Below are 57,671 nucleotides of genomic sequence, written 5' to 3'. Positions count from 1 at the left end.
TGACCCCGTGCCGGCACTTGCGGCCGACGTTGCCGGGTGCCACTCCTGGCCCGTCCTGTAGTTCAAGTGTCGGGCGGTCGATGGTCCTGACCTCCACCGCACCCGGCTTGAGATATGCGACTGCCTTGTTTCCGCTCATGCCTGATCGCCGTCCTTTCAGCCCCGTTGCTTCGGACGCCAGCGGCTGTGCGCGTAACGGAGTCTGCTACCAGCCATGCCTTCCGGCCACCCTCCGCGTCAGGGCCTTTTCCGCGGAGAAGCGCGCCCTCATCGCCCTCGGCGCACGAGCCCCTTGAGGTGACCGCTCGATACCGCAGCCGCGCGGAATCTGGCAGATCACGCCCGGTGTCGTTACCGACACGGAGGCGAACGAGCACTTCGCCGTCAGCGGCCGTGCCCGCGATCGACGTCGGGGGCGGGTCCCGGCGACGCGGCGATCCTCCGCGGGGGCGACCGCACGACCTGGACGGTTCGCGAGAGGCTCCGCAGCACAGGTGGTCGGAGCAGGCGGCGGCTCGGGAAGCACCGGGTGGTCGGAACAGGCGTTCGGGAGGCGCAGGCGGCTCCGGAAGGGCCGGAAGCTCAGAACAGCGGCTCCGGAAGCACTCCTTCCAGTGCGAGAAGCTTCCGCTTGGTCTCCAGACCGCCGCCGAAGCCGCCTATGCCGCCGTCGCTCTCGACGACCCGGTGGCACGGCACGACGACCGGCAGGGGGTTCGAGCCCATGGCCACGCCCACGGCCTGCGCCGCGCGTGGCTGGCCCACCCGCCCGGCCAGGTCGCCGTAGCCCACGACCGCGCCGTACGGAACGCCGGACGCCAGCTCGCGCAGCACCTGTCGGTTGAACCCGGAGATCAGCGACCAGTCCAGTGGCAGCTCGAAGTCGTGCCGCTCACCGGCGAAGTAGCCCGTCAGCTGACGTATCGCCTCGGCCAGGAGCGGGGAGTCCGGTGCCTCGACGGGTTCGCTGCCCAGACGTGACGCGAGCCGGTCGAGCGCCTTGTCGCGCACCGTGTCCGTGGCGTGGAACACGACGTTCACCAGGCCGGCGTGCGTGGCCGCCAGCAGCAGCGGACCGATGGCCGTGTCGACGACCACCCACACGACCTGCTGCTCGTTCTGCCCGTGGCTGTACATGAGATCCACCGTACGGCGCACCACTGACAACGCCCGCGACGCGGACACCGGACCGCGACCGGGGCCCGCTCGTCGTCGGCCCGGAGTCGACTGGACCACAGAGAGCAGACAGGCACAGCTCAGCATCAGGTTGCCACCGGTATGTCAGCAGATGAGTGTGCGGGACAACCACACAATGAACGGAGTTGCCCAAGTCCGCACACCGGCGCCGCACAAGTGGGGCGAGGTCGTAATTCTTTGCCGGAAACCCGTTCGACCGTTCTGGTGGAAGTCATACTCTCTGCCACAACCCTGACCGATCTCACGGTCCCGAGGGTGGGGCGCAATCCGAGGATTTCCGGGCGCAACAGGGCGGGAAGGGCAGCCAGGTATGCAGGGCACAGTCGACGACTTCAGCTACGGATTCGTCACGCCTGTGGTGGCATACCTCATGGCCTGCCTGGGAGGAGCGCTGGGGCTGCGCTGCACCACCAGATCGATGCTGGTCACCTCCCCCTGGCGGGCGGGCTGGCTCGCACTCGGCTCGGCCGCGATCGGCTCGGGCATATGGACCATGCACTTCGTCGCGATGATGGGGTTCACGATCGAGGAAACCCCGGTCCGGTACGACAAACCGCTGATGTTCGCGAGCCTGGGCGTGGCCGTCGTGATGGCCGGTATCGGGATCTTCATCGTCGGCTACAGGGGAGCCACCGGAACGGCGCTCTTCACCGGGGGCACCATCACCGGCCTGGGTGTCGCCTCGATGCACTACCTGGGTATGGCCGGCATGCGCGTCAACGGGAACCTCGAGTACAACACGCTCACCGTCTCCGCTTCGGTCGTCATAGCAGTCGTCGCCGCCACCACCGCCCTGTGGGCCGCGGGGCAGGTTCGCGGATTCCTCTGGAGCGTGGGCGCCGGCCTCATCATGGGGCTCGCCGTCAGCGGTATGCACTACACGGGCATGGCCGCCCTCAGCGTCCATCTGCACAACGCGTCCGGCAATCCCGCCGGGGACTCGCCCGCCGCCCTGCTCGCACCCATGATGATCGGACCGTTGGTCTTCCTCTGCCTGGCGGGCGTCGTCGTGATGTTCGACCCGCTGATGGTGATGGGGAAGCCCGTCCGGACACCTGCGGAGAACAGGCCGGGGGTCCCCGCCCACCCCGCTGTCCCGCCCCCGGGCCGCCGTCCGCCGCTCCACCACGGCCACGACCGCGGAAGGCGCAGGTCCCGCACCCGCACTCCGCAGAGCTGGTGATCCGGTCCCGTTGTCAGTGCGGGGTCGTACCGTTGATTCCATGCGGCCCGTATCCAAGATCGAACGTTCGGTGGCGCCCTTCGAGGTCGTCAGCCCCTACCAGCCGAGTGGTGACCAACCTGCGGCCATCGCCGAGCTGGAAAAGCGCATCCGCGCAGGTGAGAAGGATGTTGTCCTGCTGGGCGCAACCGGCACCGGCAAGTCCGCCACCACCGCGTGGATGATCGAGAAGCTCCAGCGCCCCACGCTCGTCATGGCGCCGAACAAGACCCTGGCCGCCCAGCTGGCCAACGAGTTCCGCGAGCTGCTGCCGAACAACGCCGTCGAATACTTCGTCTCGTACTACGACTACTACCAGCCCGAGGCCTACGTCCCGCAGTCGGACACCTACATCGAGAAGGACTCCTCGGTCAACGAGGAGGTGGAGCGCCTGCGCCACTCCGCGACGAACTCGCTGCTCACCCGCCGTGACGTCATCGTGGTCGCCTCGGTCTCCTGCATCTACGGCCTCGGTACTCCACAGGAGTACGTGGACCGGATGGTCCGCCTCAAGGTCGGTGACGAGATCGACCGGGACGACCTGCTGCGCCGCTTCGTGGACATCCAGTACACGCGCAATGACGTGGCCTTCGCGCGAGGCACCTTCCGGGTCCGCGGCGACACCATCGAGATCTTCCCGGTCTACGAGGAGCTGGCCGTCCGCATCGAGATGTTCGGCGACGAGATCGAGGCCCTCTCCACGCTCCACCCGCTCACCGGCGAGGTCATCAGCGACGACACCTCGCTGCACGTCTTCCCGGCGTCCCACTACATCGCGGGCCCCGAGCGACTGGAGCGCGCAGCCAACGACATCGAGAAGGAGCTGGGGGAGCGCCTCGCCGAGCTGGAGAAGCAGAGCAAACTCCTGGAGGCCCAGCGCCTGCGCATGCGCACGACGTACGACCTGGAGATGCTCCGCCAGATCGGCTCCTGCTCCGGCGTGGAGAACTACTCGATGCACTTCGACGGCCGCGAGCCGGGCTCCGCACCGAACACACTGATCGACTACTTCCCGGACGACTTCCTGCTCGTCCTCGACGAGTCGCACGTCACGGTCCCGCAGATCGGCGCCATGTACGAGGGCGACGCCTCCCGCAAGCGCACCCTTGTGGACCACGGCTTCCGGCTGCCCTCCGCGCTCGACAACCGTCCCCTGAAGTGGGAGGAGTTCCAGCAGCGCATCGGGCAGACCGTCTATCTGTCGGCGACCCCGGGGAAGTACGAACTCTCGCGGGGTGACGGTTTCGTCGAGCAGATCATCCGCCCCACCGGCCTCATCGACCCCGAGGTCGTCGTCAAGCCCACCGAGGGCCAGATCGACGACCTGGTGCACGAGATCCGCAAGCGCACCGAGAAGGACGAGCGCGTCCTGGTCACCACGCTCACCAAGAAGATGGCCGAGGACCTCACCGACTACTTCCTGGAACTCGGCATCCAGGTGCGCTATCTGCACAGCGACGTCGACACCCTGCGCCGCGTCGAACTGCTGCGGGAACTGCGCGCGGGCGAGTTCGACGTCCTGGTCGGTATCAACCTCCTCCGTGAGGGCCTCGACCTGCCCGAGGTCTCCCTGGTGTCGATCCTCGACGCCGACAAGGAGGGGTTCCTGCGATCGGGCACCTCCCTGATCCAGACCATCGGCCGCGCGGCGCGCAACGTCTCCGGGCAGGTCCACATGTACGCCGACAAGATCACCCCGGCGATGGAGAAGGCCATCGACGAGACCAACCGCCGCCGGGAGAAGCAGGTCGCTTACAACAAGGAGAGGGGCATCGACCCGCAGCCCCTCCGCAAGAAGATCAACGACATCGTGGCCCAGATCGCCCGCGAGGACGTCGACACGGAGCAACTGCTCGGCTCCGGCTACCGCAAGGGGAATGACGGCAAGGGCGGCAAGACCCCGGTGCCCGCGCTCGGCGGCAAGGCGGCCAAGTCCGCGAAGGGCAGGAGCAAGGAGACGGTCCCGACCGACCGCCCCGCGGCCGAACTGGCCGGGCAGATCGAGGAGATGACGGCGCGGATGCGCGCCGCCGCGGCGGACCTCCAGTTCGAGATCGCCGCCCGGCTGCGTGACGAGGTCTCCGAGATGAAGAAGGAGTTGCGGCAGATGAAGGAAGGCGGACTCGCCTGACGCCCCTCTGCCGGTGCCGGCCTCCTCCTGTACGCACTGTGTTGCAAGACCGACACAAAGTGCGCCCCAGGGTTCGGCACTGTCAGTGCTGCTGCGTAGGGTTCTGGTCATCCGCGGACTCCGCGGAAACAGGGGACTTTGAGAGGGGATCAGCGCGTGGTCGACGTATCCAAGGGCAGTACGCCCGGTGGGCCTGGCGTCAATCTGACCAAGGGTCAGGCCATCAGTCTGCAGAAGAAGGACGGGGGGACCCTGACGGCGGTGCGGATGGGGCTCGGCTGGCAGGCGGCTCCCCGGCGCGGCCTGTTCGGCTCGCGCACCCGGGAGATCGACCTCGACGCCTCCGCCGTGCTGTTCGCCGACAAGCAGCCCGTCGACGTCGTGTTCTTCCGCCACCTCGTCAGTGACGACGGTTCCGTGCGGCACACCGGTGACAACCTCGTCGGTGGTGCGGGCCAGGGCGGGGACGACGAGTCGATCCTTGTCGACCTGCAGCGCATCCCGGTCCACATCGACCAGATCGTCTTCACCGTGAACTCCTTCACGGGCCAGACGTTCCAGGAGGTGCAGAACGCGTTCTGCCGTCTGGTCGACGAGACCAACGGACAGGAACTCGCCCGCTACACACTGGCCGGCGGTGGGCAGTACACGGCCCAGATCATGGCGAAGGTGCACCGGGCGGGCGATGGCTGGCAGATGACGGCCATCGGCACGCCGGCCAATGGGCGCACGTTCCAGGACCTGATGCCCGCGATCCTGCCGCAGCTGTAGGCAGTCCGGCGAGCGGCACACGAAGCGACGTAGGGGGACAAGTCGATGACGGCCGAGCTGGTCCGGGGGCAGAACCACCCGCTCTCCCAGGTCCGTCTTGAGGTCCGCGTGTCGGCCGGCAAGCCGATCGTGGCCGGGGCCACGCTCAGCGACGAGCAGGGCAGGGTCCGTGGTGTCGAGTGGGTGGCCCACCCGGGCGCGCCCACCCTGCCCGGACTCGAGGTCTCCCGGCAGGCCGCGGCCGACCATCGCCTCGCCTTCGACCTGGATGCCCTGTCGGCAGCGGTACACCGGGTGAGTGTGCTGCTCGCGCTGCCGTCCGGGGTCGGCGGCCCGGTCCGGTTCGGATCCGTCGCCGCCCCCTTCGTCGCGGTCACCGGCCTCGACGGCTCCGAGGTCGCCAGTTACACCGTCACCGGTCTGGACGCCGAGTCGGCGGTCGTGGCCCTGGAGATCTACCGCAGACAGGACGCGTGGAAGGTCCGCGCGGTCGGTCAGGGATACGCGGGCGGTCTCGCCGAACTCCTCACCGACCAGGGCCTGCCCGAGGCTCAGCAGCTCGCCGGCAGCATCAACGAGGCGGTGGCCCGGGGCATGGCGCGCTCGGTGGCCGCACCCCCGTCCCGTACGCCCGACGCGGACCGCTCACGCCAGGCGGCCACCTCGGCGACGGGAGGGGACCAGCCGTACGCAGCTCCGCCCCAGGGGACTTCCGGGAACGTTTCGCCGCCGCAGTCCCCGTACGACGTGTCCGGCGTGCAGGGTGCCACGGCACCCCAGAGCGACTACCCCGTGGGCCCGACGCAGGCCGACCCTTCCGCCGCCACGCAGGCGTCCGCAGCCGGCGAGGGCGGTCCGGTCAACTACACCCACCCCGGTCGGCAGAACGCGGCACCGCCCCCACCCCCGCCGAGCGCACCCGCGACTCCGCCCGGGCAGCCCGCAGTGCCCGTCGCGGGCGACGCGACCGGCTGGTCCATGGAGGAGCGGCTCTACAACCAGGTGTGGGGCATGTTCGAGGACCTGGCCCGCACCGCCGCCGCCTATCGCAGCGCCGTCGACTTCGCCGAGTCGCGCCTGGAGCACGAGCTCGACAAGGTGCTGTCCGACCCGCGCAGCCGGATCGGCGGGCAGGGCGACGCGGCGCGCGAGGCGGCTCAGGCCAAGCATGCTCGGCTGGTCGACCAGGCACGGGCGGCCCTGGACCGAGACCTCGGGCAGCTCCGTGCCGAGGCCGATGTGGTCGAGCCCGCACTTCCTGCGGCGTTCGCGCGCTGGGACAATCCGGCCTGGCACGGCTACCGGGTGCCCATGGAGGTCCCGATGGCCGTGCGTCTCGGCGACCTCCGGCTGCCCGAGAGCGATGGCCTGAGCATTCCGATGCTGGTCCGGCTGCCGCTGGAGCGCGGCCTGTGGATCGACAGCGGCCGCGCCGGCCTCAGCGACTCACTCGCCGACTCCGACGAACTCCGCCGCCTCGCCATGGACACGGCCGTGTCGCACGCCGGGCGCCTGCTCGCCGTCTATCCGCCGGGTGAGTTCACCGTGCACGTCATAGATCCCGCAGGTTCGGCTGCCTTGTCCCTTGCGCCGCTGGTGCGGTCCGGGGTGCTCGGCGGCGCGCCCGCCGTCGGCGCTGCGGGGGTGGCCGACGTTCTGGCCCGCCTCACCCAGCGCGTCGACCTGGTGCAGATGGCGGTGCGCGGTGGAGTGGCCGACTCACTGCCCCCGGACCTCGACACCGCCGAACAGCTGCTGATCGTCAACGACTTCCCGCACGGCTTCGACGACCGCGCCGTGACCCAGCTTCGCTATCTCGCCGACGAGGGGCCGGCCGTCGGCGTCCATCTGATGATGGTGGCCGACCGGGAGGACGCCGAGGCCTACGGGCCGTTGCTCGACCCGCTCTGGCGATCGCTGCTGCGACTCACCCCGGTGCCCGACGACCACCTCGCCGATCCCTGGGTCGGGCATGCCTGGACGTACGAGCCAGGGCTCGTACCACCGGGCAGTCAGGTGCTCCAGCAGGTACTCGCGCGGGTCGCGGAGGCCCGCCGCTCCTGGAACCGCTGACGCCTCCAGCGCTTATGTCAAGCTTAGGTAAAGCGGCCTGACCAGCGGACTTGTGCTTTCTTTTACCAAACCCTTTACCTTTCCTTGGTGATTCAGGTACTGTTTTCCGTACGGAGGGGAGTACTCCCTACCAACTGCGGCGTACCCGTCAATACGGATCAGGCCAGATCCCGGGGCGTCGGCCCGCAGGCACCGGACGCATCGCGCGTCCCGGCCGCCAAGGGTGGAAGAGACCTCCAGCAGCGACGACGCTGAAATTTGCCGTTACGAACTGCCGGAGGCGCAGTGGATGTTTCCGTGACCCTTTGGGTCCTGACGATCGCGGGCCTTGCCGCCCTCATCGCCGTCGACTTCTTCATCGGCCGCAAGCCGCACGACGTATCGATCAAGGAAGCCGGAATCTGGACGGTCGTCTGGATCGCTCTGGCCGCACTGTTCGGACTCGGGCTGCTCGTCTTCTCGGGCGGTCAGCCCGCCGGAGAGTTCTTCGCCGGCTACATCACCGAGAAGTCGCTGAGCGTCGACAACCTCTTCGTCTTCGTGCTGATCATGGCGAAGTTCGCGGTGCCCACGCAGTACCAGCAGCGAGTGCTCCTCGTCGGTGTGCTCATAGCCCTCGTCCTGCGCGCGATATTCATCGCCGCCGGTGCCGCGGTCCTCGCGAACTTCGCGTGGGTCTTCTACATCTTCGGCGCCTTCCTCATCTACACCGCCTGGAAGCTGATCCAGGAAGCCAGGGCGGGCGACGAGGACGACGAGTTCGAGGAGAACCGTCTGCTCAAGGCCGCCGAGCGACGCTTCGGCGTGGCCGACCGCTACCACGGCACCAAGCTGTGGATCCAGCAGAACGGCAAGCGCGTCATGACGCCGATGCTGGTCGTCATGCTCGCGATCGGCACCACCGACGTGCTCTTCGCGCTCGACTCGATCCCCGCGATCTTCGGCCTGACGCAGGACCCGTACATCGTCTTCACGGCAAACGCGTTCGCGCTGATGGGTCTGCGACAGCTCTACTTCCTTATCGGAGGCCTGCTCAGGAAGCTGGTCCACCTCAGCTACGGCCTGTCGGTGATCCTCGGCTTCATCGGCGTCAAGCTGGTGCTGCACGCGCTGCACGAGTCGGGAGTCCATGTCCCCGAGATCTCCATTCCGGTCTCGCTCGGCGTGATCTGCGGGGTTCTGGTCGTCACGACGATCACCAGCCTCATCGCCTCCAAGAAGCAGGCGGCGCAGGAATCGACCGAGAGCGCGCCGAAGGACAGCATCGACGTCTGAGGACGCCGGGCGTAGGAACAATCATTGCGGGAGCGGTGCCCGGCCAGTTGCCGGGTACCGCTCCCGGTGCTTGCTTGGGTCCTGGACGCTCCCCAGCCCCGGGGACGCCACGGCCGGATGGAGGCACCATGAAGTTCGTGCAGATCATCGACTTCGAGACCGAGCGCATTGAGGAGATGCGGGAGCTGGTCGAGCAGGCAGCCCAGCGCTCTGCAGGCCGCACCGGCGGCCCCACGCACCGTCTCGTTCTTCAGGACCGCAATATGCCGGGCCGCTATCTCGTAGTGATCGAGTTCGAGTCGTACGAGGACGCCATGCGCAACAGCAACGACCCGGAGACCTCCAGGATGGCGGAGCAACTGGCCGCGCTGTGTACCAGGCCGCCCACCTTCACCGACTGCGACGTACGGGAAACGACCGAGCTGAAGTAGCGGCTCGCTCCCGGGCCCCGCGTCACCGGCATGCGGGGCCCGTGTCCGGCTGCAAGGATCACTGCATGCTCGTTCGATTCCGGTCACTCCTGACGCGGTGGTCGTCCGTGGTGCCCGTGATCGCACTGGTCCTCCTGGCCTTCACCTGGGGGCGCGAGCTGCCCGGTGCGGTTGTCGCGCTGGTCACGGTGGTTCTCGCCGGAGCCGTGCTGGCCGCGGTGCACCACGCCGAAGTGGTCGCGCACCGGGTCGGCGAGCCCTTCGGTTCACTCGTCCTCGCCGTCGCCGTCACGATCATCGAGGTCGCCCTGATCGTCACCTTGATGGCGGATGGCGGCGACAAGAGTTCGACACTGGCCCGCGACACCGTGTTCGCGGCTGTGATGATCACCTGCAACGGCATAGTCGGGGTGTGCCTGCTCGTCGCCTCACTGCGCCACGGACTGGCGGTCTTCAACGCGGAGGGCACCGGGGCCGCCCTCGCGACCGTCGCGACGCTGGCCACGCTCAGCCTGGTTCTCCCGACGTTCACCACCAGCAAGCCGGGCCCGGAGTTCTCCGCGGCCCAGCTCACCTTCGCGGCGCTGGCCTCGCTGGTTCTGTACGGCCTGTTCGTGGCGACCCAGACCGTGCGCCACCGCGACTATTTCCTGCCGGTCACCCGACAGGGCAAGATCATCGACTTGGACGACCATGCCCACGGCCCGTCCGCCCGTACGACCGGAATCAGCCTGGGCCTGCTCGGCGTGGCACTCGTCGGCGTGGTCGGCCTCGCCAAGGGCGTGTCGCCGACGATCGAGTCCGGAGTCGACGCGGCCGGTATGCCGCACTCCGTGGTCGGTGTGATCATCGCGCTGCTCGTGCTGCTCCCCGAGACCATCGCCGCACTGCGGGCGGCCCGCCGTGACCGCGTGCAGACCAGCCTGAACCTTGCCCTCGGCTCGGCGATGGCAAGCATCGGCCTCACGATCCCCGCCGTCGCGCTCGCGTCCGTCTGGCTCTCCGGACCGCTCGTGCTCGGCCTTGGCTCCACCCACATGGTGCTGCTCGCGCTGACCGTGGTGGTCAGCGCCCTGACGGTGGTTCCCGGGCGCGCCACGCCGCTGCAGGGCGGCGTCCATCTGGTGCTGTTCGCGGCCTACTTGGAGCTGGCGGTCAATCCGTAGGGTGCGTCGCCCAGCGGCGCGTACCGCCGTGCCCGGTCACTCCGGGGCGGGTACGACGGCCAGCCGGGGCACCGGCCGTGTCTCCGGCAGCAGCGCGAAGCACCCCAGGCTGAGCAGCGCGATCCCCGTCAGATAGGCGGCCACGCCCCAGGGCACCCCTTCCCCCCTGGGCCACCGCCGTCGCCACGATCGGGGTGAGCGCGCCGCCGAGGACCCCGCCCAGGTTGTAGCCCACCGCCGCGCCGGTGCAGCGCACCCGGGGCTCGTACAGCTCCGGCAGATACGCGGCGATCACGGCGAACATCGTGATGAACGAGATCAGCGCCACCAGGAAGCCGAGGAACATCAGCAGGGGTTCGCCGGTCGACAGCAGTGCGATCATCGGGAACATCCACAGCGCGGCACCCGCGCAGCCCACCAGACACAGGGGCCGCCGCCCGTAGCGGTCACCGAGCAGCGCCATCAGGGGAGTCAGGGCGCCCTTCACCACCACGGCGGCCATGATGCAGGCCAGCATGACGGTACGGCTCACCCCGAGCCGTTCGACGCCGTAGGCGAGTGCCCAGGTCGTCACCGAGTAGAACACCGCGTAGCCGACCGCGAGGCCGCCGGCCGTCAGCAGCACCAGCCGCCAGTGATCGCGCACCACTTCGGCGAGCGGCACGCGCGCGGGGTCCCCCATTTCCAGGAACTGCGGGCTCTCCACGAGCGAGCTGCGCAGCCATAGACCAGCTGCCGCGAGCACCCCCGCCGCCCAGAACGGCACCCGCCACCCCCACGCCGCGAACTGAGCGTCGGACAGTGTCGCCGACAGCACCAGCATCACGCCGTTGGCCAGTACGAACCCGAGCGAAGGGCCGATCTGCGGGAAGCTCGACCACAGCCCGCGCCGGTCGGCGGGCGCGTGCTCGGCGGTGAGCAGCACCGCTCCGGCCCACTCCCCGCCGAGCCCGAGCCCCTGCAGAAAACGCAGCACCAGAAGGAGCAGGGGGGCGGCCACACCGATCGTGTCGTACGTCGGTACGCAGCCGACGGCCACGGTCGCCGCGCCGGTCAACAGCAGCGAGGCGACCAGCACGGGCCGCCGACCGCGCCGGTCCCCGATGTGCCCGAAGAGCACCGAGCCGAGCGGGCGGGCGACGAAGCCGACGCCGAACGTCGCGAAGGCCGCCAGCGTCCCGGCCAGCGGAGAGAACGTCGGGAAGAACAGCGGCCCGAGGACCAGCGCGGCCGCCGTCCCGTAGACGAAGAAGTCGTAGAACTCGATGGCCGTCCCGGCGAGGGAAGCGGACGCAAGACGGAGCATGGACGGCTTCTTCACTGTGTGTACGTCGTGCATGCCGCGTCAACTACCCACGGTGATCGGCGGTTACGGGGGCGTGCGGGGGCTTGTTGCAGGTCAGTAGGTGACCGTGATGCGCCGGGCGGGGCCGTCCACGCGGATGGTGCCCCCGTAGGGAATGACGATCTGCGGATCGGTGTGACCGAAGTCCACATCGAGGACGACCAGCATGTCGGGCGCGTACATGTCGACGGCTCGGAGCACCGCCTCGTGCTGCTCCCGTACGTAACGGGCTCTGCCGGTGGCGTCGTTGGGCTGTTCGAACGACCACGCCTTGGGGCGGGCCATCAGGAGCGCGGGGAAACGTCCCAGCAGGCCGCGCTCGCCCATGCTGCGCAGAATCCAGAAGACGTCGTTCGCCTTCGGCATCTCTTCCGAGGTCTCCAGGAACAGCACATGACCGTCGTACACGGAGTGATCACGAGCGATCTCGCGGTCGGCCATCAGCAGCCAGGAGAGGATTTCGACGTTGCCGCCCCAGGAGCGGCCCTCGACCACGCGGTCCGGGCGGTGCCAGGCCCAGCCGTCGCCCGGTTCCGTCGGCGGCTCCGAATCGAAGGTCGCCGGGTCCTCCCAGGGGCCGTTGACCTCGCCGAAGCGGTCTGCGGGGCGCAGCTCGTAGGGCCCGGAGGTGAAAAGCGCGGCCCGCAGCGACTCGGCGGTCAGCGGATCCATGGCACCGGGGCGGCCGAGTTCGCACATCACCGATCCGCCGTGGTAGCCGACGATTCCGGTGTTCCACAGATACGCGAGGAAGTTCGTGTTGTCGCTGTACCCGAAGAACGGCTTCGGGTTGGCGCGGATCAACTCCCGGTCGAGGAGCGGCAGCACGGTGATCTGGTCGTCGCCGCCGATGGAGGAGATGACGGCCCTGACCGTCGGATCGGCGAACGCCGCGTGGAGGTCGTCGGCCCGCTCCTGCGCAGTCGAGCCCATCTTCCGGGTCGCCGGATACTCGACCGGTTCGAGACCGTACTCCTTGCGCAACCTCTCCAGCCCCAGCTCGTACGGAAGGGGGAGGAGCCCAGGGAGTCCGGAGGAGGGCGAGACGACCGCGATCCGGTCGTCCGGTGAGGGCTTGGGCGGGTACGAGGGCGTCGTCATGATGGAAGGGTATGGGGCCGTGCCGGCCGACCGCACCGTGATAAACCGGGTCTGAGCAGCGGCCCTCGACGGGCCGGCCTACCTGGAAGGACCGGAGGAACTGTGCCCCGCACACTCGCCAACGCCCCGATCATGATCCTCAACGGGCCGAACCTGAATCTTCTCGGGCAGCGCCAGCCGGAGATCTACGGCTCGGACACGCTCGCCGACGTCGAGGCCCTGTGTGCCAAGGCGTCGGCCACACACGGCGGCACCGTCGACTTCCGGCAGTCCAACCACGAGGGCGAGTTGGTGGACTGGATCCACGAGGCGCGCCTGAACCACGCCGGGATCGTGATCAACCCGGCCGCCTACTCGCACACCTCCGTAGCGATCCTGGATGCGCTCAACACCTGTGACGGCCTTCCTGTGGTGGAGGTCCACATCTCCAACATCCATCAGCGCGAGGAGTTCCGGCACCACTCGTACGTCTCGCTCCGCGCCGACGGAGTGATCGCGGGGTGCGGGGTGCAGGGGTACGCGTTCGCGGTGGAGCGGGTCGCGGCCCTTGCGGAGACGGGGCATGCGGAGGCCTGAGCCCATGGAGCCGGTCTCTGTGTCGCGGGTGTCGCCGCCGGTCAGAGTCGCCCCGCCTCCACGATGCGCTTGAGGAAGCGCTGTGTCCGCTCCTGTTGCGGACTCTCGAAGATCTCCTCGGCCGTGCCGCGTTCAAGGACCACGCCGCCGTCCAGGAAACAGACCTGGTCCGCGACCTCGCGGGCGAAGCCCATCTCGTGCGTGGCGAGGACCATGGTCATACCGTCCTCCTTCAGATCCCGGACGACGCTCAGGACCTCCCCCACGAGCTCCGGGTCAAGGGCGGCGGTGATCTCGTCCAGGAGCAGCAGCCGGGGACGTACGGCCAACGCGCGGACGATTGCGGCCCGTTGCTGCTGCCCGCCGCTGAGCCGGTCCGGGTATTCGCCCGCCTTGGCGCCGAGCCCGAGCCGGTCCAGCAGCTCACGGGCGTGCGCCTCGGCCTCCGCGCGGTTCACGCCGTGCACACGGCGCGGGGCGAGGGTGATGTTCTCCAGGACGGTCATGTGCGGAAAGAGGTTGTACGCCTGGAAGACCACGCCGATCCGGCGGCGTACCGCGTCCTGGTCGGCCCGTGGGTGGGTGATCTCCTCGTCGTCCAGCCAGATCGCGCCGTCGTCGATGTCCTCGAGGAGGTTGGCGCAGCGAAGCAGGGTGGACTTGCCGGAACCGGAGGCGCCGATCAGGGCGGTCACCGTGTGCGGGGCGACGTCCAGGTCGACGTCCCGCAGCACGACAGACTCGCCGAAGGTCTTGCGGACGGACTCCATGCGCAGTACCGGAGTGGCGGTCATATGGTCCCTCCCTGTGCCCGCTGACGGTCCATCCGGGCGGTGACCCAGTCCGTGAAGCGGGTCATCGGGATGGTCAGGGCGACGAAGACCAGTCCCGCGACGATGTACGGCGTGTAGTTGAGGCTGCGGCCCACGATGATGTCCGCGGCGCGCACCGCGTCGACCGCCCCGCCGATCGAGACGAGCCCGGTGTCCTTCTGGAGGGACACCAGGTCGTTGAGGAGAGGCGGCACCTGACGGCGTACGGCCTGGGGGAGTACGACGAACCGCAGGGACTGCCGGTTGGTGAGGCCGAGCGAGCGGGCCGCCGCACGTTGCGAGGGGTGGACGGACTCGATGCCGGCCCGGAACACCTCGGCGACGTAGGCCGAGTACGTGAGCGTGAGCGCGGTGCCGCCCAGGAGGATCGGGTCCACCGTGACGCCCTGGAGCCGCAGCGCGGGGACGCCAAGGACCACGATCATCAGGTTGATGATCAGGGGGAGGCCGCGGAAGAAGTCGGTGTAAGCGGCGGCCAGCGCCCGGAGCGGGAAGAAGACCGGGCCGCGCAGGGTGCGGGCGATGGCGATCAGCATGCCGAGGACGAGCACCGCGGCGCCGCAGATCAGGAGCAGCCGGACGTTGAGCCACAGCCCTTCGAGGACTTTGGGCAGCGCCTCGCGCGCGTACTGACCGTTGAAGAACGTCTCCTTGGTGCGTGGCCAGCCGGGCGCGTTGACGACGACGAAGTAGAGGACGACGCCGGTGATCAGGGTGGAGAGCGCGGCAATCGCCGTCGCACGGCGGGAGCGGACGCGCTTGTAGCGCTCCCGCTCGATCCGCCGCTGCGACGGGATGTACGCCTCTGGCATGTCTCCTTCGCCGGAGTCGTTGCCGGGCGCGTCCTTCACGACCGTCACTTGAGTACCGGAGCGTCGACGGCGTCGGACAGCCACTGCTTTTCGATCGAGGCAAGCGTGCCGTCCTCGCGCAGGGTGTCCACGGCGTCGGTCACGCAGGAGGTCAGCGCGCTGCCCTTGTCGAGGACGAGCCCGAACTGCTCGGGCGTGCCACCGCTGTTCTCGAACTGTCCGACGATCTCCGCGTCCGTCACCTCGGCCGCGGTGATGTAGAAGGCGGTCGGCAGGTCGACCACGATGGCGTCGACCTGGCCGTTCTTCAACGCGGACTTGGCCTGGTCGTTCTTCGCGTACGCGGCCGGGGCCTCGGCCGGCTTCACGACGTCGTTGATGTAGTCGAGGCTGGTCGTGCCCACCTGGGCGCCCAGTTTCACGTCCTTGAGGTCCGCGATGCTCGTCGCCTTCGCCGCCTTGGAGCCCTTCAGCGCGATGACGGCCTGGCGGACGTCGTAGTACCCGGACGAGAAGTCCACGGCCTTCTTGCGCTCGGTGCTGATCGACACCTGGTTGATGTCGAAGTCGAAGGTCTTCTCACCAGGTGCGAAGGCCTTGTTGAAGGGGACGCTCTGCCAGACGACGTCACTCGCCGGGTAGCCCAGCTGCTTCGCCACGGCGTACGCGACCGCCGACTCGTAGCCCTCGCCGTTGGCGGGTTTGTCGTCCTTGAACCACGGTTCGTACGCGGGCTCGTCGGTCGCGATCGTCAGCTTGCCGGACGACTTGGTGGCCAACTTACCCTTGTCGCAGGCGTTCACGGAGGGTGATGCGGCCGCGTTGTCCTCGGGCTGCGGTGCGCAACTCACGGCGGCGACGGCGAGCAGGGCGACGGTGGCGGCGGGCGCGGTGCGGCGCAGGGCGCGCTGGGCGAGAGGCATGGCGGTAGGCATGGCGGTAGGCATGGCGGGAGAGTGACAGTGCGGCGTCCTGTTTGTCCAGGTCACAAGGACAACTATCCGCATATTGGGAACGGGTGTTGCATTCCCGTGAACACGTACTCAAAGCTCCGCCGAGCAGCCTGTTGAGAGGCTTCGCCGGGGCCGCCGGCCGAGGGCGGGGATTGACAGGCCGGCGGCCCATCCGCGCCGGAGCCGTCATCCTGCGCGGGGCGGCCTCCAGTGAACTGCGCCCGGGCGCGCGCCGGGAGCGCACGCGTGACACCGGCGTGTGCGCTCGGTTCACACGGGGCGCGTGCGGGGTGGTTGTGCGGAGTAGGTGTGGAGTGATCGCGAGAGGCGCGTGCGGGATGATCGCGCGGGGCGTGCGTGCGGTGGCCGCGCGGGGGTGCGTGTGTGGTCGCGTACGCACGGAGACAGCGACCGACCGGTCCCGAGACACCACACCTGATGCGCCCGTTGAGACGCGAGGGTTGACGGTACTTCAGCACCCCTCTAAGTTCACGGCTTGTAAAAAGCCGTGAATCCCGCGTGTCACCCCACTGATCGTCCACCGCAGCCGCATCAGCCTCCCGCCTTCGGAACGCCCCGCCCGATCCAGCGCCCGCACCGCACGCCCGGCGTCGGACGAGCGAGTCTCACCGGCTCACACCGAGCGGCAGGCGACATCCCCCACCCGATCAGGAGTTCCCGTGCCTCTGAGACACTCACACTGGTGGCGACCGCGCACCCGGACCGCCGGTCCCGTGGTGCGCAGCCGTCGGGCCACGCTCGCGCTGACGGCGACGGCGGTCGGCGCGCTGCTCGCACCCGTCGCTCTGACCACAGTGAACGCACCGTCGGCCCAAGCAGTCGGCGCTCCCGTTCAGGTGTACTTCAGTTCGGAGTCGACCGCCTCGGGATTCGGCCCGGCCGACGCGAACTGGTTCACCAACCCGGCGGCGGGGCTGGCCTCCACCCAGTATCAGTTGTCGCGGCAGTCCGACCTCACCGCGGTCACCGCGTCGGGCACGGCCACCATCACCGCTGACACGGCCACCCGTTACCAGTCCGTCCTTGGCGTCGGCTCCTCGCTGGAGGAGTCCACGATCTACAACCTGTCCCGGATGAGTGCCTCCGCGCGTACCGCAGCGCTGCGCAAGCTCGTCGACCCGGTCAACGGTGCCGGGTTCAACATCGCCCGGATCCCGCTGGGTTCGAGCGACTTCACTTCGCGGCAGTTCTACACCTACGACGACGGCGCGGCCGACCCGAGTCTGTCGCGGTTCTCCATCCAGAAGGACATCGACTACAACATCATCTCGGTCCTCAAGGAAGCGAAGGCGATCAACCCCAACCTGCTGTTGTTCGGCAGTGTGTGGAGCCCTCCGGCCTGGATGAAGAACAACAACAGCCTGATCGGCGGCACGCTTCCCGACGCGAACATCCCTGTGCTCGCCACCTACTTGCGCAAGGCCGTCACCGCCTACGCAGGCCAGGGACTGCCGCTGTACGCCGTCACGATGCAGAACGAACCGCTGTTCTCGCCGCCTGACTACCCGGGCATGACGCTCACCGCCGACCAGGAACGCAGGGTCGCCACCGCGCTGCGCGGCGAGCTGAACAGCAACGGCGCGTCGGCCACCAAGATCTGGGCCTACGACCACAACTTCGGCGACGGCCCGGCCTACACCGCCGGGGTCCTCGGCAATCCCGGCTCACCCAGCAGCGCGTTCAGCTCGGTCGACGGCGTCGCCTTCCACGACTACGGCGGGGATCCGACCGCCATGGCACAGGTCAAGTCGAGCTATCCGACCAAGGACGTGGCCATGACCGAGCGCGCCGTGTGGGGCACCGCCGGCGCGGACCGGATCGTCCAGTACTTCCGCAACCAGTCGATCATGTACCAGGACTGGGTCACCATGCTCGACCAGAACCGCAGCCCGGAGCAGTGGTCCGGTGCACCCGACCCGACCATGTTCATCCAGTCGCCGAGCAACCCGGACACGTACTGGGCACTGCCCGAGTACTACATCGTCGGCCAGTTCTCGAAGTTCATCGCACGCGGCGCCACCCGGGTCCAGACGAACAACGGCACCAGCGGCAATGTCACCAACGTCGCCTTCCTCAACCCCGACGGCAGCCTGGTGACCGTCGTGGTCAACCAGACAGCTTCCAACCAGCCCTTCACATTGCGGGCCGGCGGCCAGCAGGTCAGCAGCACGCTGCCCGCCAAGACAGTGGGCACGTACATCTGGCCCGACGCCGGCGGGGGCACCAGCGGGGCTGTGGACCCGACGAAGTGGTACACGGTCACCAACGCCAACAGCGGCAAGTGCGTTGACGACGCGGCTGGTTCGACCGCCAACGGCGCCGCCGTGCAGCAGTGGACCTGCGTGCCCGGGAGCACCAACCAGCAGTGGCAGTTCCAGCCCACCGACAGCGGCTACTACAAGGTCGTCAGCCGCAACGCGGCCAACGCCGTCTGGGACGTCACCGGCGGGACGGGCGCCGGCAGCGGAGCGAAGATCCAGCTCTGGTCCTACGGCGGCGGTACCAATCAGCAGTGGAAGGCGGTTCCTCAGGCAGGCGGCACGTACACCCTGACGCCACGCAGCAATTCCGCCCAGTGCCTGGACGTCACCGATGCCTCCACCGCCGACGGCGCCCGGCTCCAGCAGTGGACCTGCTCCGGCGGTACTGCCCAGTCCTTCACCCTCACCCCTCAGTAGGATCGGCGCTGCCCGGCGTCCGGCACCCGCGGTGCCGCAGGACGCCGGGCAGCGCCACCCGGGAGTCGTATGGGTTCCAGCCCATCGAGCGTTCTGCCGGTGCGTGCCAGTAGCCGGTGAGTGCCAAGGACATCGAGGCGGTCTGCCGCCGGGTCTTCGGCGAGGGCGCGCAGGTTACTGCTGCCGTTGAGCTGGGCTCGGGCATGTACAACAACGTCTACCGCCTGGAACTGGCAGGCCAGGAGCGGCCGGTGATCCTGCGGGTGGCGCCGGAGGAGGGGCAGCAGTTCTGAAGGAAGGCGGTGTACGTCGCGCGACGGTTCTCCAGGCGCCTGCCCACGTGATCGCCTGCGACTACCAGCCCCGAGCCCACCACTCCTGAATGTGCGGGCGTTCCACCCCGAGGGTGCTGTCGTTGCCGTGCCCGGGGTAGATCCAGGCCTCATCTGGCAGGCTGAACACCTTCTCCTCGAGCCCACTCATCAGGGTTTGAAAGTCCTCGGGTCGTGTTGTCCGGCCAGGCCCACCTGGGAAGAGGCAGTCCCCGGTGAACACATGCGGATGCCCGTGCGGGTCGTCGTAGACGAGCGCGATCGAGCCCGGAGTGTGGCCCACGAGGTGGCGCGCGGTGAGTTCCACGCGTCCCACCCGGATCGTGTCGCCGTCCTGGACCGGGACATCGGTCGGCACCGGGATGCCGTCGGCGTCGTCCCGGCCCGCGTACGTGCGGGCACCCGTCGCCGCCACGACCTCCGCGAGCGCCTGCCAGTGGTCGCCGTGCTGATGGGTGGTGACGACGGACGCGATGCCGTCGTCACCGATCAGCGTGAGCAGGGTCGAGGCGTCGTTGGCCGCGTCGACCAGGAGCTGCTCTCCGGTGGCCCGGCAACGCAGCAGATAGGCGTTGTTGTTCATCGGGCCCACCGCGGCCTTGGAGATCATCAGGTCCTGCAACTCGTGCACATCGGCAGGGCCGCCGACCGTCACCGCTCCGCTGTACGTCATGGCGGCAGCCTATAGCGGCGGGAGGAGGGGGAGTGGTCCGCCGTCGGTGGTCAGCGCCGCACCGTCGCGGCGTCCGGCGAACCAGCCCAGCAGGTCTGCCCGACGGCCGGTGACGGTGATCGGCTTCCCCTCGCGACCGCCGGAAGTGATCAGACGGCCGTCGTCCTCCTCGACCAGGAACGCGGGTACGTCGGGGTGGCCCCGGAAGCGTTCCGCAAGGAAGTCGATCTCGCGCTGAGTGAACTCCTCGGAGAGGTCCTCCAGCTCGTATCCGATCCCCAGATCCACATGGTGCAGCTCGACCTCGCCCCACCGCCGGAACGGCACCAGGGACGCGGAATCCGTGACCCCGTTGCGCAGCTCCACCGTGCGGGACCAGTCCGCGGGCGCGGCACCGGCCTCCTGAAAGCGCGCCGCGCTCTCGCGCACGTCTGTGAGCTGCACGTTCAGCGGGCGCGGGGCGTCTCGCTCGATGTCGGAGTCCCGGGCCTCGCCGGAGACGTACATGGGGCGTCCGGTGAGGACGTTCACCAGTGCGTCCGCGTTGCGGGCGATGTGGGCGAGCACATGTCCGCGGCTCCAGCCGGGAAGCCGTGTCGGCTCGGCCACAGAAGCGTTGTCCAGTTCGGCTGCTGCGGTGAGCAGCCGTTCGGTTGCGTCACGTACAGACGCCAGGTCACGCACATGATCGTTCATGGGGTCGACGATAGCTCCGCCACACGTTCGGGTGAAGGCAGTTGACCAGCCCGTCAAATCGAATGCGCGTGCTATAGGCTCGGCCGCGGCGTCGGGCATGCTGGGTGGTCCGGGATTGTTGTGAACGGGGAAACCGACCCGGCGCTGTCAGTGGCTCCCCCTAGTCTGAAAACGACGGGGGCCCCGCCCCTGTCACTTCTCTCAAGAAAGGTGCGGACCGGCGTGGCCGACCGTCTCATCGTCCGTGGAGCGCGCGAGCACAATCTGAAGAATGTCTCGCTCGACCTCCCGCGCGACTCGCTCATCGTCTTCACGGGCCTGTCGGGGTCGGGCAAGTCCTCCCTCGCCTTCGACACGATCTTCGCCGAGGGGCAGCGCCGGTATGTCGAGTCGCTGTCCTCGTACGCCAGGCAGTTCCTCGGGCAGATGGACAAGCCGGATGTGGACTTCATCGAAGGCCTCTCCCCAGCGGTTTCCATCGACCAGAAGTCGACCTCGCGCAACCCGCGCTCGACGGTCGGCACCATCACCGAGGTCTACGACTACCTGCGCCTGCTCTTCGCGCGCATCGGCAAGCCGCACTGTCCCGAGTGCGGCCGCCCCATCACGCGCCAGTCGCCGCAGGCCATCGTCGACAAGGTCCTCGAGCTGCCGGAGGGCAGCCGCTTCCAGGTCCTGTCGCCGCTGGTGCGCGAGCGCAAGGGCGAGTTCGTCGACCTCTTCGCCGATCTCCAGACCAAGGGGTACAGCCGGGCCCGGGTCGACGGTGAGACGATCCAGCTCACCGAGCCGCCCACGCTGAAGAAGCAGGAGAAGCACACCATCGAGGTGGTCATCGACCGCCTCACGGTGAAGGACGGTGCCAAGCGCCGCCTGACCGACTCCGTGGAGACCGCCCTCGGCCTGTCCGGGGGCATGGTCGTGCTCGACTTCGTCGACCTCCCCGCCGACGACCCCGAGCGCGAGCGCATGTACTCGGAGCACCTGTACTGCCCGTACGACGACCTGTCCTTCGAGGAGCTGGAGCCGCGCTCCTTCTCCTTCAACTCGCCCTTCGGCGCCTGCCCCGAGTGCACCGGTATCGGTACGCGCATGGAGGTCGACCCCGAGCTGATCGTCCCGGACGAGGACAAGTCCCTCGACGAGGGCGCCATCCACCCGTGGTCGCACGGGCACACCAAGGACTACTTCGGCCGCCTGGTCGGCGCTCTCGCCGACGCGCTGGGGTTCCGCACCGACATCCCCTTCGCCGGTCTTCCGCAGCGTGCCAAGAAGGCCCTGCTGTACGGCCACAAGACGCAGATCGAGGTCCGCTACCGCAACCGGTACGGGCGCGAGCGGGTGTACACCACGGCCTTCGAAGGGGCCGTCCCCTTCGTGAAGCGGCGGCACAGCGAGGCCGAGAGCGACGCGAGCCGCGAGCGCTTCGAGGGCTATATGCGCGAGGTGCCCTGCCCCACCTGCGAGGGCACGCGCCTGAAGCCGCTCGTTCTCGCGGTCACCGTCATGGAGAAGTCCATCGCCGAGGTCTCCGCGATGTCCATCAGTGACTGTGCCGACTTCCTGGGCGAGTTGAAGCTCAACGCGCGCGACAAGCAGATCGCCGAGCGCGTCCTCAAGGAGGTCAACGAACGGCTGCGCTTCCTGGTCGACGTCGGCCTCGACTACCTGTCGCTGAACAGGGCGGCCGGCACCCTCTCCGGCGGTGAGGCCCAGCGCATCCGGCTGGCCACCCAGATCGGCTCCGGACTCGTCGGCGTCCTGTACGTCCTCGACGAACCGTCCATCGGCCTGCACCAGCGCGACAACCACCGCCTGATCGAGACCCTGGTCAGACTGCGCGACATGGGCAACACGCTCATCGTCGTCGAGCACGACGAGGACACCATCAAGGTCGCCGACTGGGTCGTCGACATCGGCCCCGGTGCGGGCGAGCACGGCGGCAAGGTCGTACACAGCGGTTCCCTGAAGGACCTGCTGGACAACCCCGACTCGATCACCGGGCAGTACCTTTCGGGCAAGAAGGCGATCCCTCTCCCGGACATCCGCCGACCCGCCGACCCGAGTCGCAGGCTGACCGTGCACGGCGCCAGGGAGAACAACCTCCAGGACATCGACGTCTCCTTCCCTCTCGGTGTTCTGACCGCCGTCACCGGTGTGTCGGGCTCAGGCAAGTCGACACTGGTCAACGACATCCTCTACACGCACCTGGCTCGCGAGCTCAACGGTGCGCGGAACGTCCCCGGGCGGCACACGCGCGTGGACGGCGACGACCTCGTCGACAAGGTCGTGCACGTCGACCAGTCGCCCATCGGCCGCACACCTCGGTCCAACCCGGCGACGTACACCGGAGTCTTCGACCACGTCCGCAGGCTGTTCGCCGAGACGACCGAGGCGAAGGTGCGGGGCTATCTGCCCGGCCGCTTCTCCTTCAACGTCAAGGGCGGCCGCTGCGAGAACTGCTCCGGCGACGGCACCATCAAGATCGAGATGAACTTCCTGCCGGACGTGTACGTCCCCTGCGAGGTCTGCCACGGGGCGCGCTACAACCGGGAGACCCTGGAGGTCCACTACAAGGGCAAGTCCATCTCCGAGGTCCTCGACATGCCGATCGAGGAGGCGCTCGGCTTCTTCGAGGCCGTGCCCGCGATCGCCCGCCACCTCAGGACGCTCCACGAAGTCGGTCTCGGCTACGTCCGGCTCGGCCAGTCGGCGCCGACGCTGTCCGGCGGTGAGGCACAACGAGTGAAGCTGGCCTCCGAGCTCCAGAAGCGCTCGACGGGCCGTACGGTCTACGTGCTCGACGAGCCGACCACCGGTCTGCACTTCGAGGACATCAGCAAGCTCATCACGGTGCTCTCCGGCCTGGTCGACAAGGGCAACACGGTCATCGTCATCGAGCACAACCTCGACGTCATCAAGACCGCGGACTGGGTCGTCGACATGGGCCCCGAGGGTGGCAACGGCGGCGGACTCGTGATCGCCGAGGGCACGCCCGAACAGGTCGCAGGCGTTCCGGCCAGCCACACCGGCAAGTTCCTGCGCGAGGTCCTCGGCGCCGACCGGATCAGCGACGGTGCCGCGGTGAAGGCCCCGCGCAAGGCGGCGGCCAAGAAGACGGCCACCAAGGTGGTCAACAGCGCGTCGGTCAACAACACGGCGGCCGAGAAGACAGCCGCAGTCACGAAGACGACGGTCACGAAGAAGGCGACCCCGGCGAAGAAGACCACCCGGGCCACCAAGGCCTGACAAGTCACCAAAAAAGCGGCGCCCCACGGAACTCTCCGTGGGGCGCCGTCCGTTGCACAGTCAGCCACCCTGTCCCTGCGGTTCGACGAACTGCATGTCCAGCTGAATCTTGACAACATCACTGAGAAGTCCGGCTCCGAAGTCCAGACCGTAGTCGCTGCGCCGGATCTCGCCCGTCGCCTCGAACCCCGCGTGCCTGCGACTGTCGACGGGGGAATCCACCACCCCGCCGAACTCGACGGCAAGCGTTGTCCGACGAGTCACGTCTCCGATGGTCAAGTCCCCTTCCATCGACCACGCCTCCTCGTCGGCGAACACCCGAGTCGATCGGAACGTCATGGTCGGGCGCTTCTCCACGTCGAGCAGGTCGGCCGCTCGGGCGTGCGTGTCGCGGTCGGCGTTCCCGGTGTCGATGGAGGCAAGGGCGATCTCGGCGCTCACCCGCACGTCGTCGACCGTCTCACCGACGTACAGTGCGGCGGTCCATTCACCGAAACGACCGCGCACCTTGGCGATCCCGAGGTTGCGAATGGTGAAGTTGACGGCCGAGTGGAGGGTGTCGAGCTCCCAGTCGCCTGATACCAGCGGTAGCGAAGTGGCTTGCGTGGCAATGGAATTGTCGTAGGTCATGGCTCCACCCTGGGGTGATCGGCGAGCGGGAGGGAGACCGGGCCCATGGTGGTAGTGACAGGGCCACGATCCGATGACGCGTGCGTTGTACGTTCTACCGGTGAGCGACAACGAGTTGGGTACCTTCCTGCGCGCACGCCGTGAAGCGATCACACCCGCCGAGGTCGGGCTGCCGACCGGTTCACGCCGCCGCACCCCGGGGCTCCGCCGCGCCGAGCTGGCCACGCTCGCCGGCATCAGCGTCGAGTACCTCACCCGGCTCGAACAGGGCCGCGACCACAACCCGTCGCCGCAGGTGCTGGGCGTACTCGCCGACGCGCTGCGTCTGCCGACGACGGAACGGACCCTGCTGCGCCGACTCGTCAAAGAGGCAAGCCCGGGCGCCGTGTTCTGCTCCGCGGCGGTGGAACCCATACGAACGGTGCGCCCGACCGTGCGGGCGATGCTGAACCGGCTGGAGCCCGCACCCGCCGTGCTGATCAACTGGATCGGCGACATCCTCGCGTACACCCCCGGCTATCGACGGCTCGCCGGACCGCTCGGCGTGCTCGACGGCGAGCAGCCCAACATCCTCCGGTACGTGTTCACCGACGAGCGGGCCCGTGCCGCCTACGCCGACTGGGACCGGGTGGCCGACGAACAGGTCGCCCACCTCAGGGACGAGGCGTCGCTCCAGGATCCCCATGCCGCCGCCATGGCCGACGAGTTGACAGTCACGGCGGGAGCCTCCTTCGCCGACCGGCTCGCCGCCGTACCCGCCTTGCCCCGGCGGGCCGGGACCGACCTGGTCACCCACCCGGAGGCCGGCCCGCTGCTCCTGGCGTACGAAACGCTCTCTCTGCCGGACGGCGGACTCCGCATGGTCGTACACCTTCCCGCCGACGATGCCACGGCCGCCGCGCTGGACCGGCTCAACGGGCGGCAGCCGGGGGCGCTGCGGGTCGTCAGCGGCTGAGAGGCCGGACACCGGAGAGCGTCGGGACTCAGGAAGCGTCCGGCTTCAGGGAGTATCCGGCTTCAGGGAGTACCGAGTTCGGACGCGTACGGCGGTTCCGCGCCCGCTCGTGAGCAGGTGATCGCCGCCGCGCGGGCCGCGAAGCGCAGCAGGTCGGTCCAGCCCTCGGGGCCCAGCTCCGCCAAGGCCGTCGGGGAAAGGGCATCGCGGGCGGCCAGGCCGTGCAGGAGTGCCGCGTTCACCGTGTCGCCGGCGCCGATGGTGTCCACGACCTCGACCTCTACGCCGGGTACGGGATGCACCGCGCCGCCGCGGGTGAACGCCGTCAGACCGTCGCCGCCATGCGTGATCACCACGGCCGCCGGCCCGGACGCCAGCCACTCGCTCGGGGTGCCCCCGAGCCACAGAGCGTCCTCCTCGGAGAGCTTGAGGAGTGACACCGACGGGAGCCAGCTCTTGAACCGTGCCCGGTAGGCGTCGGCGTCCGGGATCAGTCCGGCGCGGATGTTCGGGTCGAGGGTGGTGAACACGCCCTGTGCGGCCGCGGTGCGCATCAGCTCCTCGTAGGCGCCGGCGCCCGGCTCCAGGACGAGCGAGCAGGTGCCGAAGGACACCGCCCTTGTCGCCGCCGGGAGTTGGGCCGGGGCCGTGAAGAGGCGATCGGCCGTGCCCTCGACGTAGAAGGAGTACGAGGCCGAGCCGTCCGCGTCGATCGAGGCGACGGCCAGGGTCGTCGGCTCCGCTCCGCGCTGCACGGACGACACATCGACACCCGCCTCGCGAAGACCGTCCAGGAGCGCCTCGCCGAAGGCGTCGTGCGAGAGCCGGGAGCAGAACGCGGTGGGGGAGCCGAGGCGGCCCAGCGCCACCGCGGTGTTGTACGGCCCGCCGCCGAGCGCCGGTTGCAGGCCGACGAGCGCCCCCGCGCCCTGCGGCACCAGATCGATCAGGGCCTCACCGGCGACGACGATCACGACACGGGTCCTTTCTCGGGGTTCGCGGGGGTCTCGGGGCTCTCGGTATGTCCGGAGGTCGCGGGACCCCTGGACCTCCCGGCCTTCTCCGGGCAGCCGCACGAGGTGCGGTGGACGAGGGCGGCGGGCAGCCGGACGGTTCGGCCCGGACGGCTGGGCGACGCCAGCCGCTCCAGGAGCAGTTGGAGGGCCTGGGCGCCGATCTCCTTACTGGGCTGGGAGACCGCGGTCAGCCGGGGCGTGAACAGGTCCGCCCAGGAGAAGTCGTCGAAGCAGCACAGGGCCATGTCGGCAGGCACGGACAGGCCTCGCTCGCGCAGGGCCCGCAGTGCGCCGATCGTCATGGCGTTGTTGCCGGTGACCAGCGCGGTGGGCGGTGTCGCGAGGGACAGCAGTGCGCCGGTGGTGCGCTCGGCGGCGCCGGACTGGGAATCGCCGTGCGCCACGAGCCTCTCGTCGTAGGGGAGTCCGGCGTTCGCCAGGCCGTGTCGGTAGCCCGTGATCCGCTCGGTCGTGGTGCTGAGACCGGGCAGGCCGGCGACCAGTCCGATGCGTCTGTGGCCCAGCTCGGCCAGGTGCGTGACCAACTGCGCCATGGGCTCGGCGTTCTCGGCGCAGACCTGGTCGAAGTGGAAGGAGGCGGCGGACGCGGTGCGGGAGGAGCCGTCGGAGAGGGTGTCGGCGGGCGTGTCGACCAGCCGGTCCAGGAACACTGTCGGTACGTCGTGCTTCCCGAGGTAGCCCAGCAGTTCGCCGGGGTCCGCCGAGGGCGCGATGATCATGCCGTCGACCCGGCGCTCGTGCAGCAGTTGGGCGACCTTCCGCTCGTGCACGGGGTCGTCGTGCGGATCGGCGATGAGCAGGCCGTAGCCGTGATCCAGGGCTCCGGCTTCGACCCCTTGCAGGATTTCCGTGAAGTACGGGTTGCTGATCGCCGATACCGCGAGGCCGACGGACCGGGTGCGAGAAGTGACCAGTGAACGGGCGAGGCCGTTGGGCGTGTATCCGAGCGCGTCCATCGCGTCGAGCACCGCCTGGCGTGTGGCCGGCCGCACGGGGCGCGTGTCGTTCAGTACATGCGAGACGGTCGCGATGGACACACCCGCGCGCTGGGCCACGTCGACCATCGTCGTCATTGCGCTCCCGTCCCCGGAACCCGACCTTCGCAGGGAAGGTATCCCATCCGGCGACATACGTAAACGCTTACGTATGCGCTTACGCAAGCGTTTACGTATGCCGGGGGGCCCACGCTCACGCCTCGCGCGCCGGCTCCCGCCCGGTGGGCGGAGGAGGAGCGCCTACCCCCAGGCCCACTCGATCCCCAGGATCCCCGACCGCACCCGCGGCTCGACCAGGTGCACCGAGCGGTGGTGACCGCTCAGCGCCAGTTCCTGGCGGCCACTGCGCGGCGCCGCCGCCGAGTGCTGTGTGAACCGGTGACAGCGCACCGGCAACGTCTCCCCGGTGAACCGCACTTGCAGGGCGTACTGCCCGCCCGCGAAGCTGAATCCGCGTACGTACTCGCTGGACGCCCCGGCCGTGCCGTCGTCGAAGCCGTAGCGGAAGAGATACGTGTCGCCCGCGCGCAGCCGCGTGTCGAAGAGCAGTTCGGCCACCAGGACGCCGGTCTCCTCGTGCCAACGCACCCGCCCCGTGCGGCAGTTCTCCAGAGCACGCACCGCCATCCGCTCCGGAGCGCACCCCGGGTCGCCGTGGTGGATGGCCATATAGCGGTCCACGCCCTCCTTGTGGGCGCGCACTATGTGGTGCGACTCGCGGCCCATCAGCTCGCGCTCGGCACCGATCCGTACGCATTCGTGGTGGCCGAGGGTGTGCAGCCCGCTTTCGAGGGGTGAGTCCAACTCGTCCAGAAGCCGCTCCAGGACGCCGGAGGCCTCCATGAGGGCGCGGTACGAATGGCCCGGGGAGCGGTTCGGGGTGGACGGCTCCTCGGCTTTGGCGAGCAGTCGGATCAGTGACTCGTCCGGGAGTTGGAGGATCTCCTCCAGGGCGCGGACGGCGCGCAGCGACTCGGGCCGCTGCGGGCGCCGGGCGCCCTGCTGCCAGTAACTCAGGCTGGTCACCCCGACTTTGACCCCGTACCGCGACAGGTGGTGCTGTACCCGCTGCAGGGGCAGCCCGCGGGCGGCGATCGCGGCGCGCAGCGCGATGTGGAAGGGCCCGCCACGCAGGGCCGTCTCCAGTTCCGCCGTGGGGAGGTCCGCGTGCTGTGTGCCGTGCCGCATGCAGGGGGCCTTTCTGTGAATGCTCACAACGGCTGGTCAGGCCGTTCGTGCCGGTGGTCGGGGCCGCCGTGGCCGCGCGGGGGGTCGCTCACGCGCGCGTGTCGCCGTTCGAGGGCCTCAAGTTCCACCGCATTGAAGCGTGTTGGCCAAGCCGCGACAACACCTGAAGCGCAACGTGCCCCAGTAGTCGCCTGAACCCCTGCAGCCCCTTGTGTCCCAGTAGCCTCCTAATCCTCACGCCCCAGCAGCTCCCGTATCGCCCCCGCCGAAAGCGCCGACTTGTGGAGGAAGCCGCGGGCCGGGCTGGCGGCGACGAGTTCCTGGAAGTCCTCCAGGGCATGTGTGGAGATCAGGATCACGGCGGTCGTGTCGCCCGCGATCCGCAGCGCCACGTCGAAGCCGTTCTCGCCGTCGAGGTCGAGATCGACCAGGACGACGTCCGGGACCAGATCATGGACCCGCGAGACGGCTTCCGCGCCCGTCGAGGCGACGCCGACGACCTGCATCCCGCCGCGCTCCAGCAGAGCGCGCGCGGCCTCCAGGAACCGGGCGCTGTCGTCGACGAGGAGACAGCGCATGGACATGCTGGAAGCTTCCCAACGGGTTGTCCGGTGCGCCTTGCAGCTAGCCGGAAAGTGGTGAAGTCCTTTGTCTGATAGAGAGATTCGCACTCACGGAGAGCAGCGGCGAGTCACGCGCGGTAGCATGACGATGCCCTGGGGTGGCCGTGTCCCGTCGGATCGATGGGGGGTGCCCGATGATGTTGCTCCAACGAGAACGAAGGCGAGCCCGGCGCGCGTTCGTCCCGGGGGCGCCCTGTGCGGCTGTCCTGGCCGCCGGCTGTGGCGGGGGAGTGAGCGACGAAAGACGTCGTTCCAGGGCGCGTACGGACACCACGTGCGACGGACAGCTGAAGGGCACCACCGGCATCACCTTGTGGTTCCACGCGGGCCGGAGTGGTGAGTTCGAAGTCGATCGTGCCCCGTCGGGGCCGCCCTCGACCGGGCGGTCCGCGACATCGACAGGGATCCTGCCGACCACCAGGGCTGCCCGGCCGACGGGCCATGAGCAGGCTTCCCGGTAGGGGCGGCACACGCCGCCGACGGCCCCCGCCGCGCGTGGCGGGGGCCCGCCCACCGCTGCTCGCGCGACTGCGGGTGGGCACCAAGCTCATGCTGCTCGTCCTGCTTCCGGTCGCCGCACTGCTCGTCTTCACTGTCGTCTCGGCGCTGGCCCGGTGGAACGAGGCGCGCACCATCCGGGACTTCAGGGCGTCGACCGAGGTGTCCTTCGCGACAGCCGGGCTCCAGGAGGCAGTCGCACGCGAACGCCTAGCCGAGGTACTCGCCGAGGCGGCACCGCAGCGGACGGACGCGGCGGCCGAGCGGGACGCGGCACGTCGGGCCACCGATCATGCCCTCACAGCCGCGGAGAACGCCGCCTCCGGCCATGAGGGACCCGGGGACGTCAGTGGCGTCCTGGGATCCCTGGAGAACCAACTCCACGCCGTCCGGGTGGAGGCGGGCAACAGTTCGCTCAGCGCGGCACGGATCGAACAGAAGTACGCGGACGTCGTGACGTCTCTCCTCGACACCGTCCGCCGGCTCGACTCCAGCCGTCCCACCAGGGCCTCGGGTCGCGCAGGCGAGGCCTACCTGGCCGTTCTGGGCGCCGTCGAGGCCGCCGAGCGCGAACGCGTCGAGCTCGCCACCCGGCTCGCGACGTCACGCGCGGACGGACACGGCCCCCCTGTCAACCGCTGGCCCGCCCTGGAGAACGCCCAGTTCGACGACTTCCGCCGGACTGCCTCCGGCCCGCTCCGCGCGCGCCTGGCCGCCGCGCTCCTGGGGCCCGCGGGCCGCTCCGTGCGCGTGACCCGGGAAACCCTCACCACCTCCGGAGGCGCCACCACAGACCTCCCCTCGCTGGACCAGTGGCTCACCGACTCGGGCGACCGGCTCGCCGCCCTGCGAGGCATCGCGCACGACACCGCCGACGAACTCGCCGCCCACGCCGACCACGATCTGAAGGAGGCCCGGCTACAGGGCTATCGCGAAGTCGGCCTCTCCGCAGGGGTCGTTCTCGCCGTGACATTCCTCGCCCTGATCCTGGGCCGATCCATCACGCGCCCGCTCACCGAGGTGTCCCAGGGCGCCAGGGCCCTCGCCGACGGCGATCTGTCGTACGACGTCCACTACAGGGGGCGTGACGAGATCGGCGTCGTCGCCGACACCTTCCGCGAACTCCATGTGACCAGCGAGCGCTTCGCCGCCGAGATCCGCACCATGAACACGGCGATCGACGACAACAGGCTCGGCCACCGCGCGGACGTGGCCGCGTTCGACGGCACCTGGGCACAGTTGCTGGGCGGCATGAACGGCACGATGGCGTCCTTCGCCGCCGCGCAGGGCCGGCGCCGCGAGGCCGAACGGGAGTTGGCGAGCATCTTCAGCCTCTCTCTCGATCTGCTGTGCATCTTCGGCATCGACGGCTACCTCAAGCGCCTCAACCCGGCCTTCGAACGGACCTTGGGGCACCCCCTCGGCACGCTGCTCGCCAAGCCCTGGCTGGAGTTCATCCACCCGGCGGACCGGGCACGCACGCGTGCCGTCCTCGACGGCCTGGCGGGCGGCGCGGAGTTCGCCGAGTTCGAGAACCGCTGCGTGCGCGCCGACGGCAGTGAGCGCTGGCTGCAGTGGAGCGCCCGCTCGGTGACCGGAGAGGGACGCATCTACGCCGCCGCGCGCGACGTCACCGAGAGCCGCCGCGCCGACCGGGAGCAGGCCGCGCTGCGTCGCGTCGCCACCCTGGTGGCCCGCGGCGAACCGCCGCACGAGGTGTTCGCGACGGTCGCACGAGAGGTCGGGCGGGTGCTGAGCACGGGCTCCGCGGCGGTCCTGCGGTACGAGGCCGACGGCGCCGTCACCGTTCTGGGCTCGGACCACGCGGCCGGGAGGGCGGGCGAGGACGCGGCCGCGGAAGTGGCCCAGACCGGCGGGGCGGCCCGCACCGGACGCTCGGTCGGCGCGCCGATAGTCGTCGACGACCGACTGTGGGGTGTCGTCGTCGCGGCCCCTTCCGGCCCGGAGCCACTGCCTCCGGGCACCGAGTCCCGGCTCGCCGACTTCACCGAACTCGTCGCCACCGCCATTGCCAACGCCGACAGCCGGGCACAGCTCAATGCCTCACGCGCGCGTGTGGTGGCCGCCTCGGACGCCTCCCGGCGGCGTATCGAGCGCGATCTGCACGACGGCGTCCAGCAGCGCCTCGTCTCGCTCCGACTGGACCTGCGGATGGCCGAGTCCATGATGGAAGACCGATCATCAGACCTCTCCGGGAAGTTGAAACACATCGGCAAGGGCCTCGGCGACGCCTTCGAAGACCTGTTGCAGATCTCCCGCGGCATCCACCCCGCGATCCTCTCCAAGGGCGGCCTGGGCCCCGCTCTGCGTGCCCTCGCCCGCCGTTCCGCCGTCCCCGTGGAGCTGGACCTCCGGCTGCCCCCGGACCGCCTTCCCGAACAGACCGAGGTCGCCGTCTACTACGTGACCTCCGAGTGCCTCACCAACACCGCCAAGCACGCGCGCGCCACGGTCGTACAGGTGGAGGCGCGGACGTACGACGACGTCCTGGAGGTGGTCATCAGCGACGACGGGACCGGTGGCGCCGAGCTGGGTGCCGGCTCCGGTCTCGTCGGTCTCGTCGACCGCGTCGAGGCGATCGGGGGGAGGCTCCGCATCACCAGCCCGCCTGGCAGCGGCACGACCTTGATCGTGCGACTGCCGCTGGGGGAACCGCCGGCAGACGTGTGACCGCCCGGGGCGTACACGGAGGGGGTCCAATAGGGGGGGCCTTGGACTCGGTGACGTGTGTACGCGCCGGGCGGTCGGTCTCGGACGGAGAGGCAACCGTCCGGGTTCTGGGGAGGCAGACGCCGGAGTCTGTCGCAGACACCGGGTCCCGAGGGGGAGGCAGACGCCGGAGTCCGTGGCAGACACCGGGTCCTGAGGGGGAGGCAGACACCGGGTCTGAGGCAGGCACCAGGCCCTGAGAAGGCATCTGGCCTGTCTCGGCACCTCTAATGGCGAGCAGTGCCGCCTCGTTCGGCGAACCGCAGGCTCTTGGCTCGCACGATGTCGGGGTCTCGCGGGTCGAGGGCGTCGCGGAAGGAGCCCGCCTCGTCCTCGTATCGGCGGACACGGACCGGCCGCCGTCGTTTCTCGATCCGTGTCTGCCGCATTCCCGCTGCCCTTCCACCGCTTGAACCGCCGTCCCTCGCCCGGGACGGCCGGTCCCTTGCTCCTGCACTGGTTCGAGCATGGCTCGGCGAGGTCCGCATGTCGTCACGGCCAGCCCCCAATTCCGCTTCCGGGTAGCCGTAACCGCCCAGGTTCCGGCAGGCTGTTGGAGGCGCACCGTGCCGCAGGGGCCGGGCCAGGGGAAGCCGGGACCATGGACGCCAATCAGCAGCTCCCGCAGGGACGGGTCGTCCTTGCAGATGACGACGTCCTGCTCAGGGAGGGGCTCGCCAGTCTCTGCGAGCGCGTCGGTTACCAGGTGGCCGGGCAGGCCGGTGACGCCGCACGGCTCCTGGAACTCGTCGCCGACGAGCGCCCGGACCTGGCGATCGTCGACATAAGAATGCCCCCCCATCACTCGACCGAGGGTCTCAAAGCGGCCCGCACGATCCGCGAGCGTCACCCCGCCACCGGCATCCTGGTCCTGTCGGCCTATGTCGAGGTCGAGGACGCTCTGGAGCTGCTGGCCGGCGGTCACAAGGTCGGGTACCTCCTGAAGAGCCGAGTCGCGGTCGTGGACGAGTTCCTCGAAGCGCTCGACCGGATCCGCCGGGGCGGCTCGGTCGTCGACCCCTCTCTGGTGCGCGAGCTGTTCTCGGCCCAGCGGCGCGACGACCCGCTGTCCTTCCTCAGCAGCCGCGAGCGGGAGGTCCTCGCTCTCATGGCCGAGGGCCGCTCCAACGCGGGCATCGGCCGTCGGCTGTGGGTCACCGAAGGCACCGTCGAGAAACACGTCCGCAGCATCCTGGGCAAACTGCACCTCCCGGAGGCCTCCGACGACCACCGCCGCGTGCTGGCCGTGCTGACGTTCCTGGAATCGCGCTGAGACGTCCCCTTTCCGTGTTCTGTTCCCCAGGTTCTGTCCACAGGCGGAGCCGGGAGGACGACGCGGTGTCAGCCCCCGCCAGTAGGGTGTGAGACATGGCCGACCCCTCCAGCTACCGCCCCGAGCCGGGACAGATCCCGGACTCTCCCGGGGTGTACAAATTCCGCGACGAGCACCGCCGGGTGATCTACGTCGGGAAGGCGAAAAGCCTGCGCCAGCGCCTGGCCAACTACTTCCAGGACCTGGCCGGCCTCCACCCGCGCACCCGCACCATGGTCACCACCGCCGCGTCGGTGGAGTGGACGGTCGTGTCGACGGAGGTCGAGGCGCTTCAGCTGGAGTACTCCTGGATCAAGGAGTTCGACCCCCGGTTCAACGTCAAGTATCGCGACGACAAGAGCTATCCGTACCTCGCGGTGACCATGAACGAGGAGTTCCCGCGCGTGCAGGTGATGCGCGGCCACAAACGCAAGGGCGTGCGCTACTTCGGCCCCTACGGACACGCCTGGGCGATCCGCGACACCGTGGACCTGCTGCTGCGCGTCTTCCCCGTGCGCACCTGCTCCGCCGGCGTCTTCAAGAACGCCGTCCGCACCGGCCGCCCCTGCCTTCTCGGCTACATCGGCAAGTGCTCCGCCCCCTGCGTCGGGCGTGTCTCCGCCGACGAACACCGTGATCTGGCCGAGGAGTTCTGCGACTTCATGGCCGGGCGTACGGGGACGTACATCCGTCGCCTCGAACAGCAGATGACGGACGCGGCCGACGAGATGGAGTACGAGCGGGCGGCCCGTTTGCGCGACGACGTCGAGGCCCTGAAGAAGGCCATGGAGAAGAGCGCGGTCGTGCTCGCGGACGCGACCGACGCCGACCTGGTCGCCGTCGCGGAGGACGAGCTGGAAGCGGCCGTGCAGATCTTCCACGTACGCGGCGGACGCGTCCGTGGCCAGCGCGGCTGGGTCACGGACAAGGTGGAGGCCGTCACCACCGGTGATCTCGTCGAACACGCGATCCAGCAGCTCTACGGCGAGGAGACGGGCGACTCCGTCCCCAAGGAAGTGCTCGTCCCGGCGCTGCCCGACCCTGCGGAGCCCGTCCAGGCGTGGCTGACCGAGCGCCGCGGGTCGCACGTTTCGCTGCGCATCCCGCAGCGCGGCGACAAGAAGGCGCTCATGGAGACGGTGCGTCGCAACGCGCAGCAGTCCCTCGTCCTGCACAAGACCAAGCGCGCCTCCGACCTGACCACCCGCTCGCGCGCGTTGGAGGAGATCGCCGAGGCCCTCGATCTGGACAGCGCGCCGTTGCGGATCGAGTGCTACGACATCTCCCACCTCCAGGGCGACGACGTCGTGGCGTCGATGGTCGTCTTCGAGGACGGCCTTCAGCGCAAGAGCGAGTACCGGCGCTTCCAGATCAAGGGCCGTGTCGGAGACACACAGGTCTGGCACGGCGAGGGGCAGGACGACGTCCGGTCCATGCACGAGGTGATCGCCCGCCGCTTCAAGCGCTACATCGCCGAGAAGGAGAAGACGGGGGAGTGGGCGGACGGCGAGAGCGCGCTCACCGAGGACGACGGACGCCCCAAGCGCTTCGCCTACCCCCCGCAGCTCGTCGTCGTCGACGGCGGCCGGCCCCAGGTCGCGGCCGCCAAGAAGGCTCTCGACGAACTCGGCATCGACGACATCGCCGTATGCGGCCTTGCCAAGCGGCTGGAGGAGGTGTGGCTGCCGGGCGAGGACGACCCGGTGGTCCTGCCCCGCACCAGCGAGGGCCTGTACCTGCTCCAGCGGGTCCGTGACGAGGCGCACCGCTTCGCGATCACCTACCAGCGCGCCAAGCGGGCCAAGCGCTTCAGGTCGGGCCCACTCGACGATGTACCGGGGCTCGGCGAGACGCGTAAACAGGCGCTGATCAAGTACTTCGGTTCGGTGAAGAAGCTGCGATCCGCGACAATCGACCAGATCTGCGAGGTTCCCGGCATAGGCCGTAAAACGGCCGAGACGATCGCCGTGGCCCTGGCCCAGGCGGCCCCGGTCGCCCCCGCCGTGAACATGGCGACTGGAGAGATCATGGAAGACGAGGAATACGGGGCGCCCGAAACGACGGCGAGCTCCCCGGAGGAGCCCGTACCCGCGGGCGCCTCGGACAAGCGACGGGGGCAGGAGACATGAGCGAGCACGAACGCCAAGAACACGAACCGCTGACCGGAGCCGGTCAGGAACACCAACCGGTGACCGGCGACGCTCCAGAGCGGCTGACACAGCCCGACGGCGGTCAAGACCCAGCACAGCCCGACGGCGGTACGGACGCCGCTGACAGCGCACAGGAGAGCACGACGATGGAGACGGTCGCGGTGCCCGAAGCCGCCATCCCCGAGCTGGTGATCATCTCTGGGATGTCCGGTGCCGGACGGTCGACGGCGGCCAAGTGTCTGGAGGACCTCGGCTGGTTCGTCGTCGACAACCTGCCGCCCGCGCTGATCCCCACCATGGTGGAGCTCGGCGCCCGCTCCCAGGGCAATGTGGCGAGAATCGCGGTCGTCGTCGACGTACGCGGCCGCCGCTTCTTCGACAACCTCCGCGAGTCGCTCGCCGACCTGGCGTCCAAGAACGTCACCCGGCGGATCGTCTTCCTGGAATCCTCGGACGAGGCTCTGGTGCGCCGCTTCGAGTCGGTACGCCGCCCGCACCCCCTGCAGGGAGACGGCCGCATCGTCGACGGCATCGACGCCGAGCGTGAACTGCTGCGCGAGCTGCGCGGCGACGCCGACCTGGTGATCGACACCTCCAGCCTGAACGTGCACGAGCTGCGCGCCAAGATGGACGCCCAGTTCGCGGGCGAGGAGGAGCCCGAGCTGCGGGCCACCGTGATGTCCTTCGGCTTCAAGTACGGCCTGCCGGTCGACGCCGACCTGGTGGTGGACATGCGCTTCCTGCCCAACCCGCACTGGGTTCCGGAGCTGCGCCCCTTCAACGGCCTCAACGAAGAGGTCTCGGCGTACGTCTTCAACCAGCCCGGCGCCAAGGAGTTCATCGACCGCTATGCCGAGCTGCTCCAGCTCATCGCGGCCGGATACCGCCGTGAGGGCAAGCGATACGTGACCATCGCGGTCGGCTGCACGGGCGGCAAGCACCGCTCGGTCGCCACCGCCGAGAAGCTCGCCGCCCGCCTCGTCTCGCAGGGCGTGGAGACCGTGGTCGTGCACCGGGACATGGGTCGCGAGTGACCGGACGCGCCGCTCTGCGGCTGAGCAGGCTGCGCCGGGTGGCCGCCGAGGGCCAGGGCGGCAAGCCCGTCGTGGCGCGCGGTGGCAAACCGCGCCGCCGTGGCGCCCAGCCCAAGGTCGTCGCCCTGGGCGGCGGCATGGGCCTGTCCGCCTCGCTTACCGCGCTGCGCCGGATCACCGGCGACCTCACGGCCGTCGTCACCGTGGCCGACGACGGCGGCTCCAGTGGGCGCCTGCGCGACGAGCTGGGCGTGCTCCCGCCCGGTGACCTGCGCAAGGCCCTGGCCGCGCTCTGCGGCGACGACGACTGGGGTCAGACCTGGGCCCGGGTCATCCAGCACCGCTTCCAGTCCAAGGGCGACCTGCACGAGCACGCGGTGGGCAATCTGCTGATCGTCGCCCTGTGGGAGCAGCTCGGCGATCATGTCCAGGCGCTGGACCTGGTCGGCAGACTGCTGGGCGCGCACGGCCGCGTGCTGCCCATGTCCGCCGTGCCTCTGGAGCTCCAGGCCCTGGTCAAGGGACACGACCCGGACCGGCCCGACGACGTCGACACCGTGCGCGGCCAGGCCACCGTGGCGCTCACACCAGGCGAGGTGCAGTCCGTGCACGTCGTGCCGAACGACCCGCCGGCCGTCCCCGAGGCCGTCGCGGCGGTCCTGGACGCGGACTGGGTGGTGCTCGGTCCCGGCTCCTGGTTCTCCTCGGTGATTCCGCACCTGCTCGTGCCCGAACTGCTCGACGCGCTCATCCAGACGAAGGCCCGCCGGGTGCTCTCCCTGAACCTCGCGCCGCAGCCCGGAGAAACCGATGGCTTCTCACCGCAGCGTCATTTGGAGGTTTTGGGACGACACGCCCCTAAACTCGCCCTGGACGTGGTGCTGGCCGACGAGGCCGCCGTGCCCGACCGCGACTTGCTCACCGATGCCGCCAAGCGGCTCGGCGCCGCGGTCGAGTTGGCGCCGGTCGCCAGGACCGACGGTAGCCCGAGGCACGACCCGGAGCTGTTGGCCGCCGCGTACGACCGTATTTTTCGGATGCATGGAAGGATCGGCCCATGGCGATGACGGCAGCGGTGAAGGATGAGATTTCCCGGCTCCCCGTCACCCGGACCTGCTGCAGAAAGGCGGAGGTCTCCGCCATTCTGCGGTTCGCCGGCGGCCTCCACCTGGTGAGCGGCCGGATTGTGATCGAGGCGGAACTGGACACCGCGATGGCGGCGCGCCGGCTGAAGCGCGACATTCTGGAGATCTTCGGCCACAGCTCCGAACTGATCGTGATGGCACCCGGCGGCCTGCGCCGCGGCTCCCGCTATGTCGTGCGCGTCGTCGCGGGCGGCGACCAGCTGGCCCGGCAGACGGGGCTCGTCGACGGCAGGGGCCGCCCGATCCGCGGGCTGCCCCCGCAGGTGGTCTCAGGGGCCACCTGCGACGCGGAGGCGGCCTGGCGCGGGGCGTTCCTGGCGCACGGCTCACTCACCGAGCCGGGCCGCTCGTCCTCCCTGGAGGTGACCTGCCCCGGCCCCGAGGCGGCGCTCGCCCTGGTCGGGGCGGCGCGCAGGCTCCAGATCGCGAGCAAGGCACGCGAGGTTCGTGGCGTGGACCGTGTGGTCGTACGGGACGGCGACGCGATCGGGGCGCTGCTCACCCGCCTCGGCGCCCATGAGTCGGTGCTGGCCTGGGAGGAGCGGCGGATGCGCCGCGAGGTCCGCGCCACGGCGAACCGGCTCGCGAACTTCGACGACGCCAACCTGCGCCGCTCGGCCCGCGCCGCCGTCGCCGCCGGGGCCCGGGTGCAGCGAGCCCTGGAGATCCTCGCCGACGAGGTGCCGGAGCACCTCGCGGCCGCCGGCCGGCTGCGCATGGACCACAAGCAGGCCTCCCTGGAGGAACTGGGCGCGCTCGCCGACCCGCCGCTGACCAAGGACGCGGTGGCGGGCCGTATCCGCCGCCTGCTGGCGATGGCCGACAAGCGGGCCCAGGACCTCGGCATCCCCGGGACGGAGTCGAACCTCACCGAGGAGATGGCGGACAACATGGCCGTCTGAGTCGTAGGCGTGGCCGTCCGCCTCGACCCGCACCGACAAACCCGCCCGCCTCGACCCGCACGGACGTACGAGCGGTCCGACTGTCGGCGGACGGATCGGTGTTCTGGGTCTTCCGCGGACAACTGGGCTGCCCGAGCCCGTCGTTCACGAGTGACGCCGCTGGTGCCGAGTCCGGCACCAGCGGCGTTTTGCCGGTCCTTGAGGCCGTCTTGACATGATCATGGAGGGTGACCAGCCTGACGTCTGCGCACAGATGTGCGGACACATGCAAGGGGGGCTCATGAGACGAAGAGCGAGATCGATCCTCGCCATAGCTGCACTCATGCTGGGCGGGGCGAGCCTGGCGCCCATCGCTCAGGCGGAGGGCGGCGGTTCGGCCGACCCGGGTGCGGACGCCGTCAAGGTGTTCCACGCCGACGTCACCCAGCAGCAGGTACCCCTGCTGCTGGCGGCCGGTCAGGACGCCCACGAACTCAGTGAGCAGGTCCCGGCGAAGGGCACCGCCCAGGTCGAGGTCTACCTCACCGACAAGCAGGCGGGGCAACTGGAGGACAAGGGCGTCGACCTCACCGAGTACCAGATCTCGGCGAAGGCGGAGGAGCGCGTCGCGGCTGCCGCGGACGGTGTGTACCGCCCGTACAGCGGAGCGGGCAACATCCAGGAGGAGATCGTCAAGACCGGTCAGGCGAACCCTGACCTCACCAAGGTCGTCTCCATCGGGAAGACCCTCCAGGGGCAGGACATCCTGGCGCTCAAGCTGACCAAGGGCGCCACGAAGACCAAGGACGGCGCCAAGCCGGCCGTGCTGTACCTGTCCAACCAGCACGCCCGTGAGTGGATCACGCCCGAGATGACGCGGCGTCTGATGCACTACTACCTGGACAACTATTCGACGGACAAGCGCATAAAGAAGATCGTCGACACGACCGAGCTGTGGTTCGTCATCTCCGCCAACCCCGACGGATACGACTACACGTTCGACCCCGCAGGCGAGCGCCAGTGGCGCAAGAACCTGCGTGACGTGAACGGCGACGGTGTCATCACCACCGGCGACGGCGTCGACCTCAACCGCAACTTCGCCTACAAGTGGGGTTACGACAACGAGGGTTCGTCCCCCAACCCCACCAGTGAGACCTACCGCGGCGCGAGCCCCGGCTCCGAGCCCGAGACCAAGGCGCTCGACGCCTTCGAGAAGCGCATCGGCTTCACGTACGGCATCAACTACCACTCCGCGGCCGAGTTGATCCTCTACGGAGTCGGCTGGCAGGTGGCGACCCCGAGCCCGGACGACGTGCTGTACGAGGCCCTTGCCGGTACGCCCGAGAACCCCGCGATCCCCGGTTACCGCCCGCAGGTCTCCTCCGAGCTCTACACGACGAACGGTGAGGCCGACGGCCACGCCTCCAACGTCAACGGCCTGGCGATGTACACGCCCGAGATGTCGACCTGCCAGACAGCGTCGAACCTCGACCCGAACGACGCCTGGAACGCCGCGGACTGCGCTTCGGTCTTCACCTTCCCGGACGACGAGAAGCTGATCCAGCAGGAGTTCGCGAAGAACATCCCGTTCGCGCTCTCCGTCGCCGAGAGCGCCGCTCACCCCGACCAGACGTCCTCCTCGCTCGGTCTCGAAGCGGCCGACTTCACGCCCGCCGCCTTCCCCACCTCGTACTCGCGCGGCGCCGACCAGGAGATCTCCGTCGTCGCACGGAAGTCCGTGCGCGACAAGGAGCTCAAGTACCGCGTCAACGGCGGCCGTACGTGGGACCAGGCGCTCACGCCGTGGAAGGGCGGCGAGACCTTCGGGGGCGAGGACAACCTCTACTTCGACGAGTACCGCGCCCTCGTCCAGGACGGCGAGCCGGGCGACAAGGTGGAGATCTGGTTCACCGGAGAGACGAAGAGCGGAAAGCCCACCTCCAGCGAGCACTTCACCTACACCATCGCCGAACGGCCGCGCGCCGACACCCTCGTCGTCGCCGAGGAGACCACCGCAGCCGCCCAGGCCCAGACGTACGTCGACGCGCTCAAGGCCAACGGCCGCAAGCCCCTCGTCTGGGACGTCGCCACGCAGGGCGCACCCGACGCGCTCGGCGTGCTCGGCCACTTCGACACGGTTGTCCACTACACCGGCGCCGACCGGCCCGGCTACACCACCCAGCTCCAGCTGCGCGCCTACCTCAACGAGGGCGGCAAGCTGATCGAGGCGGGCGAGCAGGCGGGCGGCAGCGTCGCCCTTCCGGGCGCCCTGACGAACGACTTCAGCCAGTACTACCTGGGTGCCTACTCCCGCACGAGCATTCCCGGCGCCACCGCCTTCACCGGCTCCGGAGCGCTTGCCGGCACCACCGGAGCACTCGCCGGCGCGCCCGGCAACCCGCTCAACGCGGCGGGGTCGTACAGCGTCACCTCGGACAACCTGCCCGCTGCCACGTTCCCCCAGTTCACGAGCGCGGGAGCAGGACAGTACCCGGGGACCGTCAATCCGTACGGCCCCTACGAAGGCACGTCCATGGCGGCCGTCACCCACTCCGACTACGCCTGGAACCGGCTCACCCGCACCATCGACCTCACCGGAGTGAGCGCGGCCGACGCGCCCACCCTGCGCACCCAGCTCCTGTGGGACACCGAGGAGGCCTACGACCACGCCGTGCTCGAAGCCCACACGGTGGGGGCCGACGACTGGACGACCCTCCCCGACAAGGGCGGCGCCACCAGCACGGCCGTACCCGTCGAGTGCGAGGCCGGGTACTTCATCAAGGCGCACCCGGCCCTCAAGCGCTATCTGACGCTGGGCTCGACCGCCTGCACACCCACCGGCACCAGCGGGTCCTGGAACAGCTTCACCGGAGCCTCCGACGGATGGCAGCAGGTCGACTTCGACCTCTCCGCGTACGCCGGCAAGACGGTCGAGGTGTCGCTGAGCTACATCACCGACCCGGGCTCGGGCGGCCACGGCGTCCTCGCCGACAACGCCACCGTCGTCATCGGCGGCACGGCCGGCGCGGTCGAGGGCTTCGAGGCCTCGCTCGGCGCCTGGAGCGTTCCCGGACCGCCCGCGGGCAGCCCCGCGGTCATCAAGGACTGGGGGCTCTCCGGTGAGCTCTTCAAGACGTACGGAGCGGTCACCACGGACGACACCGTGCTGCTGGGCTTCGGCCTGGAGCACGTCACCGCGGCGGCCGACCGCACGGCCCTCATCGGGAAGGCGCTCGCGGCACTGCGCAGCTGACCCCGTGTGACAGTCGCGTGAACACGCAGGGTGGTCCGTACCCCTACTGGCGGGTACGGGCCGCCCTGCTGTGTATGGGGCATCTCGATGTCACCCCGGGCGCCTCAGGGAGGTAGGGTCGTAGGCGGTCGGGGACATCCCATACAACTCGCCGGCATCTGAGCCGGCGTACCAACGAGGAGATCGGTTCGTGACGATCCGCGTAGGCATCAACGGCTTTGGCCGCATCGGTCGTAACTACTTCCGCGCGCTGCTGAAGCAGGGTGCTGACATCGAGATCGTGGCTGTCAACGACCTTGGTGACACCGCGACCACCGCTCATCTTCTGAAGTACGACACCATCCTGGGCCGCCTCCAGGCCGAGGTGTCGCACACCGCCGACACGATCACCGTCGACGGCCACACCATCAAGGTGCTGTCGGAGCGCAACCCCTCCGACATCCCGTGGGGTGAGCTGGGCGTCGACATCGTCATCGAGTCGACCGGCATCTTCACCAAGAAGGCCGACGCCGAGAAGCACATCGCGGGCGGCGCCAAGAAGGTCCTCATCTCGGCTCCGGCCAAGGACGAGGACATCACCATCGTGATGGGCGTCAACCAGGACAAGTACGACGCGGCCAACCACCACGTCATCTCCAACGCCTCCTGCACCACCAACTGTGTGGCGCCGATGGCCAAGGTTCTCGACGAGAACTTCGGCATCGTCAAGGGCCTGATGACGACGGTCCACGCGTACACGAACGACCAGCGCATCCTGGACTTCCCGCACTCGGACCTGCGCCGCGCCCGCGCCGCCGCCGAGAACATCATCCCGACCACGACGGGTGCCGCCAAGGCCACCGCCCTGGTCCTCCCGCAGCTCAAGGGCAAGCTCGACGGCATCGCGATGCGCGTCCCGGTCCCGACCGGTTCCGCCACCGACCTCGTCGTGACGCTGCAGCGCGAGGTCACCAAGGACGAGGTCAACGCCGCGTTCAAGAAGGCCGCCGACGACGGCGACCTGAAGGGCTACCTGTCCTACACCGAGGACCCGATCGTCTCCTCGGACATCGTCGGCGACCAGGCATCCTGCACCTTCGACTCCCTTCTGACCATGGTCCAGGAGGGCAACACGGTGAAGATCCTCGGCTGGTACGACAACGAGTGGGGCTACTCCAACCGCCTCGTCGACCTCACGGTCTTCGTCGGCGGCCAGCTCTAAGTCCCGGAGCAGGCAACTCGATGTGAGCCAGGGCTCGGGCAGCGCACGCGCTGCCCGAGCCCTGTGCTACGTAGTGATCGATCAGCCCTCTCCGATCCGAAGAGCCCCCTAGGAGCCCCTTTCATGAAGACGATCGACGAACTTCTCGCCGAAGGCGTGGACGGCAAGCGGGTCTTCGTCCGCGCCGACCTGAACGTTCCGCTGGCCGACGGCCTCATCACCGACGACGGCCGCATCCGCGCCGTCCTGCCGACCGTCAAGGCCCTCGCGGACGCGGGCGCCAAGGTGGTCGTCGCCTCGCACCTGGGCCGCCCCAAGGGCGCCCCGGACCCGGCGTTCTCCCTGCTGCAGCCCGCCGAACGGCTCGCCGAACTCCTCGGCGCCGCGGTCGCGTTCGCCCAGGACACGGTCGGCCCCGCCGCGCACGACGCGGTGAACGGCCTGCAGCCCGGCCAGGTCGCGGTCATCGAGAACCTGCGCTTCAACCCGGGCGAGACCTCCAAGGACGACGTCGAGCGCGGCGAGTTCGCCGACCAGCTCGCGGCCCTGGCGGACGTCTACGTGGGCGACGGTTTCGGTGCGGTGCACCGTAAGCACGCCTCCGTGTACGACCTCCCGGCACGCCTTCCGCACTACGCGGGGTACCTCATCGCCACCGAGGTCGGCGTCCTGAAGAAGCTCACCGAGGACGTCAAGCGCCCCTACGTGGTCGCGCTCGGCGGCTCGAAGGTCTCCGACAAGCTCGCCGTCATCGACCAGCTGCTCGGCAAGGCCGACCGCATCCTCATCGGCGGCGGAATGGCCTTCACCTTCCTCAAGGCCAAGGGCTACGAGATCGGCGCCTCCCTGGTCCAGGACGACCAGCTGCCCGCCGTCACCGAGTACGTCGAGCGCGCCGAGAAGAACGGCGTCGAACTGATCGTCCCCGTCGACGTCGTGGTCGCGGCCGGGTTCCCCGACCTGAAGACCAAGGCCCCGTCCAACCCCACCATCGTCGCCGCGGACGCCATCCCGGCCGACCAGATGGGTCTCGACATCGGTCCCGAGACCGGTGCCCTGTACGCCTCGAAGCTCGCCGACGCCGCCACTGTTTTCTGGAACGGTCCCATGGGCGTCTTCGAGCACCCCGACTACGCCGAGGGCACCAAGACGGTTGCCCAGGCCCTTCTCGACTCCCCGGCCTTCACGGTCGTCGGCGGTGGCGACTCCGCCGCGGCCGTCCGCATCCTGGGCTTCGACGAGACGGCATTCGGCCACATTTCGACCGGCGGCGGCGCCTCCCTCGAATACCTCGAGGGCAAGACGCTCCCCGGCCTCGCCGCACTGGAGGACTGACCTACATGGCTCCATCTATTTCCTCTGGGCGCACGCCGCTGATGGCGGGCAACTGGAAGATGAACCTCAACCACCTCGAGGCCATCGCCCACGTCCAGAAGCTCGCTTTCGCCCTGGCCGACAAGGACTACGAGGCCTGTGAGGTCGCCGTCCTGCCGCCCTTCACCGACCTGCGCTCCGTGCAGACCCTCGTCGACGGCGACAAACTCAAGATCAAGTACGGCGCCCAGGACATCTCGGCGCACGACTCCGGTGCCTACACCGGCGAGATCTCCGGCTCGATACTGGCCAAGCTGAAGTGCACGTACGTGGCGATCGGCCACTCCGAGCGCCGCCAGTACCACCACGAGACCGACGAGCTCGTCAACGCCAAGGTGAAGGCCGCCTTCAAGCACGGCCTCACCCCGATCCTGTGCGTCGGCGAGGAGCTGGACGTCCGCGAGGCGGGCAATCACGTCACACACACGCTCAGCCAGGTCGAGGGCGGTCTCAAGGACCTCCCCGCCGAGCAGGCCGAGACGATCGTGATCGCGTACGAGCCCGTCTGGGCCATCGGCACCGGCAAGGTCTGCGGCGCCGACGACGCCCAGGAGGTCTGCGCGGCGATCCGCGGCAAGCTCGCCGAGCTGTACTCGCAGGAAGTGGCCGACGCCGTCCGTATCCAGTACGGCGGCTCGGTGAAGTCCGGGAACGTCGCGGAGATCATGGCGAAGCCCGACATCGACGGCGCGCTGGTCGGCGGTGCCTCCCTGGACGCCGACGAGTTCGTCAAGATCGTCCGTTTCCGGGAGCAGTGAGCCGCGTACTCGCGGCCGCGAGTATGCGGTAGCGACGATCCGTCGTACCCTTGCGGGGGCCAGGTGGGCAGCCACCCGGCCCCCGTCGTCCGTCCAGATCCGAGGAAGTTGGTCCAGCCGTGGTTTTGGGGTTCTCGATCGCCCTGATCGTCTTCAGTGGCCTGTTGATGCTGCTGGTGCTGATGCACAAGGGCAAGGGCGGCGGCCTCTCCGACATGTTCGGTGGCGGCATGCAGTCGTCCGTCGGTGGCTCCTCGGTCGCCGAGCGCAACCTCGACCGCATCACCGTGGTGGTCGGTCTGCTCTGGTTCGCGTGCATTGTCACGCTCGGCATCCTGATGAAGGTCAACAACTGACCGACATGAAGGTCAACAACTGACCGACGGCCGACATCGGCCGGCGCACATCGGTACAACTGCACATTACGCACGCACTTTGCGCACGTAAGGCCCCATGTTCGGTACGCGACGGAAATCGCGACCTATCATGGGGCTTGCGTCTAGGGGCGGGGGTGTAACTCCAGTCACTGGACGCGCGTTGGGCCTTACGTAGACTGAGGCGCTCGCAGCGAAGCGTCACGCCGACTCGCTTCGCGGCACCATTACGCAGGGAGTTACGACCGTGGCAAGTGGCAACGCGATCCGAGGAAGCCGGGTCGGGGCGGGGCCGATGGGCGAGGCCGAGCGTGGCGAGTCCGCGCCGCGGCTGCGCATCTCCTTCTGGTGCTCCAACGGGCACGAGACGGTGCCCAGCTTCGCCAGCGACGCGCAGGTTCCCGAGACCTGGGACTGCCCGCGCTGCGGCTTTCCCGCCGGACAGGACCGGGACAACCCGCCGGACCCGCCGCGCACCGAGCCGTACAAGACGCACCTCGCGTATGTACGGGAGCGGCGCAGCGACGCGGACGGCGAGGCGATCCTGGCCGAGGCGCTCGCCAAACTGCGGGGCGAGATCTAGGGGTTGAGAACCGGCCGGGTGCCTTCGGGTGCCTGGCCGGAGCTGTATCACGCGCAGGGTCCGACGAGACGCACCTGCGGCTCGCTCGTCATGCCCCGAGACCGATCGTCAGCGGATCGATTGTCAGTGGTGCCCTCTACGGTTCCTGAAGTGGCGGAACCGAAGGGGGCGTTGTGACGGCGACAGAGTCGGCGGGAGTACGGGCGCCCGCGTGGCGCGGGGGATTCGGGCGGCTGTGGACCGCGGCTGTGGTGTCGCGGTTCGGCGATGCGCTGCGGACCGCCGCGCTGCCGTTGCTCGCCGTGCACCTCACCGACGATCCCTTCGTCATCGCCTCCGTCACAGCCTGCGGTTATCTGCCCTGGCTCCTCTTCGGCCTGCTGGGCGGGGCGATCGCCGACCGGGTCGATCAGCGGCGGGCGATGTGGGCCGTGGACGCCGTACGGGGCACGCTGGTCGCCTGCTTCGCCCTCGCCGTCGGGCTGGGGCACGCCTCGATCGTCCTGCTGATCGCACTCGCCTTCACCCTGACCACCCTCCAGACGCTCTTCGACAACGCCTCCACGGCCCTGTTGCCGTCCCTGGTGGCCCGCGCCGAGCTGGGCAGCGCCAACGCCCGGCTGATGACCGGGCAGCAGCTCGCCGGCGGTCTGCTGGCCAGTCCACTCGTGCCACTCCTGCTGGTGGCCGGCGCCGCGATGCCCTTCGCGGCCGACGCGGTCACCTATCTGCTGGCGGCCGCGCTGGTGGCCTCCCTGCGGATACGGCTGCCCGAGCGGGAGCCGCGTCCGGCCGGGAGCACCCTGCGTGCCGAGACAGCCGCAGGGCTGCGCGCCCTGTGGGACGACCGGGTACTGCGGACGATGTGCGTGGCCACCCTCCTGTGCAACATCGGCATGGGCGCGCTGATCGCCACCCTCGTCCTGCACGTGACGGGCTGGCTGCACGCGGGAAACGCGCAGTACGCGGCCGTGATGACCGCCTTCTCCGTCGGCAGCCTGGCCGGAGGAGCGCTGGCCCCCTGGCTGGCGCGCCGGGCAGGCCGGGTCGGCAGCCTGCTCCTGGGCGGATGCGTCCAGACCGCGGCGCTGCTGCTCATGGGCACCGTCCGCCACCTGGGCGCCGTCGTCGTGGGCATGGCACTGCTCGGAGCGATGAACCTGGTGTGGAACGTCAACCAGGTCACGCTCATGCAGCAGCGCAGCCCCGACTCCATGGTGGGTCGCATCAGCTCCGCGTTCCGTACGGCCTCGACATCGGGAGCGCCGGTCGGTGCCCTGCTGGGAGGCGCCGTGGCGGGCGCGTACGGGCTGAACGGGCCGGCGCTGTTCGCGGCCGCGCTGTTCGCTCTCGCCGTCATTTCGCTGATACCCGGGTGTCTGCCGGACGTATCTGTTGTTGAGCCGGACGACGGTGCTACGACAGCTCACGTCAAGCCCTGATCAATTAGGTTGGGACCGGCAGCGGGGCAAGGTACGCAGCAGCACAGGCAGGAAGAAGGCGGAAGTCCGAGATGAACGCAGAAAGCCGTTCCAGGCTCAACCAGACGCCCGAGTGGACCGCGCTGGCCGAGCACCGCGAGGAGCTCGCGGAGACCCACCTGCGCGATCTTTTCGCCGCAGATCCCGGGCGCGGTGGCGGATACACCCTTGAGGTCGGCGATCTGCACGTCGACTACTCCAAGCACCTGGTCACCGACGAGACGCTGAGGCTGCTGCGCGAGCTGGCCGCGGCGACCGACGTCTTCGGGCTGCGGGACGCCATGTTCCGTGGCGAGAAGATCAACACGACCGAGGACCGGGCGGTGCTGCACACCGCCCTGCGTGCCCCGCGCGACGCGGTCATCGAGGTCGACGGCGAGAACGTCGTACCGGCGGTGCACGCCGTGCTCGACAAGATGGCCGGCTTCGCGGAGCGCGTCCGCTCCGGCGAGTGGACCGGCCACACCGGCAAGCGCATCAAGAACATCGTGAACATCGGTATCGGCGGCTCCGACCTCGGCCCGGCGATGGCGTACGAGGTGCTGCGCTCCTTCACCGACCGCGGCCTCACGGTCCGCTTCGTGTCGAACGTGGACGGCGCCGACCTGCACGAGGCCGTACGGGACCTGGACCCGGCCGAGACGCTGTTCATCATCGCCTCGAAGACGTTCACCACGATCGAGACGATCACCAACGCGACCTCGGCGAGGAACTGGCTGCTGACCGAGCTGAAGGCCGGTCAGGAAGCCGTCGCCAAGCACTTCGTGGCGCTGTCGACCAACGCGGAGAAGGTGTCGGACTTCGGCATCGACACGGCCAACATGTTCGAGTTCTGGGACTGGGTCGGCGGGCGGTACTCGTTCGACTCGGCGATCGGTCTCTCGCTGATGATCGCCATCGGGCCCGACCAGTTCCGGTCGATGCTCGACGGGTTCAGGCTCGTGGACGAACACTTCCGCACCGCACCCGCCGAGTCCAACGTGCCTTTGCTGCTCGGCCTGTTGGGCATCTGGTACGGCAACTTCCACGACGCCCAGTCGCACGCGGTGCTGCCGTACTCGCACTACCTGTCCAAGTTCACCGCCTACTTGCAGCAGCTGGACATGGAGTCCAACGGCAAGTCCGTGGACCGGGACGGACTTCCCGTGGAGTGGGAGACGGGCCCTGTCGTATGGGGCACGCCCGGCACCAACGGGCAGCACGCGTACTACCAGCTCATCCACCAGGGCACGAAGCTGATCCCGGCCGACTTCATCGGCTTCGCCGAGCCCGTCGCCGACCTGCTGCCCGGTCTGGTCGCGCAGCACGACCTGCTGATGGCGAACTTCTTCGCGCAGACGCAGGCGCTGGCTTTCGGCAAGACGCCGGACGAGGTGCGGGCGGAGGGGGTGCCCGAGGAGTTGGTGCCGCACAAGACGTTTCTGGGGAACCATCCGACGACGACGATCCTCGCGCGTGAGCTGACGCCTTCGGTGCTGGGGCAGTTGATCGCCCTCTACGAACACAAGGTGTTCGTCCAGGGTGCCGTCTGGAACATCGATTCCTTCGACCAGTGGGGGGTCGAGCTCGGCAAGGTGCTCGCCAAGCGGGTGGAGCCGGCGCTGACCGAGGGGGCCGACGTGCCGGGGCTCGACGCGTCGACGACGGCACTGGTGGCCAAGTACCGGGAGCTGCGGGGGCGTTAGCCGGGTGGGCGGTGGGTTTGTTCGCCCCCTCCGCCCCTGCCCGTCCCGTTTCTGGAGGCTGCCGCCCCCAGACCCCCGCTTCGGCCTGAACGGCCTCGTCCTCAAACGCCGGACGGGCTGGAAATCTCCAGCCCGTCCGGCGTTTTGTGGAGTCGGACCCCTACGCCGAAGCCGGCGGATACAGCGACCGTGGCAGCTGGGAAGCCGCTGCCGCGTCCAGGAGCCACAGGGTGCGGGAGCGGCCCCGGGCGCCGGCCGCCGGGGCCTGTACCTCGCCCGCGCCGGACAGGGCGATCGCCGCAGCCTCGGCCTTGTCCTCGCCCGCTGCGAGCAGCCACACCTCGCGTGCGGAGCGGATCGCGGGGAGTGTGAGGGAGATCCGGGTCGGCGGAGGCTTCGGGGCGCCGTGGACGCCGACCACGGTCCGTTCGGTCTCCCGTACCGCCGGCAGCTCGGGGAAGAGTGAGGCCACGTGGGTGTCGGGTCCGACACCCAGCATCAGCACGTCGAAGGTCGGGACCGAGCCGTGGTTCTCAGGGCCGGCCGCCTTCGCGAGAGCTGCCGCGTACGCCTCCGCCGCGGCCTCCACGTCCGAGCCGTACGGGCCGTCCGAGGCGGGCATCGGATGCACCCGGGCGGGATCCAGTGGCACGGAGTCCAGGAGCGCGGCACGGGCCTGCGTGTCATTGCGTTCCGGGTCACCCTCGGGCAGGAACCGCTCGTCGCCCCACCACAGATCGAGGCGGGCCCAGTCGACGGCGTCCCGGGCGGGGGCCGAACTCAGCGCCGCCAGGAGCCCGTTGCCATTGCGGCCGCCCGTGAGCACGATCGAGGCGGAGCCGCGAGAGGCCTGCGCGTCCACGATCTTCGTGATCAGCCGGGCCGCTGCGGCCTCGGCCATCAGTTCCTTGTCGCGGTGGACGACCAGTTGGGGAGTGCTCACTTGGCGGCCGTCCCCTTGGCCGGCGGCATCTGCGCCGGAGTCGGGCGGTTGCCGGCCGCTGCCGCGGCGGAGGGCGTCCTCGAAGCCGAGTCGGCCACGGCGGACGCCGGAGTCCGGGTGGGCAGCGCAGACTTGTCCGTCGTCGACGGAGCGCCTCCCAGCCGGTCCACCCCGAACCGCAGTGCCGACGCGTATGTGTCGTCCGGATCGAGGCGGCGCAGTTCCTCCGCCATCAGCTCGGAGGTCTCGCGGCGCTTGAGCGCCACCACGCGGTCCGGCTGGCCCTCCAGCGTCAGGGTGGCCATCGCTCCGTCCGGCCGCTGCAGCGCGACAGGACCACCGGTCGTCTCCAGGCGCACATGGGTCAGCCCGGGGCCGGCGGAGACACCGCGCCGCACGTGTACGTGCAGTCGGTCGGCGAGCCACATGGCGAGCAGTTCGACACTCGGGTTGAACTCCTCGCCCGTCACCTCCGCGGAGATGACCTCGCAGTCCACCTGGTCGAGGGCGGCGGCCAGCATGGAGCGCCAGGGCGTGATGCGGGCCCATGCCAGGTCGGTGTCGCCCGGTTCGTAGTTCTCGGCGCGGGTGCGCAGTTCGTCGACGGGCTTCACCGCGGAGTAACTGTCGGTGACCCGGCGCTGGCCAAGGGCCCCCAGCGGGTCCTTCGCCGGGTCGCGCGGGGAGCCCACCGGCCACCAGACCACCACCGGGGCGTCCGGCAGGAGTAGCGGGAGCGCGACGGACTGGGCGTGGTCGGCGACCTCGCCGTAGAGCCGCAGGACGACCGTCTCACCGGTGCCCGCGTCCGCACCGACCCGTACCTCGGCGTCGAGGCGCGACTTGGTGCGGTCGCGCGGCGAGCGGGAGACGCGCTTGACGACCACGAGGGTGCGCGAGGGGTGCTCGCGGGAGGCGTCGTTGGCCGCCCGCAGGGCGTCGTAGGCGTTCTCCTCGTCGGTGACGATGACGAGGGTGAGCACCATGCCGACGGCGGGGGAGCCGATGGCCCGGCGGCCCTGCACGAGCGCCTTGTTGATCTTGCTGGCGGTGGTGTCCGTGAGGTCTATTTTCATGGGCGCCGCCAGCTCCGTCCGTCTCGCTCCAGCATTTCGTCCGCCTCGACGGGGCCCCATGTGCCCGAGGGGTACTGCGCGGGCGTGCCGTGCTTGTCCCAGTACCGCTCGATCGGGTCGAGGATCTTCCAGGACAGCTCGACCTCCTCGGTGCGCGGGAAGAGGTTGGAGTCACCCAGCAGGACGTCCAGGATCAGGCGCTCGTACGCCTCGGGGCTCGACTCCGTGAAGGACTCGCCGTACGCGAAGTCCATCGAGACGTCCCGGATCTCCATGGAGGTGCCGGGGACCTTGGAGCCGAAGCGGACCGTGATGCCCTCGTCGGGCTGGACGCGGATGACGATCGCGTTCTGGCCCAGCTCCTCGGTCGCCGTGTGGTCGAAGGGGGAGTGCGGGGCGCGCTGGAAGACCACCGCGATCTCGGTGACGCGGCGGCCAAGACGCTTGCCGGTGCGGAGGTAGAAGGGGACCCCGGCCCAGCGGCGGTTGTCCACCTCCACCTTGATCGCCGCGTAGGTGTCGGTCTTCGACTTGGGGTCGATGCCGTCTTCCTGGAGGTAGCCGACGGCCTTCTCGCCGCCCTGCCAGCCTTCCGCGTACTGACCGCGGACCGTGTTCCTGCCCAGGTCCTTCGGCAGCTTCACGGCCCCGAGCACCTTGGTCTTCTCGGCGGCGAGCGCGTCCGCGTCGAAGGAGGCGGGCTCCTCCATCGCGGTGAGCGCCATCAGCTGGAGCAGGTGGTTCTGGATGACGTCACGGGCGGCGCCGATGCCGTCGTAGTAGCCGGCCCGGCCGCCGATGCCGATGTCCTCGGCCATCGTGATCTGGATGTGGTCGACATACGACCGGTTCCAGATCGGCTCGAACATCTGGTTGGCGAAGCGGAGCGCCAGGATGTTCTGGACGGTCTCCTTGCCGAGGTAGTGGTCGATACGGAAGACCTGGTCAGGGGCGAAGACGTCCTCGACGGTGGAGTTGAGCTCCTCGGCCGACTTGAGGTCGTGACCGAAGGGCTTCTCGATGACCGCGCGGCGCCAGGAGCCGTTCGGCTGGTCGGCCAGGCGGTGCTTCTTCAGCTGCTTGATGACCACCGGGAAGGCGGACGGCGGCACGGAGAGGTAGAAGGCGAAGTTGCCGCCCGTGCCCTGTGCCTTGTCCAGGTCCTCGATCGTGGAACGCAGCCGCTCGAAGGAGTCGTCGTCGTCGAAGGTGCCCTGCACGAAGCGCATGCCCTGGACGAGCTGCTGCCAGACCTCCTCGCGGAAGGGCGTGCGCGCGTGTTCCTTGACCGCGTCGTGGACCTCCTGCGCGAAGTCCTCGTCGGCCCACTCGCGCCGGGCGAAGCCGACGAGGGAGAAGCCTGGCGGCAACAGACCCCGGTTGGCGAGGTCGTACACCGCGGGCATCAGCTTTTTACGTGACAAATCGCCCGTGACGCCGAAGATGACCAGGCCCGACGGCCCCGCGATACGCGGGAGCCGTCGGTCTGCGGGGTCACGCAGCGGGTTGCTGCTTGACAAGGTTTCAGCCCTCCGAAGGGGCGAGGCGCTGGAGCTCTGCCTCTGTCGACTTGAGCAGGTCGTTCCAGGACGACGCGAACTTCTCGACGCCCTCGTCCTCCAGGAGCTGGACCACGTCGTCGTACGAGATCCCGAGCTTCTCGACGGCGTCGAGTTCGGCGCGGGACTGCTCGTACGTACCGGCGATCGTGTTGCCGGTGATCTGACCGTGGTCCTCGGTGGCCTCGAGCGTGGCCTCCGGCATCGTGTTCACCGTGTTCGGCGCGACCAGCTCGTCGACGTACAGGGTGTCCTTGTACGCCTTGTCCTTGACGCCGGTGGAGGCCCACAGCGGACGCTGCTTGTTGGCCTGCGCCTTGTCGAGGGCGGCCCAGCGGTCGGAGGAGAAGACCTCCTCGTACGCCTCGTACGCGAGCCGAGCGTTGGCCAGGCCCGCCTTGCCGCGCGCGGCCTTGGCCTCCGGGGTGCCCAGGGCGTCCAGCCGCTTGTCGATCTCGGTGTCCACGCGGGACACGAAGAAGGAAGCCACCGAGTGGATCTTGGAGAGGTCGAGGCCGGCGGCCTTGGCCTTCTCCAGGCCCGCGAGGTAGGCGTCCATCACCTCGCGGTAACGCGCGAGCGAGAAGATCAACGTCACGTTGACGCTGATGCCCTTGCCGATGACCTCGGTGATGGCGGGCAGGCCCGCCGGGGTCGCCGGGATCTTGATGAGGGTGTTGGGGCGGTCCACCAGCCAGGCCAGCTGCTTGGCCTCGGCGATGGTCGCCTGCGTGTTGTTGGCCAGCCGCGGGTCGACCTCGATCGAGACCCGCCCGTCCTGGCCCTGCGTCGCGTCGAAGACCGGGTGCAGGATGTCGGCGGCGTCACGGACGTCCGCCGTCGTGATCATGCGGATGGCCTCTTCGACGGTGACCTTGCGGGTGGCGAGCTCGGTGAGCTGCTGCTCGTAGCCGTCGCCGCCGGCGATCGCCTTCTGGAAGATCGACGGGTTGGTGGTGACGCCCACGACGTGCTGCTGGTCGATGAGTTCGGCGAGATTGCCGGACGTGATCCGCTTGCGCGACAGGTCGTCCAGCCAGATCGCGACGCCTTCTTCGGAGAGGCGCTTGAGTGCGTCTGTCATGGAAATTGCATCTCCTACGTGTCGTATATCAGCGTCAGCGCTGAGCTGCGGCGATCGATTCCCGGGCGGCGGATGCGACGTTCTCGGCAGTGAAACCGAATTCGCGGAAGAGCACCTTGCCATCGGCCGAAGCACCGAAGTGCTCCAGCGAAACAATGCGCCCCGCGTCTCCGACGAACCGGTGCCAGGTGAGACCGATACCGGCCTCGACCGAGACCCGCGCCCGCACCGAAGGCGGCAGAACGCTGTCCCGGTACCCCTGGTCCTGCTCGTCGAACCACTCCACGCACGGCATGGACACAACCCGCGTCGGGATGCCCTCGGCCTGGAGCTGCTCACGCGCCTCGACGGCGACGTGCACCTCGGAGCCGGTGCCGATGAGGATGACCTCGGGCGAACCGCCGTCGGCCTCGAAGAGCACGTAACCGCCCTTGGCGGCATCCTCGTTGGGCTCGTACGTCGGCACGCCCTGGCGGGTCAGCGCGAGGCCGTGCGGGGCGCCCTTGCCGAACACCTTGGTGTAGCGCTTGAGGACCTCGCGCCAGGCGATGGTGGTCTCGTTGGCGTCCGCGGGACGGACCACGTTCAGACCGGGGATCGCGCGCAGCGAGGCGAGGTGCTCGACCGGCTGGTGGGTCGGGCCGTCCTCGCCGAGGCCGATCGAGTCGTGCGTCCACACGTACGTCACCGGCGCGTGCATGAGGGCCGAGAGACGGACGGCGTTACGCATGTAGTCGGAGAACACCAGGAAGGTGCCGCCGTAGACACGGGTGTTGCCGTGCAGCGCGATGCCGTTCATCTCGGCGGCCATCGAGTGCTCGCGGATGCCGAAGTGGATCGTGCGGCCGTACGGGTTCGCCTCCGGCAGCGGGTTGTCCGCCGGCAGGAAGGAACTCGTCTTGTCGATGGTCGTGTTGTTCGAGCCGGCCAGGTCGGCGGAGCCGCCCCACAGCTCGGGGATCACCGCACCCAGCGCCTGAAGGACCTTGCCGGACGCGGCGCGCGTGGCGACACCCTTGCCCGCCTCGAACACCGGGAGGTGCGACTGCCAGCCCTCGGGCAGCTCACCCGCGGCGATGCGGTCGAACTCGGCGGCGCGCTCGGGACTGGCGGTACGCCAGGCCGCGAAGCCCTTCTCCCACTCGCCCCTGGCCTCACGGCCGCGGTCCAGGGCCTCGCGGGTGTGCGCGAGGACCTCGTCGGCGACCTCGAAGGTCTTCTCCGGGTCGAAGCCGAGGACGCGCTTGGTGGCCGCGACCTCGTCGTCGCCGAGCGCCGAGCCGTGCGCGGCCTCGGTGTTCTGCGCGTGCGGGGCCGGCCAGGCGATGATCGAGCGCATCGCGATGAACGACGGCTTGTCCGTTACCGCCTTGGCGGCCTCGATCGCGTTGTAGATGGCGTGCGGGTCGAGGTCGCCGTCCGGCTTCGGGGCCACGCGCTGCACATGCCAGCCGTACGCCTCGTACCGCTTCACCGTGTCCTCGGAGACCGCGGTCTCCGTGTCGCCCTCGATCGAGATGTGGTTGTCGTCCCACAGCAGGATCAGGTTGCCGAGCTTCTGGTGACCCGCCATCGAGGACGCCTCGGCGGAGATGCCCTCCTGGAGGCAGCCGTCACCGGCGATCGCGAAGATGAAGTGGTCGAACGGGGATTCACCCTGGGGGGCGTCCGGGTCGAACAGGCCGCGCTCGTAACGGGTGGCCATCGCCATGCCCACCGCGTTGGCGACACCCTGGCCCAGCGGGCCCGTCGTCGTCTCCACGCCGGGGGTGTGCCCGTACTCGGGGTGGCCGGGCGTCCTGCTGCCCCACGTCCTGAAGGCCTTCAGATCGTCCAGCTCCAGGCCGAAACCGGCCAGGTACAGCTGTGTGTAGAGAGTCAGGGACGAGTGGCCCGCGGACAGCACGAAGCGGTCGCGTCCGGTCCAGTCGGGGTCCGCCGGGTCATGCCGCATCACCTTCTGAAAGAGGGTGTACGCGACAGGCGCCAGGCTCATCGCCGTACCGGGATGGCCGTTACCGACCTTCTGTACGGCATCGGCGGCCAGGACGCGGGCGGTGTCCACGGCCCGCTGGTCCAACTCGGTCCACTCGAGGTCTGTGGTGGTCGGCTTGGTGCTCACCCTGGGTCAGGGCTCCTCTCCACATGGTCCACATGTTGAATACCGGCGCGCGTGCGCCCACCGGCCGTTGTCGAGCCTACCCCCGTAGGTACGTGCGTTTTTTCGAGTCATTCCAGACTGCCGGGACTCGCCGGAATCCGCCTCCCGACCGGTCCGTTCCGCATTCGGCAAGTGAATACGGAGCCACTCGTCCGAGTACTCAATCGAACCTCGTCGCGCCCGTCGCGAGTGCCTCGCAGCGTCCCTGGTGCGACGCCTTCCAACACGACCCCACCCCCGCGAATGTCGGGGTATGGGCAACGTCTACAGTGGCGTGGTACGCGCGAGCCTTTACGGGGAGTTCACACCCCGAGGCTTGCTGGGATGTCTCTGTCAGGGGTGTACGTGACGGCCGTCGAATCCCGTCCACCGGGTGTGCTCGGGACGAGCAACAGTCCGACCCACCGGCCGTTCGGGGCCCGTGTCATGGCGTTCGTTGCGCTGACGAAGCCACGGATCATCGAGCTACTGCTGATCACCACGGTCCCGGTGATGTTCCTGGCCCAGCAGGGGGTGCCCGACCTCAAGCTGGTGCTGCTCACCTGCCTCGGCGGGTACCTGTCGGCGGGCGGCGCAAACGCGCTCAACATGTACATCGACCGCGACATCGACGCGCTGATGGACCGCACCTCGCAGCGGCCCCTGGTCACCGGCATGGTCAGCCCGCGCGAATGCCTCGCCTTCGGTCTCTCGCTCGCCCTGGTCTCCACCCTTCTGTTCGGCCTGACGGTCAACTGGCTCTCGGCCTGGCTCGCTCTCGGCGCCCTCCTCTTCTACGTCGTCGTCTACACGATGATCCTCAAGCGCCGTACGTCGCAGAACATCGTCTGGGGCGGCATCGCCGGCTGCATGCCTGTCCTCATCGGCTGGTCGGCGGTGACCGACTCGATGTCCTGGGCCCCGGTCGTCCTCTTCCTGGTGATGTTCTTCTGGACGCCGCCGCACTACTGGCCGCTGTCGATGAAGGTGCGCGCCGACTACGCGCGCGTCGGCGTGCCGATGCTGCCGGTCGTCGCCTCCAACAAGGTGGTCGCCCGCCAGATCGTCCTCTACAGCTGGGTGATGGTCGGCGTCTCGCTGCTGCTCACCCCGCTCGGCTACACCGGCTGGTTCTACACGTCGGTCGCGCTGGTGGCCGGCGGCTGGTGGCTGTGGGAGGCGCACGGGCTGCAGAACCGCGCCAAGGGCGAGGCGACGGGCGGCCAGCTCAAGGAGATGCGGCTGTTCCACTGGTCCATCACCTATGTGTCGCTGCTGTTCGTGGCGGTCGCGGTGGATCCCTTCCTCCGCTGAGCGTTTTCGGTCTCCTCGGCGGGGGGGGGGGGGGGGGGGGGGGGGGGGGCGCGGCGGGCCCGCGCGCCCGCCCCCGGGCCGCCCGGGCTCGCAAGAACCTACTGGCCATCGCCCGAGCCCACCGCGGAAACAA

At 69.2% G+C, this 57,671-nt stretch carries 46 protein-coding genes and 1 pseudogene (1 of these 47 only partly in view); 27 read left to right on the top strand and 20 right to left on the bottom strand.

Annotated elements, in window-relative coordinates; translation table 11 throughout:
• Both fdhA and ACFYPC_RS17945 read right to left on the bottom strand, forming a co-directional pair.
• A protein-coding gene (fdhA, locus tag ACFYPC_RS17950) for a formaldehyde dehydrogenase, glutathione-independent (RefSeq protein WP_388676768.1) crosses the window boundary here: on the bottom strand, window positions 1-139 show its beginning. The gene continues 1,088 nt to the left of window position 1, outside the view; the window shows 139 of its 1,227 coding nt (coding positions 1-139); it begins with the start codon at window positions 137-139; its stop codon lies off the left edge, out of view.
• Window positions 140-582: 443 nt separating this feature from the next.
• Window positions 583-1,137: a methylated-DNA--[protein]-cysteine S-methyltransferase gene (locus tag ACFYPC_RS17945; protein WP_388676766.1), complete on the bottom strand. Its 555-nt coding sequence runs from the start codon at window positions 1,135-1,137 to the stop codon at window positions 583-585.
• Between the two features lie 370 nt (window positions 1,138-1,507).
• Here ACFYPC_RS17945 and ACFYPC_RS17940 point away from each other — a divergent pair, with 370 nt between their 5' ends.
• From ACFYPC_RS17940 to ACFYPC_RS17910, 7 genes are all read left to right on the top strand, one after another.
• Entirely contained in the window at window positions 1,508-2,380 is an 873-nt protein-coding gene (locus ACFYPC_RS17940; protein ID WP_388676763.1) for an MHYT domain-containing protein, read from the top strand.
• Between the two features lie 40 nt (window positions 2,381-2,420).
• Complete coding sequence (uvrB, locus tag ACFYPC_RS17935) at window positions 2,421-4,550, top strand: excinuclease ABC subunit UvrB (RefSeq protein ID WP_388676760.1); 2,130 nt, start codon at window positions 2,421-2,423, stop codon at window positions 4,548-4,550.
• A gap of 156 nt (window positions 4,551-4,706) precedes the next feature.
• Entirely contained in the window at window positions 4,707-5,321 is a 615-nt protein-coding gene (locus ACFYPC_RS17930) for a TerD family protein (RefSeq protein WP_388676757.1), read from the top strand.
• Between the two features lie 45 nt (window positions 5,322-5,366).
• On the top strand, window positions 5,367-7,394 hold the full coding sequence (locus ACFYPC_RS17925) for a TerD family protein (RefSeq protein ID WP_388676754.1): 2,028 nt from the start codon (window positions 5,367-5,369) through the stop codon (window positions 7,392-7,394).
• 285 nt (window positions 7,395-7,679) lie between these two features.
• Entirely contained in the window at window positions 7,680-8,669 is a 990-nt protein-coding gene (locus tag ACFYPC_RS17920; RefSeq protein WP_388676752.1) for a TerC family protein, read from the top strand.
• Window positions 8,670-8,797: 128 nt separating this feature from the next.
• Window positions 8,798-9,100: a hypothetical protein gene (locus ACFYPC_RS17915; RefSeq protein ID WP_388676749.1), complete on the top strand. Its 303-nt coding sequence runs from the start codon at window positions 8,798-8,800 to the stop codon at window positions 9,098-9,100.
• Window positions 9,101-9,165: 65 nt separating this feature from the next.
• Entirely contained in the window at window positions 9,166-10,266 is a 1,101-nt protein-coding gene (locus ACFYPC_RS17910; RefSeq protein ID WP_388676747.1) for a calcium:proton antiporter, read from the top strand.
• A gap of 36 nt (window positions 10,267-10,302) precedes the next feature.
• Here the strand turns inward: ACFYPC_RS17910 and ACFYPC_RS17905 are convergent.
• Window positions 10,303-11,572 (bottom strand): annotated as a pseudogene (locus ACFYPC_RS17905) (MFS transporter).
• A 93-nt stretch (window positions 11,573-11,665) separates the two neighbouring features.
• Window positions 11,666-12,712: a S66 peptidase family protein gene (locus ACFYPC_RS17900; protein ID WP_388676744.1), complete on the bottom strand. Its 1,047-nt coding sequence runs from the start codon at window positions 12,710-12,712 to the stop codon at window positions 11,666-11,668.
• Between the two features lie 102 nt (window positions 12,713-12,814).
• Here ACFYPC_RS17900 and aroQ point away from each other — a divergent pair, with 102 nt between their 5' ends.
• Window positions 12,815-13,288, top strand: coding sequence for a type II 3-dehydroquinate dehydratase (gene aroQ / locus ACFYPC_RS17895; protein ID WP_388676741.1), 474 nt, complete (start codon window positions 12,815-12,817; stop codon window positions 13,286-13,288).
• Between the two features lie 41 nt (window positions 13,289-13,329).
• Here aroQ and ACFYPC_RS17890 read toward each other — a convergent pair whose 3' ends face one another.
• Genes ACFYPC_RS17890 through ACFYPC_RS17880 form a run of 3 tightly spaced genes read right to left on the bottom strand, consistent with a single transcriptional unit; the run spans window position 13,330 to window position 15,856 of the window.
• The gene (locus ACFYPC_RS17890; RefSeq protein WP_388676738.1) at window positions 13,330-14,082 is read right to left on the bottom strand and encodes an amino acid ABC transporter ATP-binding protein; all 753 of its coding nucleotides are present in this window, start codon (window positions 14,080-14,082) and stop codon (window positions 13,330-13,332) included.
• The gene (locus ACFYPC_RS17885) at window positions 14,079-14,981 is read right to left on the bottom strand and encodes an amino acid ABC transporter permease (protein ID WP_388676735.1); all 903 of its coding nucleotides are present in this window, start codon (window positions 14,979-14,981) and stop codon (window positions 14,079-14,081) included. The genes ACFYPC_RS17890 and ACFYPC_RS17885 overlap by 4 nt, the downstream gene beginning before the upstream one ends.
• A complete protein-coding gene (locus ACFYPC_RS17880) occupies window positions 14,978-15,856 on the bottom strand; it encodes an ABC transporter substrate-binding protein (RefSeq protein ID WP_388677290.1) in 879 nt (292 codons plus the stop codon). The genes ACFYPC_RS17885 and ACFYPC_RS17880 overlap by 4 nt, the downstream gene beginning before the upstream one ends.
• A 710-nt stretch (window positions 15,857-16,566) precedes the next feature.
• Here ACFYPC_RS17880 and ACFYPC_RS17875 point away from each other — a divergent pair.
• Window positions 16,567-18,585 carry an RICIN domain-containing protein gene (locus ACFYPC_RS17875; RefSeq protein ID WP_388676732.1) on the top strand — a complete coding sequence of 673 codons (2,019 nt, stop codon included), beginning with the start codon at window positions 16,567-16,569 and terminating at the stop codon, window positions 18,583-18,585.
• Between the two features lie 116 nt (window positions 18,586-18,701).
• A complete protein-coding gene (locus ACFYPC_RS17870) occupies window positions 18,702-18,878 on the top strand; it encodes a hypothetical protein (RefSeq protein WP_388676729.1) in 177 nt (58 codons plus the stop codon).
• Between the two features lie 61 nt (window positions 18,879-18,939).
• On the opposite strand, the gene ACFYPC_RS17865 is transcribed toward ACFYPC_RS17870, so the two are convergent.
• Both ACFYPC_RS17865 and ACFYPC_RS17860 read right to left on the bottom strand, forming a co-directional pair.
• Window positions 18,940-19,590, bottom strand: coding sequence for an MBL fold metallo-hydrolase (locus tag ACFYPC_RS17865; RefSeq protein ID WP_388676727.1), 651 nt, complete (start codon window positions 19,588-19,590; stop codon window positions 18,940-18,942).
• 9 nt (window positions 19,591-19,599) lie between these two features.
• Window positions 19,600-20,286, bottom strand: a complete 687-nt coding sequence (locus ACFYPC_RS17860; RefSeq protein WP_388676724.1) for a maleylpyruvate isomerase family mycothiol-dependent enzyme — start codon at window positions 20,284-20,286, stop codon at window positions 19,600-19,602.
• 222 nt (window positions 20,287-20,508) lie between these two features.
• On the opposite strand from ACFYPC_RS17860, the gene uvrA reads away from it, so the two are divergent.
• A complete protein-coding gene (gene uvrA, locus ACFYPC_RS17855) occupies window positions 20,509-23,535 on the top strand; it encodes an excinuclease ABC subunit UvrA (protein WP_388676721.1) in 3,027 nt (1,008 codons plus the stop codon).
• A 60-nt stretch (window positions 23,536-23,595) separates the two neighbouring features.
• On the opposite strand, the gene ACFYPC_RS17850 is transcribed toward uvrA, so the two are convergent.
• Window positions 23,596-24,165, bottom strand: coding sequence for a YceI family protein (locus tag ACFYPC_RS17850; RefSeq protein WP_388676718.1), 570 nt, complete (start codon window positions 24,163-24,165; stop codon window positions 23,596-23,598).
• A gap of 100 nt (window positions 24,166-24,265) precedes the next feature.
• Between ACFYPC_RS17850 and ACFYPC_RS17845 the strand changes: the two genes are divergently transcribed.
• Window positions 24,266-25,120, top strand: coding sequence for a helix-turn-helix domain-containing protein (locus ACFYPC_RS17845; protein ID WP_388676715.1), 855 nt, complete (start codon window positions 24,266-24,268; stop codon window positions 25,118-25,120).
• Between the two features lie 62 nt (window positions 25,121-25,182).
• Here the strand turns inward: ACFYPC_RS17845 and ACFYPC_RS17840 are convergent, their stop codons facing one another.
• The 4 genes from ACFYPC_RS17840 to ACFYPC_RS17825 form a co-directional block, all read right to left on the bottom strand.
• A complete protein-coding gene (locus ACFYPC_RS17840) occupies window positions 25,183-26,094 on the bottom strand; it encodes a carbohydrate kinase (protein WP_388676712.1) in 912 nt (303 codons plus the stop codon).
• Window positions 26,091-27,230: a LacI family DNA-binding transcriptional regulator gene (locus ACFYPC_RS17835; RefSeq protein WP_388676709.1), complete on the bottom strand. Its 1,140-nt coding sequence runs from the start codon at window positions 27,228-27,230 to the stop codon at window positions 26,091-26,093. The genes ACFYPC_RS17840 and ACFYPC_RS17835 overlap by 4 nt, the downstream gene beginning before the upstream one ends.
• Window positions 27,231-27,392: 162 nt before the next feature.
• Window positions 27,393-28,340, bottom strand: coding sequence for a hypothetical protein (locus ACFYPC_RS17830; protein WP_388676706.1), 948 nt, complete (start codon window positions 28,338-28,340; stop codon window positions 27,393-27,395).
• Between the two features lie 227 nt (window positions 28,341-28,567).
• On the bottom strand, window positions 28,568-28,924 hold the full coding sequence (locus ACFYPC_RS17825) for a response regulator (protein WP_388676703.1): 357 nt from the start codon (window positions 28,922-28,924) through the stop codon (window positions 28,568-28,570).
• Between the two features lie 480 nt (window positions 28,925-29,404).
• On the opposite strand from ACFYPC_RS17825, the gene ACFYPC_RS17820 reads away from it, so the two are divergent.
• Entirely contained in the window at window positions 29,405-32,152 is a 2,748-nt protein-coding gene (locus ACFYPC_RS17820) for a nitrate- and nitrite sensing domain-containing protein (RefSeq protein ID WP_388676700.1), read from the top strand.
• A 266-nt stretch (window positions 32,153-32,418) separates the two neighbouring features.
• Here ACFYPC_RS17820 and ACFYPC_RS17815 read toward each other — a convergent pair whose 3' ends face one another.
• On the bottom strand, window positions 32,419-32,580 hold the full coding sequence (locus ACFYPC_RS17815) for a hypothetical protein (RefSeq protein WP_388676697.1): 162 nt from the start codon (window positions 32,578-32,580) through the stop codon (window positions 32,419-32,421).
• Window positions 32,581-32,792: 212 nt separating this feature from the next.
• On the opposite strand from ACFYPC_RS17815, the gene ACFYPC_RS17810 reads away from it, so the two are divergent.
• From ACFYPC_RS17810 to pgi, 13 genes are all read left to right on the top strand, one after another.
• Window positions 32,793-33,464, top strand: a complete 672-nt coding sequence (locus ACFYPC_RS17810; RefSeq protein WP_388676694.1) for a response regulator — start codon at window positions 32,793-32,795, stop codon at window positions 33,462-33,464.
• Between the two features lie 95 nt (window positions 33,465-33,559).
• Entirely contained in the window at window positions 33,560-35,632 is a 2,073-nt protein-coding gene (gene uvrC / locus ACFYPC_RS17805) for an excinuclease ABC subunit UvrC (protein ID WP_388676691.1), read from the top strand.
• On the top strand, window positions 35,629-36,687 hold the full coding sequence (gene rapZ, locus ACFYPC_RS17800) for an RNase adapter RapZ (protein ID WP_388676688.1): 1,059 nt from the start codon (window positions 35,629-35,631) through the stop codon (window positions 36,685-36,687). Before uvrC ends, rapZ begins: the two co-directional genes overlap by 4 nt.
• The gene (yvcK, locus tag ACFYPC_RS17795; protein ID WP_388676685.1) at window positions 36,684-37,754 is read left to right on the top strand and encodes a uridine diphosphate-N-acetylglucosamine-binding protein YvcK; all 1,071 of its coding nucleotides are present in this window, start codon (window positions 36,684-36,686) and stop codon (window positions 37,752-37,754) included. The genes rapZ and yvcK overlap by 4 nt, the downstream gene beginning before the upstream one ends.
• Window positions 37,745-38,734, top strand: coding sequence for a DNA-binding protein WhiA (gene whiA, locus ACFYPC_RS17790; protein WP_365428073.1), 990 nt, complete (start codon window positions 37,745-37,747; stop codon window positions 38,732-38,734). The genes yvcK and whiA overlap by 10 nt, the downstream gene beginning before the upstream one ends.
• A gap of 280 nt (window positions 38,735-39,014) precedes the next feature.
• Window positions 39,015-41,966 carry a M14 family zinc carboxypeptidase gene (locus ACFYPC_RS17785; protein WP_388676681.1) on the top strand — a complete coding sequence of 984 codons (2,952 nt, stop codon included), beginning with the start codon at window positions 39,015-39,017 and terminating at the stop codon, window positions 41,964-41,966.
• Between the two features lie 190 nt (window positions 41,967-42,156).
• Window positions 42,157-43,167: a type I glyceraldehyde-3-phosphate dehydrogenase gene (gene gap, locus ACFYPC_RS17780; RefSeq protein ID WP_385737618.1), complete on the top strand. Its 1,011-nt coding sequence runs from the start codon at window positions 42,157-42,159 to the stop codon at window positions 43,165-43,167.
• 123 nt (window positions 43,168-43,290) lie between these two features.
• The gene (locus tag ACFYPC_RS17775; RefSeq protein ID WP_388676678.1) at window positions 43,291-44,502 is read left to right on the top strand and encodes a phosphoglycerate kinase; all 1,212 of its coding nucleotides are present in this window, start codon (window positions 43,291-43,293) and stop codon (window positions 44,500-44,502) included.
• 41 nt (window positions 44,503-44,543) lie between these two features.
• Window positions 44,544-45,299 (top strand): triose-phosphate isomerase, encoded by a 756-nt coding sequence (tpiA, locus tag ACFYPC_RS17770; RefSeq protein ID WP_388677288.1) that lies wholly within the window; start codon window positions 44,544-44,546, stop codon window positions 45,297-45,299.
• A gap of 125 nt (window positions 45,300-45,424) precedes the next feature.
• A complete protein-coding gene (secG, locus tag ACFYPC_RS17765) occupies window positions 45,425-45,655 on the top strand; it encodes a preprotein translocase subunit SecG (RefSeq protein ID WP_383682287.1) in 231 nt (76 codons plus the stop codon).
• Between the two features lie 265 nt (window positions 45,656-45,920).
• The gene (locus tag ACFYPC_RS17760; protein ID WP_078615979.1) at window positions 45,921-46,256 is read left to right on the top strand and encodes an RNA polymerase-binding protein RbpA; all 336 of its coding nucleotides are present in this window, start codon (window positions 45,921-45,923) and stop codon (window positions 46,254-46,256) included.
• A gap of 173 nt (window positions 46,257-46,429) precedes the next feature.
• Window positions 46,430-47,698 carry an MFS transporter gene (locus ACFYPC_RS17755; protein ID WP_388676675.1) on the top strand — a complete coding sequence of 423 codons (1,269 nt, stop codon included), beginning with the start codon at window positions 46,430-46,432 and terminating at the stop codon, window positions 47,696-47,698.
• A 71-nt stretch (window positions 47,699-47,769) separates the two neighbouring features.
• Complete coding sequence (gene pgi / locus ACFYPC_RS17750; RefSeq protein WP_388676672.1) at window positions 47,770-49,422, top strand: glucose-6-phosphate isomerase; 1,653 nt, start codon at window positions 47,770-47,772, stop codon at window positions 49,420-49,422.
• Window positions 49,423-49,582: 160 nt separating this feature from the next.
• On the opposite strand, the gene pgl is transcribed toward pgi, so the two are convergent.
• From pgl to tkt, 5 genes are read right to left on the bottom strand one after another with little or no spacing between them, the layout of a single operon-like run.
• Window positions 49,583-50,365: a 6-phosphogluconolactonase gene (gene pgl, locus ACFYPC_RS17745; protein ID WP_388676670.1), complete on the bottom strand. Its 783-nt coding sequence runs from the start codon at window positions 50,363-50,365 to the stop codon at window positions 49,583-49,585.
• On the bottom strand, window positions 50,362-51,441 hold the full coding sequence (gene opcA / locus ACFYPC_RS17740; protein ID WP_388676667.1) for a glucose-6-phosphate dehydrogenase assembly protein OpcA: 1,080 nt from the start codon (window positions 51,439-51,441) through the stop codon (window positions 50,362-50,364). The genes pgl and opcA overlap by 4 nt, the downstream gene beginning before the upstream one ends.
• Complete coding sequence (gene zwf / locus ACFYPC_RS17735) at window positions 51,438-52,961, bottom strand: glucose-6-phosphate dehydrogenase (RefSeq protein ID WP_388676664.1); 1,524 nt, start codon at window positions 52,959-52,961, stop codon at window positions 51,438-51,440. The genes opcA and zwf overlap by 4 nt, the downstream gene beginning before the upstream one ends.
• Window positions 52,962-52,965: 4 nt before the next feature.
• The gene (gene tal, locus ACFYPC_RS17730) at window positions 52,966-54,084 is read right to left on the bottom strand and encodes a transaldolase (protein ID WP_388676661.1); all 1,119 of its coding nucleotides are present in this window, start codon (window positions 54,082-54,084) and stop codon (window positions 52,966-52,968) included.
• Between the two features lie 34 nt (window positions 54,085-54,118).
• Window positions 54,119-56,206, bottom strand: a complete 2,088-nt coding sequence (gene tkt / locus ACFYPC_RS17725) for a transketolase (RefSeq protein WP_388676658.1) — start codon at window positions 56,204-56,206, stop codon at window positions 54,119-54,121.
• 363 nt (window positions 56,207-56,569) lie between these two features.
• Here tkt and ACFYPC_RS17720 point away from each other — a divergent pair, with 363 nt between their 5' ends.
• Window positions 56,570-57,538, top strand: coding sequence for a heme o synthase (locus ACFYPC_RS17720; RefSeq protein ID WP_388676656.1), 969 nt, complete (start codon window positions 56,570-56,572; stop codon window positions 57,536-57,538).
• The last annotated feature ends 133 nt before the right edge of the window (window positions 57,539-57,671 follow it).

This window comes from Streptomyces sp. NPDC005808 (genome assembly GCF_042871385.1).
GTDB lineage: Bacteria > Actinomycetota > Actinomycetes > Streptomycetales > Streptomycetaceae > Streptomyces.
This window is presented reverse-complemented; position numbering and strand designations above follow the sequence as displayed.

Bases quoted from the DNA above. Each gene is read 5' to 3' on its own strand.
- ACFYPC_RS17945 (WP_388676766.1), bottom strand. From the start codon at position 1,137: ATGTACAGCCACGGGCAGAACGAGCAGCAGGTCGTGTGGGTGGTCGTC.
- ACFYPC_RS17940 (WP_388676763.1), top strand. From the start codon at position 1,508: ATGCAGGGCACAGTCGACGACTTCAGCTACGGATTCGTCACGCCTGTG.
- uvrB (WP_388676760.1), top strand. From the start codon at position 2,421: ATGCGGCCCGTATCCAAGATCGAACGTTCGGTGGCGCCCTTCGAGGTC.
- ACFYPC_RS17925 (WP_388676754.1), top strand. From the start codon at position 5,367: ATGACGGCCGAGCTGGTCCGGGGGCAGAACCACCCGCTCTCCCAGGTC.
- ACFYPC_RS17915 (WP_388676749.1), top strand. From the start codon at position 8,798: ATGAAGTTCGTGCAGATCATCGACTTCGAGACCGAGCGCATTGAGGAG.
- ACFYPC_RS17910 (WP_388676747.1), top strand. From the start codon at position 9,166: ATGCTCGTTCGATTCCGGTCACTCCTGACGCGGTGGTCGTCCGTGGTG.
- ACFYPC_RS17900 (WP_388676744.1), bottom strand. From the start codon at position 12,712: ATGACGACGCCCTCGTACCCGCCCAAGCCCTCACCGGACGACCGGATC.
- ACFYPC_RS17890 (WP_388676738.1), bottom strand. From the start codon at position 14,082: ATGACCGCCACTCCGGTACTGCGCATGGAGTCCGTCCGCAAGACCTTC.
- ACFYPC_RS17880 (WP_388677290.1), bottom strand. From the start codon at position 15,856: ATGCCTCTCGCCCAGCGCGCCCTGCGCCGCACCGCGCCCGCCGCCACC.
- ACFYPC_RS17865 (WP_388676727.1), bottom strand. From the start codon at position 19,590: ATGACGTACAGCGGAGCGGTGACGGTCGGCGGCCCTGCCGATGTGCAC.
- ACFYPC_RS17860 (WP_388676724.1), bottom strand. From the start codon at position 20,286: ATGAACGATCATGTGCGTGACCTGGCGTCTGTACGTGACGCAACCGAA.
- ACFYPC_RS17850 (WP_388676718.1), bottom strand. From the start codon at position 24,165: ATGACCTACGACAATTCCATTGCCACGCAAGCCACTTCGCTACCGCTG.
- ACFYPC_RS17835 (WP_388676709.1), bottom strand. From the start codon at position 27,230: ATGACGACGATGGTCGACGTGGCCCAGCGCGCGGGTGTGTCCATCGCG.
- ACFYPC_RS17830 (WP_388676706.1), bottom strand. From the start codon at position 28,340: ATGCGGCACGGCACACAGCACGCGGACCTCCCCACGGCGGAACTGGAG.
- ACFYPC_RS17825 (WP_388676703.1), bottom strand. From the start codon at position 28,924: ATGTCCATGCGCTGTCTCCTCGTCGACGACAGCGCCCGGTTCCTGGAG.
- ACFYPC_RS17820 (WP_388676700.1), top strand. From the start codon at position 29,405: ATGAGCAGGCTTCCCGGTAGGGGCGGCACACGCCGCCGACGGCCCCCG.
- ACFYPC_RS17815 (WP_388676697.1), bottom strand. From the start codon at position 32,580: ATGCGGCAGACACGGATCGAGAAACGACGGCGGCCGGTCCGTGTCCGC.
- ACFYPC_RS17810 (WP_388676694.1), top strand. From the start codon at position 32,793: ATGGACGCCAATCAGCAGCTCCCGCAGGGACGGGTCGTCCTTGCAGAT.
- uvrC (WP_388676691.1), top strand. From the start codon at position 33,560: ATGGCCGACCCCTCCAGCTACCGCCCCGAGCCGGGACAGATCCCGGAC.
- rapZ (WP_388676688.1), top strand. From the start codon at position 35,629: ATGAGCGAGCACGAACGCCAAGAACACGAACCGCTGACCGGAGCCGGT.
- whiA (WP_365428073.1), top strand. From the start codon at position 37,745: ATGGCGATGACGGCAGCGGTGAAGGATGAGATTTCCCGGCTCCCCGTC.
- ACFYPC_RS17785 (WP_388676681.1), top strand. From the start codon at position 39,015: ATGAGACGAAGAGCGAGATCGATCCTCGCCATAGCTGCACTCATGCTG.
- ACFYPC_RS17775 (WP_388676678.1), top strand. From the start codon at position 43,291: ATGAAGACGATCGACGAACTTCTCGCCGAAGGCGTGGACGGCAAGCGG.
- tpiA (WP_388677288.1), top strand. From the start codon at position 44,544: ATGGCGGGCAACTGGAAGATGAACCTCAACCACCTCGAGGCCATCGCC.
- pgi (WP_388676672.1), top strand. From the start codon at position 47,770: ATGAACGCAGAAAGCCGTTCCAGGCTCAACCAGACGCCCGAGTGGACC.
- opcA (WP_388676667.1), bottom strand. From the start codon at position 51,441: ATGAAAATAGACCTCACGGACACCACCGCCAGCAAGATCAACAAGGCG.
- tal (WP_388676661.1), bottom strand. From the start codon at position 54,084: ATGACAGACGCACTCAAGCGCCTCTCCGAAGAAGGCGTCGCGATCTGG.
- ACFYPC_RS17720 (WP_388676656.1), top strand. From the start codon at position 56,570: ATGTCTCTGTCAGGGGTGTACGTGACGGCCGTCGAATCCCGTCCACCG.